The following is a 54,350-nucleotide window of genomic DNA, read 5'->3' as shown; positions in this document are numbered from 1 at the left end:
GACGAGCATCGCCACCACTCCGGCGACCTCCTCCGGCGCCGGGATGCCGCCGGGCAGGGCGGGAGTGAGCTTGAGGAACAGGTCCCAGTCGGTGTCCTCGGGCATCAGGCTGCCGATGTTGTTGGTGATCCCGCTGCTGATGCCGCCGGGAACGACGTTCACGGCGCGCAGCCCCTGCTTGGCGTACTCCTGGGCGATGCTGTGGGTGAAGGAGAAGATGCCGCCCTTGCTGGCCGAGTAGGCGGCCATGAAGGGGTGGGCGAAGAAGGCGGCGGTGGAGCTGAAGTTCACCACCACTCCGCTGCCACTGTCCAGTAGGGCGGGCAGGGCCGCCCGAGTCATCAGGAACGTCCCGGTCAGATTGACGCCGATGATGCGATTCCACAGCTCCAGCGAGCAGTCGTGCGTGTGTGCGCCGCGCAGGATCGCCGCGGCGTTGACCAGGGCGTCGAGCCCGCCCAGCTCGGTGACGGCCGCGTCCATGACCGCGTTGACCGAACGCTCGTCGGCAATGTCCAGCACCCGCATGGTGAGCCGATTGCTGCCGGCCAGGGCCAGGGTCTCCTTCAGTCCCTCCTCGGCAACGTCGGCCGCCACGACCCGGGCGCCCTTGGCGAGCAGCCGCAGGGCGGTGGCCCGGCCGATGCCGGAAGCCGCTCCGGTGATCAGGATCCGCCGGTCGGTGAGCCGCTCCACTTACATGACCTCCTCGAACGATGCCGGGCCGCCGGACAGGGCGGCCCCGTCGACCACCCGTCCCTCAGCGACCCGCTGGATGAACGCGACCGTTCGGTCCACGGCCTCGGTGGCCTCGGGCAGGAATCCGGTGGCCGCCTGCCAGACGTGCTGCACGTGCGGCCAGACCTCCAGCTCCACGTGCACTCCCGCGCGGGCGGCGTTCGTCACGAGCGCGAGGGAGTCGTCCAGCAGCAGTTCGGCGCTGGAGACCTGGACGAACAGCGGCGGCAGCCCGCGCAGGTCGGCCAGGGCCGGGGAGACGTACCCGTCGTCGGGTGTTTGTCCGGCCAGGTAATCGGCCGTCATGATCGGGCCGCTGGCGGGAGACAGGATCAGGTCAGTCTCGGCGTTGGCGACCCAGCTGCCGCGGGCGTAGTTCTCCGGCCGCAGATCGAAGACACCGGCGTAGAGGACGCCGGCCAGCGCGCGGGCGTCGCCGGCGTCGCGGCGGCGCAGCAGCAGGGCGGCGGCCAGGTTGGCGCCGGCCGACTCCCCGCCCACGACCATTCCGGCCTCGGGAAACGAAGAGAGCGCGTGCTGAAAGGCGGCTTCGCAGTCGTCGAGCGCGGCCGGGTAGGGGTGCTCGGGTGCCAGCCGGTATTCGGGGAGCAGCACCCGGGCCCGGGTGCCGAGCGCGAGCTGCGCCCCGATCCCGCGGACGGCCTTGGCCGAACCGACCCGGAAGCCGCCGCCGTGGACGAAAACGATCACCACGTCATCCCTGGCGTCGTCCGGGGTCATCAACCTGGCGCCTGGGACCAGCCCGTCGGTCTCCTCGTCCGTCACTCCGGGCACCGGGCGGTAGGCATCCTCGTAAGCGCGGATCGCCGCCCGTTCGCCCTCGAGAGAGAAAGGCCCGGTGCCCCACTTCTCCCGGGTCTCCCGGAACATGGTCGCCAGCAGGTCATGGGTCTTACTGGGCACGGCTTTCCCTTCTCACGGGTGAGCGGCCCTTCGCTGGGATGGATGGCAAGGCGCTCATCGTCATGGATCAGCTACGAGCGCGGGCGGCCGCTTAGCTACTATCACGTGTAAGCTGTCAATGTCCAGACGTTAACATCGGTACGGCGAATGCGGCAGGGGGCACGGTTGGCGGACGAGAAGAGAAGCAGGCGCCGGGTCACCAGCGTGGACGTGGCCAGGGAGGCGGGTCTGTCGCGGGCCACGGTCAGCTTTGTGCTCAACGACACCCCCGGTCAGTCCATCCCTGAAGCCACCCGGCAGCGGGTGCTCCAGGCGGCCGAGCGGCTCGGCTACACGCCCTACGCCCCGGCGCGCACCCTGCGCAGCGGGCGCAGCGATGTGGCGGTGTTCGTGCTGCCGGACTGGCCGCAGGGGCCCACGATGACCGAGTTCGTCGACCGGGCCGCCCAGGTTCTGTCACGGGCCGGGCTCACGCTGGTCACCCACGTGCACACCGGCGATGAGCAACGGCTGGCGCGCTTGTGGACCACGCTCACGCCGGCGGCGGTGTTCGGTATGCGGCCGTTCACCTCCGTGGAACTGGCAGGGATGCGCAAGGCGGGCATCTCCGCCATTCTGCCTGCAGCGGAGGAGTCGGGCCACGATGTGAGCACGACGTTGTGGGCCAAGGGGGTCGGGCGCCTGCAGGCCGAGCACCTGATCCGGAAGGGGCACACGCGGCTGGCGTACGTGCTGAGCGATGAGCCCCGGCTCGCGGCGCTCGGGCAGGGGCGTGCGGAGGGAGCCGTGGAGGCGTGTGCGGCGGTCGGGCTCGCGCCGCCGATCGTCTCCACGATCGCGCTGGACGCCACGTCGGCGGCCGAGGCGACGGAGAGTTGGCGAGACGGAGCGAGCGCCTGCGAGGCGGCGCCGACCGCCGTGTGCGCCTACAACGACGAGGTCGCCCTGGCGATACTGGCGGGAATGCGCATGCTGGGCCTGTCCGCGCCCGCCGATCTGGCCGTCATCGGCGCCGACGACATTCCCGGCGCCCGCTTCGCCGCACCTCCGCTGACAACTGTCGCGCAGAACAGCGGCGAGCTCGGCGCGCGCATCGCCAAGGCCCTCCTCGAGGCGTTGGAGGGCGGGTCCCCCGATCTGGACCTCCTTCCTGGCGACATCCACGTGGTGGAACGCGTTTCTGCCTAAACCGCCCCACCCGGGCATGAAACATCACGTCAGAGCAGCGCAGCGAACATGCTGTGGGTCCGGGCCGGCGGCGTGCTCGGCCGCTATCGCGACCGCGGCCCTGAAGGCCGGAAGGCACATGCTCGCGAGAGGCCGGCAGTGGCCACGCTCGGCGAGGCGCGCCGCGCGTTGCTGACGGTAACTGTCTGTATCGCGTCATGTCGACGCTGCGTCGTACGACCAAGACGGTGGTTCCAGACCTGCTTCGCTCCAGGTCGATGACATCAACGTCAGCGCAGGAGAGCGGAAAGGTCAGATGTTCAGACAACGAGCGAAACTCGCCCCGGTAGAAAAAGGTCCTTCTACCGGTCGCTGAGACAGCATCAACCGGGCCCTGCTGGAAGCCGAGCTCAGGGGAGGATCCCATGCCTACAGACTGCGATAACTGCGACATCGCCAGCCTCATGAGCGACATGGTGGAGAACGTGCAGGCGCGGCAGCGGCAATTCGCCGCCGATGCCTCACACGAACTGCGCACCCCTCTGACAGGGCTTCGGCTGCGCCTTGAGGAAGCGCGGATATATCCGGAGCAGATAGATCTTTGCGAGCTCGTCCACCACGCCCTGCGGCAAGTGGACCGAATCCAGGACATCATCAGCGAGCTGCTCGTGCTCGCTAGACTGGATGTCGGCGCCGACGACGTACCTGTGGTCATCGATCTGGCCGACTTCGTCAAGGACGAGGTCGGTAAGCGAACCGACGGCCTACCCATTCACCTGAACCTGGAGCAGGGCTTGATCGTGGATGGAATGATGGGCGACCTTGCCCGCTTGCTCAGCAATCTGCTGGATAAGGCGCAGCAACACACAAGATCGGCAGTACGGGTGACGGTCCGCGGAGAGGAAGACGAGGTCGTCGTCATCGTTGACGACGACGGGCCGGGCATACCCGCTGAGGAGCGCGACAGAGTATTCGGCCGCTTCTCTCGGACCGATAGCGCTCGCGGCCGCGAACTCGGCGGAGCCGGGCTTGGACTGGCGATCGCCCAAGGCATCGCACACGCTCACAACGGCACCCTGACCGCCCGTGCATCTGACATGGGAGGCGCTCAACTCATGCTGCGGCTTCCATGCTTCGGCTCATCAGGATGAGAGAGACGAAGCGGTGGAATATTGCTGAACCGCTCCGATGCTCCTATGCAGGTAAAGCAGCAACGGGAACCTCGTTGTTAGCGGCGTTTGGGCTGGTGAGGGCTTTGAAGAGCTCTCGAGCGACGTAGCGTTTTAGGCAGCGGATGATCTCTTTCTTGGACTTGCCCTCGGTGGTGCGGCGGGCGACGTAGGCGCGCGTGCGGGGGCACCAGGCCATGCGGGGGGCGAGCACGATGAGGTAGAGGGCACGGCCGCGTCCAGCGGCGCGCGTGCCTGTGCGGTGAGTTGGTTGCCGAGCATGGTGGCGGTCAGGGTTTGCAGGTACATGGCTCGCCGGGCGAGCACGTCGTCTTGTGGGCCGTGGCTGGCGGGCAGGTCGAGGGGGTTCCAGCGCACTCCAGCGGCACCGAGGTGGAGGCAGGTGCCTCCGACGGCGCGGGCCAGGCGGGCGTACTCGTCTTCGGGGTCGACGACAGCTACTTCGACGCCTTGATACAGCAGGCGCAGGGCTTCGAGTTTGGTGAAGAAGCTTTTGCCGGCGCCGGAGCGGGCCAGGACGACGGAATTGTGGTTGTCCTGGTTGTAACGGTCCCACACGATGACGCCGGAACCGGTGGCGCTCAGCCCGTACAGCACTCCCGTATCGCCGACCGGAGCCGCGAGGTCAGATGAGGTGAACGGGAAGGCGGCGGCCAGGGCGGTGGTGTCGAAGCTGCGCGTCATGCGCAGCGAGTCGACCGCCAACGGGAGGCTCGTTGTCCATGCTTGCAGGGCCCGGAAGGTGGTCGGCTGGGTGTCCAGCAGGAGGGATGAGGCCAAGGCGCGGACCCGCTCCACCTCTGATGCCAGCTCGGGTTCGGTGGAGGCACGGATGGTGAGGTAGAGACCGACTTTGAACAAGCGGCCGTGTCCCCGGGCAAGGCTGTCGGCCAGGTTGGTGGCGTCGTCGGCGGCTGCTTCCGCCGCGAAATCTTGAAGACGGCCATGTTGGGCGTCGGTTCGGCTGGTTGATTCCAGGCGGGCGAGCTGGCGGCGCAGCCGCATCGCCGCCACGGCTTGGGGAATCGGCTCGACATACAGGGACACGTCCAGGCGCCCCGGATAGGTGAGCAACGGCTCCAGCCAGCCCGCGCCGACTTCACGGGGGTAGCCGGTCACGGCGAAGGACGCGGTCATCCCGTTGGGCAAGGTGAGCTTTCGAGCGCCGACCTCCAGGGAGCCTGGCTCGGTGAGGGCGCTGGCCTCCGTTGGCTGCGTTCGACGGCGTAGTTTCATGCGGCCTCCTCACCGGTGATGAAGGCGTCAGGGAGGGCTTGGCCGGCGGGATGCCAGCCGCCGGGATCGAGGCACTCGGTCAGCACCTGGTGCGCTGCGGAGGCGTCGAGGACACGGGTGGTGACGCCGAGCGCGGCCAGGCTGCGCTCGGTTTCTGCGGCTCGACGCAGCGCCACGGCGGCGGAGGCCTCTCGCCGTACCGAGCGCCGTCCTCGCCTGGCGGCGTGGTTGTCGCGCAGCACGATGAGGACCTGACGGGCCAGCAGCTCGCGCGAGCTGTTCAGCTCCTCGAGGAAGGCAACGTGCTGGCTGGCGGCGTCGGCGAGTGCTGGATGCGGCGAGCTCTCGGCCCGCCGCTCCACAGTGTCGATCAGATTGCCGAGATCAACCGGCCGGGCGCGGACGAGGATTTGAACTGGTGCTTCGAGGGAGTTGAGCCAGCGACCGAACGCGCCGACCAACGCGGCCTGCTCTCCTGCGGTGCGCAGGTGGGCGGACAGCGGGTTCGTCTTCACTGACGAGATCGGCCGGCCGCTGCATCCGCAGCAGGTCAGCGACCAGTTCTACCAGTTGGCCTTCCAGGTGGGGCTGCCGCCGGTGCGGCTGCACGACCTCCGCCATGGCGCGGCCTCGCTCATGCTCGCTGCCGGGGGCGACCTGAAGGTCGTGCAGGAGACCCTCGGCCACGTGTCGTCCACCTTCACCCGTGACACCTACACGAGCGTCTATCCTGAGGTGGCCCGGGCCGCCGCGGAATCCACCGCCGCTCTCGTCAACACCGCAGCCGCAGGCGCCCAGACCGGCCGGTTGATCACTCTGCCGAACCACACCGGCGACGTCACAACGTGAACCACCGAACCCAGCAGGCCCGTCGTTTCTTCGGCGGGCCTGCTTCGTGTCCCCAGCGGCTGTCGTGCGGGTGATGCAGCCGATCGATCCCTAGCCCGTGCTGTAAACGGGGCCGAGAGGATCGCCGTGAGAAGCAGCGGATCTTTATCTGCTGGTCAGAAACGCCTGGTGAGCACGACGAGGCGACTTGGACAAGGCTTGACCGCTCATCAGGCCATCGCTGACCGGAGACGTCGTGCAGGCCTTCTGGCTTGATCTTCTGATGGTCGTCACAAGGTTCTGACCTGACGATGACGGTCTAAATGATCTACCGCGATACACATTCCGTACACAAGAGCAATCACCGAGCAACCAGCCATGATCAACATTGAGATCCGAGGCCGGCGAAAACCGAGAAACCCCAGGTCGAACGCGGTATTCGTGAGTAGGGCGGGTGGGACTTGAACCCACGACCCACGGATTATGAGTGGACTTGATCTTCCTGGGGGAGTCGCTTCGTGAGCTGGACCTCGTTGCGACGCTGATCACGCTGCCCTTGCGACGTTCCGCGCATATTCCGGATCTTGGAAGGATGCGTGATGGCATCTGAAGGGCCGTCTGCTCAGCCAACGCAAGATCGAACATGGCACCTGCTAGACCCGTAGCGGCATCCGAACGAGGTCCGCCGTCGTCATCGGCTTGAGGGCTTCGAGGGGATGGCCAAACATCCCGCTGACGGGACAGACTCGAAGCCATGACCCGGCACGGCATCGACTACAGCAGGCTCAAGGTCACATCCCGGCAGCAGATCGTTCACCTGCGCGCCCGACGTGACCATGAACGTAAATGGCGCGACGTGCGCAAACTCGCCCGCCTCTACCGGCAGGTGCGGCTCGCCGCGATCCTGATCGGCATCACCGCCACGATTGCCGTAGCTCTCCTCCGCACGTGGGGCGTCCTGTCGCCGCTTCCGTAAGACGACGCAATCCGCGCTTCCCCTGACCCACGCATGGCACCCCCGCGGTTCAAGGATTCGATAAGCGGGCGGCTACGTCAGGAGGTGGAGGCCTCGGCGATCAGCCACGTTTCTCGGTGGGCCGGGGCTGAGGAACGAAGCCCTGGACCTTCGATCGCCCCCAACCATTTACGGTGGCCGGCCACGATGTGGCGATCGCAAGGGCTGCATCTGTGGGGCAGCGCGGCAACCCCAGCCCGAGCGTTCGGTCAGTGCGGTACGGCGGGCGCCCCTCCCTGCATCGCGACATCACAGGCCAACGCACCGGTGAAGTGGCGGTCTTGAGAGCATGCGGTATGTCGTCTCCCGAGGCGGTCGATGCAGCCGGAAACCGGCGGAGGGAGTTCCCGTCAGTCTTTTGCGTTCGTTGATCTTGGCGTCGACGTACACGTACAGTGCGGTGAAGCTTCCGCGACGAGAAACGAGGTAGGCATCCGAATGCAGGCGATGGCCGACGGCGCTGGGATGCTGTCCGATGAGCGGCTGACTGCGTACAGCGCCGTTTCCACGTCCCTGGCCCTGCGCAGTGATCGAGGATTGGGCGAGCTTGTGGACACCGCTGCACCGCTCGGTTGCGGTATCGGTGGGAGGTCGGCGCTATTGGAGGTTGCAGGTACGCCGGTCTTCGTGAAGCGGGTCCCCCTGACAGAGGTGGAGCTTCGCCCTGACCATGTTCGGTCTACGGCCAACGTGTTCGGGCTGCCTGTCTTCTGCCAGTACAACATCGGCGGGCCAGGTGGCGGGGCGTGGCGGGAGGCTGCCGTCCACACCATGACCACCAACTGGGTGCTCTCAGGGCAGTATCAGGGGTTTCCGCTGATGTATCACTGGCGGGTCCTGCCGGACACAGCACCGGCTCTTCCGAAGGAGCTTGCCGACGTGGATCGGGTCGTGTCCTATTGGGGAGGCGGGCCGGAGGTACGTCGCCGTATCGAGGCCCTTGCGGAGTCTCCGGCGAGCCTCGTGCTGTTCCTGGAGTACATCCCGCAGACGCTGCACGAGTGGCTCACCGAGCAGGTGCGAGTCGGCGACGAGGCGGTCGGGCGGGCCTGCGCTCTGGTCGAGAGGGAACTGGAGGCCGGCACTTCCTTCATGAACGACCGCGGTCTCCTGCACCTTGATGCCCACTTCCGGAACATCCTGACTGACGGCCAGCGCCTCTATTTCGCCGACTATGGCCTGGCTCTGTCGTCCCGCTTCGACTTGAGCCCCGCCGAGGCCGACTTCTTCGAAAGGCACCGAACGTACGATCGCGCGTACACACTCAGTTACTTGGTGAACTGGCTGCTCATGGGCCTGCATGGGTACGAGCGGGCGGAACGGGAGGCGCTGATTTTCGCGTGTGCCGAAGGGGCGCCGCCTCCTGCGAGTCCGCCGGAGGTTATGGCGACCCTTGGCCGTCATGCACCGCTTGCGGCAGTCGTGACGGACTTCATCGGGAGGTTGGAGCGCGAGAGTCGAGAGACTGCGTACCCGCTGGCGGCAATCCACCAGATCTTCGAGTCGCGTTACAGCTGAGCCTCCCCGAATGCCGCCTGACGTGCCCGCCAGTCAATGCGCGTTGGCAGTTGGTCGGCAAGCAGATCGATAGCGCGGCTTGGCTCTGTGCGGCGGTGCGGCGCTTGGTCGGTGGGTTCGGGATGTACGGCGGGGCGGCCGTACGGCGATGCCCCGCGCGGCGCTCGCGCGAGAACGGCCCCCAGGCCGCACGCGCAGCGCGGGACGGCGGCGCGGGGCGTACGGCGGCGCGCCGCGCCGCCGCTTGATACCTACAAGAACAATTCGGCAAGATTTCCACGCATCATGAGCCACGTCTATCGACAAGGTGGGCATTGACGGATCGTGCTGCCTCGGCCAACTCGGGAAGCGTGATCACGGTGATGCCGGCGGCGGTGAGGGCCTCGGCTCCGTGGGCGTCGATGACGAAGGTGGGGGGTTCCTTCCAGGCGATCACTACACGAGGGATGCCCGCCTCAAGGATCAACTGTGTGCACGTTTTCGGGCGTGACCGCCGTTTGGTGCACGGTTCCAAGCTGCTGTAGAGGGTGGCCGTCTTCAGGCGTGGGTCGTTGGCGGAGAGCTTGGACAGAGCGGACTCTTCGGCGTGTACGTGGTCGTCTGTCTCGCGGGAGTAGCCGCGACTGAGTTCGTTGCCGTGCTCGTCCACGATCACGGCGCCCACGGAGAAGGCGGTGTACGAGGGCGGGCACTGGCGGGAGAGATCGACGGCTGTTCGCAGCCATTCGCGGTCTTGTTCGGTGCTGGCGTCTGTCATGAGGTCGGACTACCCGAGGACTCCTTGGGGAGGTACCGAAGGAGTACAACATCGTCCACGGCGCGGACCTCGGCGAGTGCCATACGGTGGCCGGTGCCTCCAGGGAAGTTACCGGGGTTGACGAAGCGTGGAGCGTTGCTGTCGCCGACGAAGATGGGAGCAATCGCTAGGTGGATTTCGTCGGCCAGTCCTTGTGTAAGGAATTGGGTATGAATGGTGCCCCCGCCTTCGACCATGAGGCGTCGCACACCTCGGCTGGCGAGATCGTCGAGCATTCGGCCGAGGTCCACGGTCGGGCCAAGGTTCACCACGTCGGCTAGGTCGTGAAGCGTGAGACGAAGCTTGGCCGCTGCTGCGTCAGGACAATACACGACCTTTTCGCCGCCTGAATGCCAGAATCTAAGGTCAGGGTCAAGGTCTCCACTGGTGGTTATGGCGACCTTGAGCGGGTAGGGCGGCAATCCTTGCGCGACTCGGCGGGCTCGCCGGGACTCTGAATTGACCAAGAGTCGAGGGTTGTCGCGACGCATTGTCGTTGCGCCGATAAGGATTGCGTCGCTCTCGGCCCTCACCTCGTCCACTCGATCGAAATCTTTGACGTTGGACAACGATAGGCGCTCAGGTGTGGTGTCATCAATATAGCCGTCAACGGACATTGCACAACTAAGCAAGACGTAAGGTCGTTGCATTGAGTCTCCTTTAGGCAGTTGAGCTTTGGACATATGATCATGCCTGCTTTATTACGGCGCTGGTTAGGGCCGAATGGAATTCGGCGACGGCGGGCACGCTGTGCCACCGCTGGAGTTGTACATCAAGCTTGATCAGTTCGTTCATGATGCGAGCTGATCCGGTTTCCTCGGCAATGTAGAGAGCTTCGGTCGCCACTGTGGCGGCCTGCTCGGGTTCCTTGACCCCTGCATGAGCGATGGACTCTCTGGACAGGTAGACGCCAAGGTCGCGCCGGAAGGATGGCGGGACGGTTGCGACTACATCTTGAAATCCGTTGACCGCTTCACAGTAGTCGCCGAGCGCGGAAAGACTGCGGGCGCGCTGCGCCTCGATATACGATTCGTCAAGCCAGCTCGCTCGGCGAAAGTTCGGGTCCTCGCGGACAGAAAGCAGAAGGTTGTGCGCGCGGTCGAGCTCTCCTTTGGCCAGAGATTCATCACCGCGTAGGGCGTAGCCATAGCCAGCATGCAAAGAGGCAAGCACTTGGAGGCGGCCCTCTGGCTGAACGAGGCTGCTTGCCGCTTCTGCCATATCGATGGCTGTTAGTGAATCCCCGGCATCTCCCGCGATTTGGCTCTTTCGAGTGAGGATGAATGCGGTCAGATTACTATCGGCGGCTGCATGGGATAGCTCAAGTGCTCTGTCCGTCCAGAACTGCGCGGCAGCGTAGTTCCCGGCGTCTTGGTGTAGCCAGCCACAAAATTCTGAGTATTCGAGCTGAAGCTTGATTAGCTGCCTTTGGTCGGCGCCTCTGCTGTCTCGGCGAAGCTGCTGTATTGCGGTTATTTGCTGCTGTACTGCTGGAATAACATTGAGCGGGCCGAGAAGGTTGTCGTTTGCGACCAGAACCTTTCGTATTTGCTTGAAGTGTTCGATCGGGTTCAAGTCGCCAAACGAACGAACGGGTCGTCGGGACGCGATCGGGGAAGACTGGGCCGATGGTAGCGATGCCCCGGCGAAACCAAGCCCTAGTCCTTGAAGGAACGTTCTGCGGGATACGGACAAGAAAACTATCCTCCCATCCTGGGCGCGGCTCGGCACGACGAGGTTGCCCTCGTCGCCCGCCTGTGCCAACTGTAGCCCTTGTCCCCAACTGTCCCCAGGAGGGGGAACATCAGCCTTAAAGGTAGCAGGTTGCCCTACCTGCCCGGTTTGGGGGCTTTCAAAACCTTGTATCTCATTGGCCGGAACGTCCCCTTTGGGGCCACGTTTTGTCGGCGCGAACCCCAGATCCTCAATGTCCTTGTGCGTGACATCCTTGATCGCGTGCCGGTACGGTTCGCGCGGCCATCTGACTTCACCGGCTTCCCATCGGCGGATGCGTTCCTCGTCGCAGGTCAGGCCATACTTGATGCCGCTCTTGGAGAGGTTGATCATTTTGGCCATTTCGGCGCGGGTTAGATCTGCCTCTTCGCGCCATGTACGGAGTTGAACGTTTGGTGTCGCTTCCGCCATGTCTGGTCAGCTTTCCGGCGAGGGGCCAAGAGGGGTAACAAGGGGGGCTCTTCGGGGGTCCTGCGCTTTCTCGTTTGCCGGTGGACTTGCCATCAATCAACAAGGTACGTCAGGCGGCTTCCCGACGCAGGGAATGCCGGGCGAAACGAGGTGATGGCGACGGTGATCCGGCCAGATGAGAACAGCGGGACAACGCCCTGCCCGGCATGCCGGGGACGGGGGATCAAGCTGCGCGCCTCGCGGAGAGCGCTCCTCGTCGGCGACGGCACCGAAGATCAGATCTCACATGGGGAGCGGGAGTGTCTCGACTGCCTCGCAAGCGGCCGGGCCGAAGGGAGCGGAAGATGAATCCGATCGCGGCCGAACTGGCGGCGGATGTCATGCGGTGGGCCTCGGAGCGCATGCTCGTACGGCTGCGTGATGAGCTCACCGCCCTCGGGGTGAATGCGGAACTGCGCGACAACAACAGCGCGTTGATGGTGGCTCGGCCCCATTCGGGATTGCCGGTTTGCGTCCTCGTCGGGCGCGGCGGCGCGTACTACTCCTGGCAGGACGCGAACAAGCGGCACCCGACCAACGACCCGCGGGGAGCCGCCTCGATCCTGGCTGAGTACGTCAAGGGTCGCTGAGACGGGCGCGGCGAGGCAGTGACAGTGCCCCCGGCCGGACGGGGCCGATGCGCTTTTCCCTGCCTCGTCGCGTCTCATCGTCCCGGCAGGCGGGCCGCTGCGTCATCCCGAAGGGGTAACCCGCTGCCTGCTGCTGGTCTGGCCTGCCGGGGGCTGTTTGTGGATGGCGTGTGTTACCTGAACGGTGTGGACACGCGGTCCGGGCCAGGATACGCTCAAACTTGGTAAAACAACCTGTCGGGTGTTGGACGGTCAGAATGTCGCTAGAGTCCGTGCCGCCGAAGTATGCGCAGCTTGTGCAGGCGCTTCAACGGCGTATCGAGTCAGGAACCTACTCGCCCGGCTCGCTCCTCCCGAGTGAGCATCAACTGATCCAAGAGTTCGGCGTCTCGCGCCCCACGGTGGTCGCTGCGTTGCGGGTGCTGCGTGAGCAGGGCTGGATCGAGTCCCAGCAGGGCAAGGGGCGCTTCGTGCGCGGTCGTCCCGCGATGTCCTCGGTGGAACAGAACCGAACCGGTCAGGCGTACCTCACCAACCCCGAGACCGATGCTCCCGGCGAAGTGATCGAGGCGGGGGCGGTGGCAGTGCCGAACAGGGTGGCGGCGCTGTTGGAGGTGGAGCCCAAGAGCAGGGCGTTCCTGCGGCGTCGCCTGATCGTCCGTGACGGCGAGCCGAGTGAGCTGGTCTCGGTCTGGCTGCCTTTGGAGCTGTCGGAGGGCAGCGATCTGACCAGTGGTGAGGCGCTGGCTCAGGGTCTGCGTCAGCACCTTCAGGCGCGCAAGGGGGTTCGTTTCGATCACGTCGTGGAGCAGATCACCGCGCGTATGCCCACCGTCGGCGAGGTCAAGCAGTTCGGCATGCCCAAGAATGTGCCGTTGCTGGCGGTTTTTGGCGCGGTGCGTGATGCCTCGGGCTGTCCGCTGGTCGTGGTCGAGGTGCTGCTTCCGGCAGATCGCCATGAGCTGGAGGACGCCTATCCGATCGGTTAGGAAAGTCTGACCCACGGAGCCCATCTAGGCACTTGACCTATCAGGTGGGCTCCTTTTATTCTCGAAGCAGTTGATAGGTCAAGTGCCTGTCAGTTGAGAGAGGAAACTCGTATGGCTCTGCAAGGCCCCATCCCCGTCACCTTCGCCATGGTCTTCCCGCACGGCTGCTACATCGTCGGCGAGGTCGAGCCCGTCAAGGACTTCGACGCCTCGTCCAACGGCAGGTTCGTGCAGGCACGCGACAAACAGACCGCAGAGCTGGTCTGGCAGGTCGCAGTCATGGACGGTGACCCGACCCTCAAGCCCGCCCAGAAAACGGTGGCGGTCAAGATCCTCGCCCCTGTCCAGCCGGTGCCCCCGCAGCCGATGCCGGGGCTGCCGTTCACGCCGGTCGAGTTCGACGGCATGTCCGTCACCCCGTACGTCAACGCCGCCGGCCGTCTCGCCTACTCGATCAAGGTCCACGAGATGCACGCACCCCGCCAGAACGCCCAGAACGCTCAGACCACCCCGGCGAAGGCCGGAAAGGACGCCGCCTAAATGACCCGTCGTCGTAACCCTCGAACCAGCGTGATCCGGCTTACCACCGGCCGGACCGCCCGGACCCTGTTCCACCCCTACGGGCACCGTGAGCCCGTGCTGGCGCTCGACTTCGGGGCCGCCTGCGTCCTGGTCACCACGCACGGACCCGTGACGTTGGAAGATCTGGCGTTCGCGCGCCAGCTCGCCCGCGAGGCCGCCCGCTACGCCCGATCGGTCGAGCGCTCCTTGCTCGCACTGGGCGGCACCCGTGAGGCGACTGCCTGGAGGAGGGCGGCATGAGCAGCCTCGGCGCTTACACCTACGTCACGCTGTCGATGCGGCCGGACGACGCCCCGCATCTGGGCGTGTCGTTCTACACGCCCCGGCTGCGCGTCAGCGCCGGGCTGCTGCTCAGCAACCCGCGCCCGTTCCTGGAATTCACCTCGCACGAGGCCCACGTGCACATCTCCACCACCGGCGCCGGACCGGTCACGGACGCCGACCTGGCCACCGCCCGGGAAATCTTCAACGCCGCCGCTCGCTACTTGGCCGACTGCGAGCGCCTGCACACCGACCAGTCGGCCACCGACAAGACCGCCACCGACACGGCGGCCTGACCAGTAAGGCGGGGCCGCCAGAAGCGCCAACTTCCGGCGGCCCCTCGGTTCTCCCACGACTCCACATCACGAGAGGCATCTAGCTTATGTTCCGCAGGCTTCCCGGTGACGAGGCGCGCAACCTCGTCTCCACCACCCCTGACACGGCCGTCGTCTTCCGCCCGGCCGTCGTCAAGACCCCGGCCATCGTCACTATCGTCATCCTCGCCTGGCGGCTGCTCGCCGGGCTCGTCCGTACGATCTGGCGGCACCCCATCGCCATCGTGGTCCTGGCGGTGCCGTCCGTCCTGTGCTGGCTGTACGGCTGGCGTACCGCGCTCCTTCTCGTCGCGCCCGTCCCAGCGGGGCTCATCACCTGGGCCATCGTCGATCGCGCCTCGTTCGCCCACTGGATCGGCCGGCGACTGCTGGCCTGGTGGCGACTCATCTTCATCTACCGCCGCCACTGGCAACCCGTCATGATCGTCTCCGGCCTCGGCCGACACCTACGCGGCCGTGACTACCTACCCCGCCTCGGCAAGGTCACCTGCAACCCCTGGGCCGACACCGTCACCGTGCGCATCCTCGACGGGCAAGCCGTCAAGGACTGGACCGACCGCATCGACCACCTGGCGCACGGCTTCGGCGCGCCCTCCTGCCGCGTCTCGATCCTCCGGGCCGGACGGCTCGCCCTGACCTTCCCCCGCCGCGACCCCCTGGCCACGCCGTTGCCAGCGATCCCGATCCCACCAGAGCCGACCGTGGGACCCGTCAAGATCGGCATCCAGGAGGACGGCCGGCCGTGGCTGCTGAAGATCCACGGCACTCACGTCCTGGCGGCCGGTGCCACCGGAGCAGGCAAGGGCTCGATCATCTGGTCCACCATCCGCGCCCTCATCCCGGCCGTGCGGGCGGGCCTGGTCGAGATCTGGGCCCTGGACCCCAAACTGATGGAGCTGTCCTTCGGCCGTGCCCTGTTCGGCTCCCGGTACGCGGCCACCCCCGAAGAGTGCGCCGACCTCCTTGAACAGGCCGTCAAGGTCATGCAAGAGCGCGCCACCCGCTTCGGCGGCGTCCAACGCTCCCACACCCCCACCATCGAGGACCCGTTCATCCTGGTCATCGTCGATGAAGTCGCATTCCTAACCGCCTACCAGGCCGACAAGGACCTCCGGCGGCGCGTCTCCGCCGCACTGGCCACGCTCACCACCCAGGGACGAGCGGTCGGCGTCGGCGTCATGGCGGCCCTCCAGGACCCCCGCAAAGAGGTCATGACCATCCGCAACCTGTTCCCCGACAAGATCGCCCTCAGGCTGGACGAGTCCGAACAGGTGGACATGGTGCTCGGCGACGGCGCACGCGACCGGGGCGCGCTGGCCGATCGGATCTCGGCGAACCCCGAACTGGGCGCGGGCATCGGCTACGTCCGGCTGGAGACCTCGCCCGACCCGATCCGGGTCCGGGCCGCCTACGTCTCCGATGACGACATCCGCGCCATGGTCGCCATCTTCACCAGGGGTGAGAACCGATGAGGCTGCTGGCCCACCTCCTTGAAGGACTGCGCTGCTCGCTCTGCCACACCGAGAACGCGCTGTGGATGGACTTGGCGGCGGGCCTGGTCGAATGCCGCGAATACGGCCAGAGCGCACTCATCGTCACCGACGCCGACGACGGGAGGACTGCATGACCCATCGCTCCCTACCCCGCGCCGTGCGCCAAGCCATGCCCCTGGCTCGCGAAGTGGCCGAAGAGGTCGCCAAGCAGTACGGCGTGTGCATCCGGCCCGTCCCGCTCAAGCGGCTCGACACCCACACCGGAACCTGGGAGATCATCGATGTGCCCTGCGGGGCCACCCTGGATGCCACATGTCCGCCGTGCGCCAAGCGCAACCGGCAGCTCCGCATGGCACAGTGCCGGGAGGGCTGGCACCTCGACCAGGAGCCGGCCATCACTCCGGACGAGCCCAGCGACGAACAACGCTGGTTGATCGAGTTCCGCGCCGACCTGCAAGCCCGCCGTGACCAAGCCGCCTGTCTCGGCGAGGACACCTGCGACTGGGACGCCGCCATCGAGGGCGTCGATGCCGAGATCAACGAGGCGGGCATGCGCGGCAACGTGCTCGGCCGGACCGTCCCCAAGCGCAACCGCTCAACCAGACGGCGGCAAGACGCCCCAGACCTGCCCAAGCGCAAGATGACGGCCACCACGCTGGGCCGGACCTTCACCAGTACGGACGGCAAGGTCTACCGGCCCTCACTGTTCGTCACGCTCACCCTGCCGTCCTACGGCAAGATCAAGAACGGGGTACCCGTCGATCCCGACACCTATGACTACGGGCGGGCCGCTCGCGATGCGCTCCACTTCTCCAAACTGGTCGATCGGTTCGTGCAGAACCTGCGCCGCGTGGCGGGCTACGACGTGCAGTACTTCGCCACGGTAGAGCCTCAGAAGCGGCTCGCGCCGCACCTGCACATGGCCATCCGGGGCACCCTCCCGCGCGCGGAGATCAAGCAGATCGCGGCGGCCACCTATCACCATGTGTGGTGGCCTGCCGTTGATCGGGTCGTCTTCGACGGTGACCATCTCCCGGTCTGGGAGAACGGCGTCGGCTACCTCGACCCGGCAACCGGTGAGGTGCTGCCCACCTGGGATGAGGCGCTCGACCAGCTCGACGCCGACGAGGCGGCCGAACCGCTGCACGTGGTGCGCTTTGGTACCCAGGTCGATGTCCAGGGCGTGCTGGCGGGCACCCCGGATGCCGACCAGTGCATCCGGTACCTGTCCAAGTACCTGACCAAATCCCTCGGCGACAGCCTCGACTCCGACGACCCGGCGCAACGCGAGCATGCCGGACGGCTGGCTGAGGCCCTGCGCTGGGAACCCTGCTCCCCGACCTGCGCGAACTGGCTGCGGTTCGGCATCCAGCCCAAGGACGCCAAACCCGGGTTGACTCCCGGCCGGTGCCGGGGCAAGGCCCACAAGCCCGATCACCTCGGCTACGCCGGACGGCGCGTCCTGGTCTCCCGCAAGTGGTCGAACAAGACCCTGGCTGAACACAAGCAGGACCGCCGTACCTGGGTCCTGGAAGCCCTCGGGCAGACCGACCAGCCACCACCCGACCCGCACCGCTACGTCTGGAAGCCCGTCCCGGCCGGAGACGCCAACGTGGCCCCGCTGGCGGTCCGCCTCCTGCGCACGGTGGCCGAACGGCAGCGTTGGCGCGCCCACATGGCCCAACTCCAAGCCCAAGCAGACGGACAAGATCTTTCGGCAACTGAGCAGACGGGGAGGGTGGCATGAGCAAGAGAGACGAACTGCTCACTGTCGCCCAGGTCCTCGACGAACTCGGCGGTGTCTCCCGCCGCACCTTCTACCGCTGGCGCGAGATCGGCAAAGCACCGGAGGGCATCCGCCTGCCCAACGGCGAACTCCGGATCTACCGCAGCGACCTCAATGCCTGGCTCGAATCCCTCAGGAGCGCCGCATGAACACCTCCTACAAGGTCAAGTTCTGGGAAATCAGGACCAACACCAAACCGGCCGGAGATGGCAAGAAAGCCCGCATCGTCTCGCACACCGTCCGCTGGACCGTTGGCGCTCGGGAGAAGTCCCTGACCTTCAAGACCAAGGGACTGGCCGAGAGCTTCCTGTCCGACCTTCGCCAGGCCGCCAAGAACGGTGAGGCGTTCGACGAGGAAAGCGGACTGCCGCTGTTGAAGATCAAGGCCAAGGATGCCCGCACCTGGTACTCCTTCGCGGTGGCCTACGTGCAAGCCTTCTGGCCACACGCGGCGGCCAAGTCCCGCGAGGGCATGACCGACACACTCGCCTACGTGACGCCGATCCTGACCGGTGACCTGCCCGGCCGTCCCGACGACGAGACCATTCGGCGGGCGCTGCTCAAGTACTCCTTCCTGCCTGAGGATCGACGTCCCGTGCCAACGCCGGAGATCGCTCAGGCCGTGCGCTGGCTGGAGAAGGCCTCGCTACCGTTGAAAGCGCTGGAGGAGGAGACCAAGCACACCCGCGCCGCGCTGGAGGGCCTGTCCTTGCGCCTGGACGGCAAGCGCGCGGCCACTTCGACCTACCGGCGCAAGCGGGCGGTCTTCCATCACGTCCTGGAATACGCCGTGGAGCTGGAGGAACTGTCCGCCAACCCGCTGCACAAGGTCAAGTTCCGCAAGGCCAAGGTCAACGGCGAAGTGGACCGCCGTTCGGTGATCAACCCGCAGCAAGCCCGCAGACTGCTCGTCGCGGTCGGCTACGTGGGCAAGACCAGAGGGCCGATGATGGCGGCGATGTTCGCCTGCATGTACTTCGGCGGCCTTCGTCCTGGCGAGGCTGCGGGCCTGCGCAAGAAGGACTGCTACCTGCCCGAGAAGGGATGGGGCCTGCTCACGCTGGAGAAGACCCGGCCGGAGAGCATCAAGCGTTACACCGACTCGGGCGAGGGCCATGATGAGCGGGGTCTGAAGCATCGCGACGAGAAGGAGACACGTCCGGTGCCGATCCCGCCCGAGCTCGTCGAGATCCTGCGCCGCCACATCGAACAACATGGGGTGTCCAAGGATGGCCGGTTGTTCAGGACCAGCACAGGCAAACCGTTCGCAGGCTCGACGGTGTCAAAGGTCTGGCACGAGGCCCGCGCATACGCGCTGACACCCGACCAGGTCGCCTCACCCCTGGCGGCGCGTCCCTACGACCTGCGTCACGCGGCCGTGTCGCTGTGGCTCAACGCCGGCGTTCACGCCCCTGAGGCGGCCGAACGGGCGGGACACGGCGTCGATGTCCTCCTACGCGTCTACGCCAAGTGCATCGACGGCCAACGGGAGGTTGCCAACCAACGCATCTTGGAAGCCCTCGACGCCGCGTGACAGAACCTCTCCCACAAGGACCCCGGGACGCTTCGGGGTCCTTCGTCGTTGTCGCGGAATCTCTGAACAACGCATCCGAATTGCCGCCTCGACCTGGGGAAACGCGCCAAGATCCATTCCGCGTATATTCCGGGAAGGGTGGCATACGGCTGCTTCCGGTGACGTGTGGCTGCATGTGGAGCTCAGGTCACCATGAGGTGAAACCCCTGCTCAGAAGCATGATCCGAGGTGGAGAGTGGTAGGGCGGGTGGGACTTGAACCCACGACCCACGGATTATGAGTCCGATGCTCTGACCGGCTGAGCTACCGCCCCTGGATTCAGTTGTTTGGCGTGCGGCGGCATGTCCGAAGGATCGTGCCAAGCCCCCGTGCATGCTAAGGCTAGAGCATCGGATCCGGTCGTCGTTCCCCGCCGAACGGGAGACACGTCCCCACCGAAGGGGAGACAAGTCTCCGCCGACATCATTCCATGCCTGGCAACGTTGTTGGAGCCTGACTCGATCATATTCGGGCCGGAAAGTGGGGCGGGTAGCGTCTGGGCGTGACCGTGAAGCTGGTTTACGAGACGCACTCCGTCACCCTGGACGACGAGACGGGCATCGCCATCGGATGGGGTGGGAGTACGGCCTGGTGTGAGGGGGAGGGGGCAGGAGGCACGCCCTCCCCGCGACGCTGGTTACGGACGGTTCCTGGCGGGCGGTTCGGGGTGACGGCGGGGGTTATGGGGCGGTGCCATAACCCGGGTTCCGTACCAGCCAGTCGGAGTAGACCGGGCTGCGGCGTACCGCGTCCCTGTGGACCTGCTTGGCCTGCGACACCACCCACGCGGCGTCGGGTGCGGTGGGGTGGCGGCCGAGGAGCTGCCGCCAGCGCAGCGGCGCCCCCGCGAGGGGCACCATGACGAGGCCCTGGGCGGGCTGGTGGGTGGCCTGGCAGAGCACCACCGCGCGGCCGACCTGGGCGAGGTGCGTGCAGGTGGGCACGTCGGTCTCGTAGATCGTGCCGGGCGTGAACCCGGCACGCGCGCACGCAGTCGCGAAGCAGTCGGCGAAGCAGCCGTCGCCCGGCGTCACCGCCCAGTGTTCGCCGGCGAGGCCGGCCAGCTCCACCTCCTTCTCCTGGGCGGCCGGGTGGTCCTCGCCGACCAGGCAGAACACCGGGTCCAGGCCGATCGACTCCCACACGAGCGCGCCGGCGGGCGTGCCGGAGTCGCCGCAGGCGCCGGTCAGCACGTAGTCGAGGCGGCCGAGCTCGACCATGCTGGTCAGCTCGTGCGCGGACCAGGAGGTGTACGTGCTGACCGCGCGTTCCCTGGACAGCCGGTCGACCAGGCCGCCCAGGATGGGGCCGTTGGTCGCGCCGAGGCGGTAGCCGGGGGAGGTGGGGGAGGCGGCGAAACGTACGGCTTCCTCCTGCAGCTCCTGGGCCGCGGGGAGCAGCACTCGTGCTCTGGAGAGCACGAGTTCGCCCAGCCTGGTGGGTCTGGCGCCATGCCGGTCGCGCTCGAAAAGGGTGCCGCCGAGCCCCCTTTCGATGCGCTTGAGCTGGGCGGTCAGGGCCGGCTGTGCCAGCCCGAGCAGAGACGCGGCCTTGCTCACACTTCCCGCGTCCGCGACCGCGCGGACGATCCTGAGGTGCCTGAGCTCGAGGTCCATAAGGGGAACGTAAGGCGACGATCTCTTACAAACAATGCCCATATGTCAGGAAATGTGACAGATATTGTCGAGGGCACTGGGGTAGGGGAAGCCCATGACGACGATGGGAATAGACCCGGCGCAGCTCAGCGACGAGGATCTGCTCCGCGAACTGCGGCAACTGCACGTCACCCGGAGCGACACGTTTTTCCACGGATCGGACGACGCTCTGGCGGTCCACACGTCACGGATGAACGAGCTGGAGGCCGAATACCTCCGTCGCTACCCGGATCGTGAGGTCGATCCGTACCGGTTGAGAGAGGGGGCGAGACAGCGCTCATGATCGAGGTCCACGATGTGCAGGCTCTGTCGGACGTCGACATCCACGTGTACGAGGCGGTGGCGTTCCAGGCGGTCGAGCATGGAGTGGCGAGTCTGGCAGGGGTCGTACGGGCGGCCGGACTGACCGAGGAGGAGGTGCGCGAGTGCCTCGCGCACCTGATCGCGCACGGGTACGTGGTGCCCAGAGGCGACAGGTACGGCCTGGGGCCCCACACGTTCGAGGTCGAGTACTGAGAGCCGGCCCGCCGCCATCGCCGCTCTCCGTGATCGCGTGCGCCCGGCGCACGGTCAGAGCCGTCTGAGCCGGGCCCACGCGACGAACGTGCCGCCGAACACGGCCATGACCAGGCCCGTCCACAGGTTGACCGCGCTCCCGAACGCCGCGGCGACGACGAGGATCACGCCGTACAGCAGGAACAGGAGTAGTGCACGGTCATGGCGCCGTACTGCACGCCGTTGGCGGCCATGCCGAGGATCTCGATCGCGCCGAGGTTGGCGGACACGAACGCGAGCCCGGTGATCCAGGCCGGCAGGCCGCGGCCGGTCAGGAAGAAGTCGAGGCTGGAGCTGATCCGCCTGCGGGCGGCTTGTTATGAGTACCCCTCAGGTAAGGGCACCCCGCAGGGCGTGGTGGACCGCTGAACGCCGCCGACCATACCCCGCGAGGCGTGGTGGACCGCTGAACGCGGCCCACCATACTGTCAAAGGGTGAACGTCGCCGAGCTGAGTCCGGCGCAGGCGCGGGCGCGTTTCCGCGCCGGCGAGCGGGTGCCCACGGCGGGCTGGTGCCGGGGCTGGACGCAGGCCAACCTGATCGCCGTGCCCAAGCCGCTGCGGTACGACCTGCTGCTGTTCGCCCACCAGAACCCGCAGGCGTGCCCCGTGCTCGACGTGGGGGAGCCGGGGGCCTGGTCCACGCCGCTCTTCCCCGGCGACCTCCGTACCGACCTGCCCGGATACCGGCTCTACCGCGACGGCGAGCCGGTGGCGGACCTCGGCGACGTGGTGGCGCAGTGGCGGGACGACCTGGTGCCGTTCCTCATCGGGTGCAGCTTCACCTTCGAGGCGGCGCTGCTCGCGGCCGGGGTGCCGGTGCGGCATCTGGAGCTGGGGACGAACGTGCCGATGTACGTCACCGACGTCTCCTGCGAGGCGGCGGGCAGCCTGTCTGGGCCGCTGGTCGTGTCGATGCGGCCGGTGCCCGAGGCGCTGGTGAAGACCGCCGTCGAGGTGAGCGGGCGCTACCCGATGGTGCACGGGGAGCCGGTGCACGTCGGTGACCCCGCGGCGATCGGGATCCGGGACCTGGCCCGGCCCGACTTCGGCGACCCGGTGGAGGTGCGGGCGGGGGAGGTGCCGCTGTTCTGGGCGTGCGGGGTGACGCCGCAGGCGGCGGTCATGGCCAGCGGCGTCGAGTACGCGATCGGCCACCTGCCGGGGCACATGGCCATCCTGGACGCGCGCGACGAGGACTACCGCGTCTGACCTGACGTCTGTCGTACGCGGATTTGCGTACGCGGGTGCCTCGTCTCGGCGGACGACCCCGCGGGCCGCCCCGGTCAGACTCCTTGACCATGCTGACCGTCTTGACCAGGACACTTACCGGGGCGTTCCGAGTGCCGGAGCTGCGCAAGAAACTGCTGTTCACGCTGGGCGTGATCGCGCTGTTCCGCCTCGGGCAGCTCATGCCCTCGCCCGGGGTGGACGTGGTGGCCGTCCGGGAGTGCGTGGGGGCGGCCAGGGGCGGCTTCTTCGACATGGTGCAGATGCTCAGCGGGGGCGCGATGCTGCAGCTGTCGGTGTTCGCGCTGGGCGTCATGCCGTACATCACGGCCAGCATCATCATGCAGCTCTTCGCCGTGCTCGTGCCCCGGCTGGACGCGCTCAGAAAGGAGGGGCAGCGCGGCCAGGCCAAGATCACGCAGTACACCCGCTACCTGACGGTCGGGATCGCCGTGCTGAACGCCGGGACGGTCGTCGCGCTGGCCCGCGCCGGGCAGCTCCTGCCCGGGTGCACGCGGCCGCTGCTGCGGGACGAGGGCCTGCTGGCCGTGACCGTGGTCGTGATGACCATGGTGGCGGGGGCCTGCGTGGTCATGTGGCTCGGCGAGCTGATCACGGACCGGGGGATCGGGAACGGGATGTCGCTCCTGATGTTCACGCAGGTCGTGGCCGTCTTCCCGGGGTACATGGCGAAGATCTTCGTGATGAGCCCGATCAGTTTCGTGGTGATGACCGCGGCGGGGCTGTGCCTGGTGGCCGCCGTGGTCTTCGTGGAGCAGGCGCAGCGGCGGATCCCGGTGCAGTACGCCAAGCGGATGGTGGGGCGGCGGATGTACGGGGGAAGCAGCACGTACATCCCGTTGAAGGTGAACCAGGCGGGGATCGTGCCGGTGATCTTCACCTCGTCGCTGCTGTACCTCCCGACGCTGGCGGCGCCGCTGCTCGGGGACGCGGGGCAGGCGTGGGTGGAGCGCAACCTTGCCTCGGGGACCGGTCCGCTCTACATGAGCGTGTACGTGCTCCTGATCGTCGGGTTCGCCTACTTCTACGTGTCGATCACCTTCAATCCCGTGGAGGTGGCGGACAACATGCGGCGGTACGGGGGGTTCGTTCCCGGGATCCGGCCCGGCGGGCCGACGGCGCGGTACCTGGCGTACGTGCTGGGGCGGCTGACCGCGCCCGGGGCGGTCTACCTGGCGGTGCTGGCGCTGCTGCCGCTGGTGGCGTTCGCGATCCTCAAGGATCCGAGTACGCAGCAGAACTTCCCGTTCGGCGGCACCAGCGTGTTGATCATGGTCGGGGTCGGGCTGGACACCGTGAAGCAGATCGAGGCCCAGCTCCAGCAGCGCAACTACGAAGGCTTCCTGAAGTAGCTCCCGCCGCGCCCGCTCCCCTCCAGGCGACGGGCTCCCTCGCGTGGGCCGCGTGGGCTCTTTCGCGTGGGCTCTCTCGCGTGGGCTCTTTCACCCGGGCTCTTTCACCCAGGCTCTTTCACTCGGGCACGCTCAGCCCGGCTCGGATGGCGAACACCACGAGCTGGGCGCGGTCCCTCGCGCGCAGCTTGAGCATGGCGCGGCTGACGTGGGTGCGGACGGTGTCGGGGCTGATCACCAGCTCCTTGGCGATCTCCTCGTTCGACCTGCCGGTGGCCACCCAGGCCACCAGCTCCCGCTCCCGGGGCGTCAGCGTCTCCAGCCCTTCGACCGGCCCGGCGCCGTGCCGCCCGAACATGCCGATGACCTTCTTGGTGATCGCCGGTGACAGCAACGCCTCGCCAGCGGCCACCACGCGCACGGCGTTGACCAGCTCCTCCGGGGCGCTGTCCTTGAGCAGGAAGCCGCTGGCCCCGGCCTGGAGCGCGGCGAAGACGTACTCGTCCACGGCGAAGGTCGTCACCACGACGATCCTGGTGCCGCGCAGTTCGGGGTCCTCGGCGATGGCCCGCAGCGTGGCGAGGCCGTCCATGCCCGGCATGCGGATGTCGAGCAGCAGGACGTCCGGCCGGGCACGGCGGATCAACGCCAGCGCGGCGCTCCCGTCGGCGGCCTCGCCCACGCACTCCATGCCGGGCGCACGCTCCAGCAAGGCCCGCAGCCCCATGCGCACGACCGCCTGATCGTCGGCCACGGCCACCCTGATCACGCCCTCCGACCCGCCGACGATGTCCGGCCCGCCGACGCGCTTGGGCCCGCTGACAGGCTCGGGCACGGTCACAGGGACGGTCTCGGGCTCGGGGGCGGTCACGGGGTCGGGTGCGCGGACGGTCGTGGGATCGAGGGCGGGCGCGCGTTCCGGCGTGGGCACGTGCTCCGGCTCGGTCACGTCGAGGCCTGGGGGAAGCGGGCGATCACCTGGAAACCACCGCCGTCGCGCGGTCCGGCGGCGAAGTGTCCGCCCGCTCCGGTGACATGAGCGCGCATCCCGGCCAGCCCGCGCCCTTCACGAGCGCCCGTCCAGCCCGCGCCACGGTCGGCCACCTCCAGCACGAACTCGCCCGGATGCCCGCCCACCCGCACGAGCGCCCTGGTGGGGCCCGCATGGCGCAGGACGTTGGTCAGCGACTCGCGCACCACCCGGTAGACGGTGCCCTGGAGGTGGACGGGCACGGTGAAGTCCGTGGGCTCGACGTCCACTGGCAGGCCCGCCGCCCGGACGCCCTCGATGAGCCGGGCGAGGTCGCCGCCCGGCGGGTCGATGCCGTCGAGCGCGGCCCGCAGCTGGGCGAGTGCCGTCGTGCTGGTCTCCCTGATCGCCCGCAACGACTTCCGCGCCTGCTCGGGGTCGTCGTCGAGCGCGACGAGCGCGAGCCCGGCCTGCATGGCGATGGCCGCGAGGCCGTGTCCGGCCGCATCGTGCACCTCACCGGCGATCCTGGCCCGCTCAGCCGCCACCACGTCCAGCCTGGCCGCGCCCGGCCCGCCCGCCATCGTGCCCGGCCCCGCCGGGGTGCCGTCCCCGGTCGTGGGCGCAGGGCGCACCGTCTTGAGGGGGCGGGGCGGTGCCGCCGGGATGGCCCACGCGCGTACCGACTCGGCGGAGAGATTGACCTGCGGCGGCTCGGCCTCGGCGGCGGCAGCGGCCGCTGCGGCGCGGGCCTGGGCGAGGCCGCTGAACGACCACGGGACGGCCAGCCAGCCCGCCCACGCCAGCATGACCACGACCGGGACGTCGCCGAGCCGGGTCAGGCGCGACAGAGCGGCCAGCGGCCGGCGCAGGCGGCCCTCCCCGTGCGTGTGCTCCGTCACCATCCCCACCCGGCCAAGGCTCGTGTAGCCCAGATCCTAGCGAGCTTTCACACCTTCCGGGTCTCGGGCGGCCCGGCCAGCCCCCACGAGATGATCTTGTGCGGAGTGATCCTGATGACCTCTCTCGAGAAGAACGGCACCGGCGGATCGGCGTCCGTCAGCGCCTCCGCCGTGCCCCTGATCTCAATGCCGCGCGCCTGCCACGGATCGATCGAGGCCAGGTCGTCCACGACGAGCGCGACGGTGCTCCCCTTGCGGACGTTCCCGAACTTCTTGGACGAGCCCATGGCGTGTCCGCCGATGGTGATCGTGCCCGTCCCGGCGTCGACGAAGTAGCCGACCGGGTTGTTCTGCACCTGGCCGTCCGGCGCCACGGTGGCCAGGCGGCCGAGGTGCTGCGAGGACAGGTAGTCCAGTTCCGTTGATGTGAAAGTCATGCGGCCGAGTCTGCAACCTCAATATCGGTTGAGGTCAACCCAGTCCGTCGGTCAGCCAGCGCAGCGGGTTGTCGTGGGTGATGAGGCCGATCGTGTCCTCGCCGACGCCGGACTCGCGCAGGCGCGGCAGCAGGGTGTCGAAGAGGTGGCCGTAGCCGGGCCCGTCGTACTTGCGCAGCTGCGCGACCCGGCTCAGCGCCGTGCTGATCAGCAGGCGGTCCGCGTGGCCGTCCTCGATGAGGCCGAGCGCGATCCTGGCCGCCTGGTCCGGGCCGAGGCCGAGCACGCCCAGGCTCACGTACGCGCCCGCTTCGGCGATCTTCCTGGCCGCCCCCAGGTCGCTGCCCGCGTAGCCGACGGCCACCCGGGAGCCCGGCAGGCCCTGCCCGAGCAGGATCTCCAGGAGAGCGGGGGCGTTCGCGCCGTGCGTCGCGACGGGGAGGCGCGACTTCAGGGAGGCGCGGGCGGCGGCGATCAGGCAGCGCTCCTCGCGCGGGGTGGGCTCGGCGCCCCAGGAGCCGACCTCGCCGATCACGCCGGGGAACACGCCCATGTCGTCCGCGCCGCTGAGGATCTCATCCATCAGCCGGCTGGTGAGCGAGTCCACGTCCGCGTCTCCGGCGTCCGTGAACGGCTCCGCGAAGAGCCCGGTCGAGGCGATCACCGGCACCCGGCTGCCCGCCGCCATGCGGGCCAGGGCGGCGGCGTCGCGGCCCATGCCCATGCAGGTCAGGTCGACCACCAGGCCGAGCCCGCCGGACTGGCGCAACTCGCGGAGCTCGGCGGTGACGGCGTGCTCCTCGTCGAGCCAGCGGTACGGGTCGGAGTCGACGCCGACCCCCCAGCGCAAGTCGGTACGCAGATGCTCATGGGGGAGCACGGCGCCGGTGATGGCGGCGGCGCGTACGGGACCGGTGACGGTACGGAGCAAAACGTCGGGCATATCAGACATTAACCGATGTTTGCCGGATGCATTCCGTCCAGGCCGGAAAATTTACCGTATGGCGGGTTTGCTGTTTTGCTAGTCGGCTGCAAGCAGTCACCGGTTGGCGCGCCGTATCCTGGGTGGCACACCGACTGCCGGGGGGAAATGTGCAGGTTCAGAACTCCGACACCGGCGACGCCGACGTGATCAAGGGCGAGGCCGCCGACCGCTCCAGCATGCCCGGGCGCCGTACGGGCCTGCATGGCTGGCTGGACGGCATCAGGTCCACGCGCACGGGCGCCCTCACGCTGAAGATCGTGTTCGGCGTGATCGGGACTGTCATGGTGGTGGCCGGGCTGATCATGGTGCCGTTCCCCGGGCCGGGGTGGGCGGTCGTGTTCGCGGGGCTGGCGGTGCTGGCCGTGGAGTTCCACTGGGCGCGCAAGGTGCTGGACTTCGGCAAGCGCACGTTGCATGCCTGGATGGAGTGGTACAAGCAGCAGGGCTGGCTCGTCCGCGTCGTCGTGCTCGTCGTGACGGTGGCCGTCGCCGGGGTGATCGTCTACTTCGGCCTGCGTACGCTCGGCATCGACCTGATCGCGATCGCGCAGCGTTACATCTAGACCCGGTCGGTATCGCGCCCGAAATTCCGTACTTACCTGTCTATTCTGCGGGCGTGCTCGCCAAAATCGCCATCGCGCTGTCCATGACGCTCTCCGCGGGTTACGCGGGGCCCGCGACGCTCCCCGCCGCAGCCAGGGCGGACCTCGTGCTGCCCGGCACCGGCGGTATGAAATATCGCGAAAAAACGGGTGATCCGGTACGCCTGGCCGCCTACGGCCTCGGCACCAGGCGCACCTACCTCAGATCCGCGGCCGGCGACGCCTTCGCCTGGGAGAAGGCGCTCTCCGAAGTGTCCGTCTCGCCCGGCGACCGCCTGACGGCAGGCGTGCCCGGCTCGTACCGGTCGGGCTATGACTCCCTGGTCGTCACCGACCGCACGACCGGCGCCTCGACCAGGATCCGCACGGTCAAGAAGCCGCTGACCGCCTCCTACGCCTCCTGGTCCCGAGACGGGAAGCGGATCGCGCTCACCGTCGAGCAGAAGGTGGGCGGCAAGTGGCGCGTGCTCGGCTTCACGGTCGTGGACGTGGCCGCCAAGACCGCGCGCACGGTGCGGGTGCCCGGGCTGGGCCGGAACGCGGGCTTCTGGTGGAGCCCCGACGGCAACCTCGTCTCCATGTACGGCACGGGCCTGCGTGTCTACCGAGCCACCGATGGCGCGGTCATACGCACCTACGCGGGCGCCGGCCTGCCGACCGGACCCGAGGACTCGTTCTCACCGTCGGGCAGGCGGCTGACCACGTGGTGCCCGTCGCGCTTCAAGGAGCAGCTCTGCCTGGTGGACCCGGTCACCGGCAAGATCGCCCAGCGCGTGAACGCACGGCCCGAGGCGCTGTTCGGCTGGTGGGACGAGAACCACGTGATCGCCGTCATGGCGCACGGCACCGCCTACCGGCTGACGGTGCTCGATCTGAACGGCAAGGCGACGCGCGTGCTGGCGGACGTGCCGCGCACGGCGTGGGCGTCGGACCTCTGGCTCTCCTTCATCCGCGTGTCATAGGTAGAGACCGGTGCCGTGGTCGGTCTCCTGGGTGGCCACCGCGTGCAGGTCGCGCTCGCGCATCACGAGATAGATCTGCGCGTGCACCTCGACCTCGAACTGCTCCTCCGGGTTGAACAGCACCTTGTCGCCCACCTTGACCGAGCGCACGTTCGTGCCGACGCCGCACACCTCACCCCAGGCCAGCCGGTTGGCCATCTTGACCGTCGCCGGAATGACGATCCCGGAGCCGCTGCGCCGCTCCTCGGCCTCCTGCTCCAACTTGATCATGACCCGGTCGTGCAGCATCTGAATCTCGAACTTGGGCTCTACCACAGCCCCAAGTTTACGAGCCACGACACCCGCGAAGCTCCGGAAGTCGCGATCAAGGCAGCCTGAGCTCGGCGAACACGGGCCGGTGGTCGGTATGCGCCAACCGCAGCACCTCGAAGTCCCGCACCGCCATCCGCGAGTCCGCCAGCACGTGGTCGATCGGCACGCCGGGCAGGTTCTGGTCCGAGCCCTCCTGCGGCCAGGTCGGCACGAATCCCAGCCCCATGACGTCGGCCGCGTCCCGGTAGCCGCTCGCCAGCAGCTCGCGCACCGGCAGGTGATCGAGGGTGGCGTTGAAGTCGCCCGCCAGCACCCGCAGCTCCTTGCCCGCGCGCGGCAGTGCCGCCAGCCCCGCCTGCCAGCACGGCTGCCGCCCGATCCGCTTCGGGGCGCACGGGTGCACGGACACGATCTCCACCCGCGCCCCGCCGGGATGCGTGAGCCAGGCCCTGGCCTGCCCGAACCCGCCGTACTTGATCGTCTCACCGGCCTTCAGCGGGTGCCGGGCGTACACCGCCGACCCGCCGACCCCTTCCAGCGGACGCGTGACGGCGTACGGCAGCACCTTGCGCACTCCCGCCTCGTCCAGCCGCCGCATGGCCTCCGGTGTGAACTCCTGCAACGCCAGCACGTCCGGCCGCAGACCGGTGACCTGCGCCATCAACTCCGCCGTGTCCGCCCGCCCCACCAGCAGGTTCGCCGCGAGCACCCGCAGCGCCGGCCCGCCGGCCTCGGGATTGCCGTCGGCCAGCGCGCGGGGGAGCATGACAGGCGTCAGCGCCAGCACCGAAACCAGCGCGACCGTTCCGGCCGCCCACCGCCTCAGCAGGCAGGCCAGCACCAGGACCACCACCGTCGCGAGCACCGCGTACGGCGTGTACGCCACCATCGGCACCCACGGCCAGTCCGGCTCGAACCCGCTCAGCCGCACCACCGCCCACGCCGCGAACGGCGCCACCACGATCCAGCTCACCCATGTCCGCACGCCATGTATCGCCACAAAGAGCGGTTCGGGTTCATGAGAAGCTGTGCGCCATGCGCGACGTGGAAGCCAGGGTGCTGAACGCCATCGACGAGGCCGAGACCGTGAGCCTGCTGGCCGAGACCGTCAGGGTCCCCAGTGTCACCGGCACCGACGCCGAGTCGGAGCTGCAGCACCGCTTCGCCCGCCTGCTCACCGAGGCGGGCATGGACGTGGACGTCTGGCAGCTCGACCTCGCCGACCTGACCGGCCGTCCCGGCTTCCCCGGCACCGAGGCGCCCAGGACCGAGGGGTACGGCGTCGTGGCCGTCACCGAGGGTGAGGGGCCGCCCGCGCTCGCGCTCCAGGGTCACGTGGACGTCGTCCCCACCGGTGACCTGGCCAAATGGGAGGGCAGCGACCCGTTCGCCGCCCGAATCACCGGCGACGTGCTGCACGGCAGGGGCGCCTGCGACATGAAGGCGGGCCTCGTCGCCAACCTGGCCGTGGCGCGGGCGATCAGGAAGGCCGGGATCAGGCTCGCCAGGCCGCTGGCCGTGCACTGCGTGGTCAGCGAGGAGGACGGCGGGCTCGGCGCGTTCGCCACCCTGGCCAGGGGGCACACGGCGGAGGCCGCGGTCATCACCGAGCCCACCAGTGGCGCGGTCATCACGGCCAACGCGGGCGCGCTGACGTTCCGGCTGGAGATCGCCGGGCGGGCCGCCCACGGGGCCACGCGGTACGAAGGGGTCAACGCGGTCGAGGCGTTCTGGCCGGTGTTCGAGGCGATCAGGCGGCTTGAGGCCGCACGTAACCAGGACGTTCCCGGCATCTTCCAGGGGAACGTGATGCCGTACCCGATCGAGATCGGGACCGTGCGCGCGGGGGACTGGGCCAGCACGGTGCCCGACCTGCTGGTGGCCGAGGGGCGGCTCGGGGTGCGGCTGGACGAGGACCCGGCGGCGGCACGCGCGGCGTTCGAGGAGGCCGTCTGGGGCGTGGCCCATCCGTGGCTGCGCGACAACCCGCCGGTGGTGACGTGGCCGGGCGGGCAGTTCGCCAGCGGGCGGCTGCCCGCGGGGCACGCGCTGCTGTCCGAGGTCACGTCGGCGGTCGCGGACGTGACCGGCCGACCGCCTGCCGAGACGGCGGCGCCGTACGGGAGCGACCTGCGGCTCTACGCGGCCGGCGGGATCCCGACGCTGCACTACGGGCCCGGGGACGTGCGGTTCGCCCATGCGCCCAGGGAGCAGGTGGACCTGCGCGAGCTGCGCGAGGTCACCCGGGCACTGGCACTGCTGGCCGTGCGCCGTTGCGGAGCTGGGTGACTGGCGGACTATAGTCCGGATCATGTCGGAGTCATTGGAGCTGCTCATCGGCAAGCCCGTACGGGAGCGCGCGGACGCGGCGCGCAACAGGGAGAAGGTGCTGGCGGCGGCGGCCCGCCTGTTCGCCGAGAAGGGCGTGGAGGCGGTCTCGATGGACGCCATCGCGGCGGAGGCTGAGGTGGGCAAGGGCACCCTTTTCCGCCGGTTCGGCGACAAGTCGGGGCTCGCCGTGGCGCTCCTGGACTCCCGCGAACGCGACCTCCAGCAGCGCATCCTGTCCGGCCCGCCGCCCCTCGGGCCCGGGGCGCCCGCTCCCGAGCGCCTGTCCGCCTTCGTGGCCGCCTACCTGGACTACCTCTTCGCGCACCTGGACCTGGTCCGCATGTCGGAGACCGCCAGCCCGGGGGCCCGCTACCGGATCGGGGCCTACCGCTTCTGGCACCGGCACGTGGCCATCCTCCTGGCCGAGGCCCGGCCGGGCGGCGACGCCGACGCCCTGTCCCACACCCTGCTCGCCGCGCTGGGAGCGGAGGCGGCGGGTGTCCTGAAGGACGAGTGCGGCTCGACCCGGGCGATCGAGGCCGTCACCACCCTGGCCACCGGCCTCGCCACCGGCCGCTGACCCCGCCCCGAGCCCCGGGGCGGGGTCAGGCGGTGGTGGGGATGCGGCGGCGGGACTCCGGGACGATGAGCGGGGTGCCCGACTGCGGGTCAGGGATGATCTCGCAGCGCAGGTCGAACACCCGGTGCACCAGTTCCGGCGTGACGATCTCCGCCGGGTCGCCCTCTGCGACGATCTCGCCGGCCCGCATCACGATCAGGTGGGTCGCGTACCGGCAGGCCTGGTTCAGGTCGTGCAGGACGGCCACCATCGTGCGCCCGGCCTCGTGCAGGTCGGCGCAGAGGTCCAGCACCTCGATCTGATGGGAGATGTCCAGGAACGTGGTCGGCTCGTCCAGCAGCAGGATCGGCGTCTCCTGGGCCAGCGCCATGGCCAGCCACACCCGCTGCCGCTGCCCGCCCGACAGCTCGTCCACGATGCGGTCGGCCAGCTCCGCCACGTCGGTGGCGCGCATGGCCTCGGCCACCGCCGCCTCGTCCGCGCGCGACCACTGCCGCATGAGCCGCTGGTGGGGGTAGCGGCCCCGGGCCACCAGGTCGGCCACGGTGATCCCATCGGGCACGATCGAGCTCTGCGGGAGCAAGCCCAGCCGCCGCGCCACCTCCTTCGAGGGCAGCGACGTGATCACGCTCCCGTCCAGGTGCACGGCGCCCGCCCTGGGCTTGAGCATCCGGGCCAGGGCGCGCAGCAGGGTGGACTTGCCGCAGGCGTTCGGGCCGATGATCACGGTGAAGGACTCGTCGGGGATCGCCACGCTCAGGTCGGTCGCCACCACCCGCTGGTCGTAGGCGAGAGTGAGGCTGGTGCCTGACAGTCGGGCGGCGGCCATCAGCGCCCGTCCTTTCCTGGCGACGGTTCTTCCAAGGGCATCAGTGGCGGTCCTTTCGCAGCAGCAGGGCGAGGTACGTGCCGCCGATCGCGGCGGTCAGCACGCCGACGGGCAGCTGGGTCGGGGCGAGCACGCGCTGCGCGGCCAGGTCGGCGGCGGTCAGCAGGACGGCCCCCATCAGCGCCGACGCCCCCATCGTCACCCCGGCGGAACGGGTGAGCCGCCGGGCGAGCTGAGGTGCGGCGAGCGCGACGAAGACGACCGGCCCCGCGGCGGCCGTGGCCACCCCGGACAGCAGCACGCCGACCGTGATCGCCACCGCGCGCACAATCTCGACCCTGATCCCCATGGCCTTGGCCGCGTCGTCGCCCATCTCGATCATCCGCATCGGCCGCGCCACGAATGCGCACACCGGCAGCAGCACGGCCAGCGCCAGCGCCATGGGGATCGCGTGGTCCCATCCGCGCCCGCTCAGGCTCCCGGTGAGCCAGGCGCCCGCGGTGGCCGCGTCGTTGATGTTGGCCCTGGTCAGCAGGTACGAGTTGATGGCCAGCAGCAGCGCGTTCGCTCCGATGCCGACCAGGACCAGCCGGTAACCCTGCACGCCGCCCCGGAACGCCATCGCGTACACCAGCGCGGCCGTCACCACGCACCCGGCCAGCGCGCCGCCGGCGATCGTCATGGCCGAGCCGCCCGCGACCACGGCGACGATGCCGCCCGTCGAGGCGCCCGCGGTGAAGCCGATGAAGTCGGGGCTGCCCAGGGGGTTCCTGGTGAGGCTCTGGAAGATCGCGCCGCTCACCCCGAACGCCGCCCCGACCAGCAGCCCCGTCACCACGCGAGGGGCGCGGAGCTTGCTGACGATCAGCTCGGCGACCGGCGTGCCCTGACCGAAGAGCGCGGAGACGATGTCGGGCACGGGAACGGTGAACTCGCCCGTCGAGATGGCCGCCACGGTCACCGCGCAGGCGACTGCGACGAGGGCCGCGCCGACGACCAGGGCGCGGGGCGCGAGCCGTACGGACCAGGGGCCGACGCGGATGGTCACAGCGCCGCCACCCGCTTCCGCCGGGCCAGCGCGATGAAGATCGGCGCACCGATCACCGCCCACACGATCCCCACCTGCACCTCTCCGGGCCGGGCGATGACGCGGCCCACGACGTCTGCCCCCAGCAGCAGCACCGGCGCGGCCAGCGCCGAGTACGGCAGCACCCACCGCTGGTCGGGCCCCACCAGCGCGCGAACGGCGTGCGGCACGATCAGCCCCACGAACCACAGCGGCCCCGCGGCCGCGGTGGCGGCGCCGCACAGCAGCGTGACGGCCACCCCGGCGAGGATCCTGGTACGGTTCACGGCCACGCCCAGCGACTTGCCCGCGTCGTCGCCGAGGGCCAGCATGTTGAGCGGCCTGGCCAGCAGCAGGCCGAGCACCAGCCCCGCTACCATGAACGGCGCCAGCCGCACCAGCGTGTCGGCCGTCTGCCCGGCCAGCGACCCGGTCAGCCAGAACCGCATCCGGTCGAACGTCTGCGTGTCCATGCGCAGGAGCGCCGAGGCCACCGCCGTGCACACCATGCCGAAGGCGACGCCGGCGAGCGCGAGCCGTACCGGGCTGGAGCCCGAGCGGCCCGCGGAGGCCAGGGCGTACACGACGACGGAGGCCAGCGCGGCGCCGCCGAACGCGAACCACACGTAGATCGCGGGGTCGGACAGCCCGAACAGGCCGAGCGCCAGCGTGACGCCCAGCGCCGCGCCCTGGTTGATGCCCAGCAGGCCGGGGTCGGCCATGGGGTTGCGGGTGAGGCTCTGCATGAGCGCGCCCGCCAGTCCCAGCGTGGCGCCCACACCGAGCCCGAGGAACGTGCGCGGGATGCGCAGCTCGCGGATGACCGTGTGGTCGCTGGAGCCGTCCGGGGCGAGGAAGGCGTCGATCACCGTCGACAACGACATGGACCGCGCACCCAGCGCCACGCTCGCCAGCGCCACCAGCGCCAGCACCGCCACCGTGACGACGAGCCCACCCGCCAGCACGACGACCCGCCCCGTGCCACGCCGCCCGCCCTCCGCCGCACCCTCGTGCCCGCGCTCGGTCGCGTCGTCGCGCTCGGTCGCGCGCGCCGTCACGGCTCCCCCTCTCGTAGTGGTCAAACTTAGGCAAGGCTAATCTAATGCCCCAATACGAAGGCAAGCCTAACCTTAGGAGATGTTCATGTCGGGACCGGTACTGGCTCGAAGGAGCTTCCTGGCGTCCACCGCAGGACTCGCGGCGGCCCTGACGCTGGCGGCGTGCGGCGGCGAATCAGCCCCCACGGGCTCCTCCACTGGCGCCGCCCCCAGCGCGTCGGCGCCCGCCGCTCAGAGCTGGACGTTCACCGACGACCGCGGCAAGAAGATCGACCAGCCCAAGCCGCCCGCCAGGATCGTCGCCCAGGTCGGCGCGGCCGCCGCCCTGTGGGACTTCGGCGTGCGCCCCATCGCCGTCTTCGGCCCGCACAAGCTCAAGGACGGCACCAAGGACCCCCAGGTCGGCAACGTGGACATCACCAAGGTCGAGGGCCTGGGCAACGTCTGGGACGAGTTCAACGTCGAGAAGTACATCTCGCTCCAGCCCGACCTCCTGGTCAGCAGCATGTACATCAAGGGCACCCTCTGGTACGTGCCGGAGAAGTCCAAGGACACCATCGAGCAGGTCGCCCCGACCGCGGGCATCATGCTCACCGGCCGCAGCGCCACCCAGGTGATTGGCAAGTACGAGGAGCTGGCCAAGTCGCTGGGCGCGAGCATGCAGGGCGTGGATGAGGCCAAGGCCCGCATGGAGGCCGCCACCAAGGAGCTCGCGCAGTTCAAGAACCTCAAGATCCTCATGATGTCCGGCGGTCCCGACGCGATGTGGGTGGTCAACCCGCCGGAGTACCCGGACATCGTGCACCTCATGGACGCGGGCCTGGACGTCGTCAAGCCCGCCAAGGTGGACGAGGGCGGCTTCTTCCAGACGCTGAGCTGGGAGAACGCCGACGAGTACGACGCCGACGTGATCCTCTACGACACCCGCACCCAGTCGCTCAAGCCCGAGGAGATGCTGAAGAAGCCCACCTTCGCCAAGCTCCCCGCGGTCAAGGCCGGGCAGCTCTACCCGTGGAACGCCGAGGCCCCCTACAGCTACCAGGGCTACGCCGCCTTCCTCGAGGGGCTGGTGGCCAACCTGAAGAAGGCTAAAGAGCTCCCCTGACCTCGACGATCTCGGCGAGGGGGAACTCCAGGTAGTCGCCTGCCTCCTCGCACCACGCGTCCAGCGCGCCGCCCTTGAGCTCGCCATGGCTGATCGTGGCGGTCAGCCCGTCGGTCAGCGTGATGCCGGCGCGCACGCCCCGGTCGACCACGAACCCCAGCAACGACTGCTGCGCCGTCGGCAGCCTGGTGGCCATCCTGCCGATGATCGCCCACGTGCGGCCGTTCGTCGCGTCCTCGGACCGGCCGGCTTCGACCAGGCGGCGGGCGTGCTCGTACGGGTCGGGCGCCGGCTCGGCGAGCATGTAGGGGGGCGGCTCCAGCTCCGTGAGGCCGGGAAACTCCGACAGCTCGGCCACCCGGCCCCCGGGCAGCAGGATCAGCTTGCCGCCCGGCGGCTCCTCGTGCCTGGCCCGGTGGATGGTGATCTCGCCGGTCTCGGAGACGGGCACGGGGGAGTAGCCGACCTCCCGCAGCGCGGCCAGCGTGCGCTCGGCCGGGGCCGAGCTCACCAGCACCGTGGGCGCGAGCAGCCGCAGGCCCAGCCTGCCCAGCCGCCGGTGCGCGGCGATCTCGGCCAGCAGCGTGGGGTCGCCGGCCTGGATGACGGATCCGACCGTGGTGACCGTGACCTCGCCGTGCCTGCGCGCGGTGTCGCGTATGAGGTATTCCAGCGGCTGCGGGATCGTGCCGACGCCGGCCAGCTCGTCGAGCAGATCGTCGGCGTCGTAGCCGCGGTCGAGCGCGCGGCGCAGGCTCTCGGTCGTGAAGCGCCAGACCGAGGCCGCGCCCCGCGACTCGCGGTCGGCGGCCCGGTCGAGCAGCGCCGCCAGCTCCGCCGACGGCGGCCCGGTCACGACCGCGGTCAGGTCGGGCCCGAACAGCGCGCTCCTGCGCACGCTGGCCAGGGCCCTGGTGGCGGCCTCGGTCAGCACGGGGTCGTGTTCGACCATGGGTACGGCGTCGTCGTTCTCGTCGCCCGGTTTGGCGGCGAGCCCGGCCAGCGCCCTGCCCAGGTCGGTCACCGCGTTGTTGGCCAGCAACCCCAGCAGCGTGGCCTCGTCGAGCACCGCGGGCGCGCACGCCACCAGCAGCTCCAGGTCGAGCAGCGGCGTGTGCCAGTGGACGTTGGCCACGAGGCTGTCGCGGTCGGCGAACGCCGTGCCCGCCGGCAGGTCGGCCAGGCCCGACAGCACGGCCCTGCGGACCTGTGCGACCGCGCTGCCCGATGGGTCGTCGCCGAGCACGGTGCCGTACTTGCCGTCGACCTTGCGGAGTGACGAGCGCTCCATGCGCCACCACGCCGCCAGCAGCACCCGCAGCCGCGCCGACCCCTCGTCGAGGCGCCACCGGTCGAACCGGTCGGTGGGGATCATGCCGCCCGACGGCTCGTCCCAGGCCAGCAGCCGGGCCACCGCGCAGACCTCCAGCAGCAGCCGAGTCTCGTCCTCGTCGCAGCCGGTCTCCTTGGCGATCCTGCGTACCTCGCGCACGCCCACGCCGCCGGTCTTGAGCAGCGGCAGCGGCGTCTTGGCGGTGTTGTCGAGCAGCGCCGCGCACCGCTCGACGACGTGCGGCGCGGCCAGGGTCATCAGGTGGTCCACCTCTTCGGGATCGACCGGGATCGTGGCCACCTCGGGCGGCTCGGGCCGGTAGGCCGGGTGGTAGCCGGGACCGCGCAGGCAGATCGCCACCTCGCGGGGGATCTCCGCGACGTGCCAGCTGGGACGGAAGAGCAGGCCGTGGTCGGCGCACCACTTCTCCGCGGTGCCGGGTGTGACGAATCTGCCGCCGTCGACGTTCAGCGCGGGGCCCTGCCAGGCGAACCGGTCGAGCAGCGGGATCGTGCCGTCGGGTGCGCCGCGCACCAGCGCGTTGACGCGTTCACGGTCGCTCAGCGCCTGCGTGACGCGGGTGATGACGCGGCGCTTGTTGCCCTGGGAGGACAGGCCGAGGTTGCGGGCGAGGGCGTGCAGCGCGTCGTTGCCGATCGACCAGCTGTTGAGGTAGTGGTCGAGCGGCTCGCCCAGGCCGAGCGGGGCGGACCACCAGCGCGCGACGCCCTCCGCGAGGTGGATGACGCAGTCGTCGCCCGGCCAGGCCAGCGCGTGGTCGTAGAGGTATTCCAGCCAGGGGGTCACCTCTTCGAGCGGCGCGTCGACGAAGTCCGCCAGCCGTTCGGCCGTGGGGCGGGTCATGGCCAGGGCCGCCTCGGCCAGCTGCAGGCAGGGCAGCGGCAGGCAGCGCAGCGTCTCCATCACGGCGAAGCCGTTGCCCAGCCGCTGGGCGAGGGTGTCGAGGCGCCGCGGCCAGGGCGCGGCGATGGCGTCGGGCCTGTTGGCCAGGATGCGGCCAAGTCTGTCTTCGTTCAGTGTTCGCAGCCAGCCGAGCAGGTGATCTTCCATCTGTCAGCACTCTCATGGGGTCGCGCGCGGGACTCACCGTGAGCCATGAGCATCCACGGTAATGCAGATCACCCCCGGTCAGGAGAGGACTGCCCAGACGATCTTCCCGTGAGGTGCAAGTGCGGACCAGCCCCAGCGAAGGCTGAGTGATTCGACGATGTGGAGTCCGAGGCCGCCGGTGTCAAGGGGGCCAGGGTATCGCAGCACCGGCACCGATGCGCCTGGATCGGTGAAGGCGCAGGTGACGAGGGGTCCCCGGCGCACCAGGGACATGTGGACGGAACACTTGCAGTGGGGCTCGTCGAGGCGCAGGCCGTGGCGGAGGGCGTTGGTCGCGAGCTCGGAGACCACCAGCTCCATGTTCTCGATCAGCTCGCCGAGCTTCCATCCTGACAACGCGCCGGCGGTGAAGCTGCGGGCCGAATGGACGGAGGCCGGGCTGGGCGGGAGCACGAACGTGGCGCTCGAGTGCGGGCCGGGGACCAGCAGATCGCGGGCCGCCTCCGGCCACCAGCCGACCGGAGGCCACCAATCGAACGTGGTCCACTGGCCGGGCGCCGTGGTGGATTGCACGGTGATCATTCTGCGACAAATCCTCGTGCAGGTGCAAGAGCGAATGCACGTGCAGACAACCCGTGCACACGCTACGGTTGCCCTCAAGATGGTCAATATGGGGGAAAGGGGATCTTGTCCGCGGCCCATGATCTTTCGGCCGTGAAGTGACAGACTGGAGAGTGCATACTCCGCTACCTGCGGTGGTGTTCGCCTGAAGCGCCCCATCGTGTCGCAAGGAAACGAACAAGGAGCAGCACGTGTCCATTGATCCGCCCGGATCGGGTTCCACCGTTCGGCGCATCATGCTGGGGGCGAGTCTCAGGCGCCTGCGTGAGGCCAGTGGACTCGACCGTGGACAGGCCGGATTCCACATCCGGGCGTCCGAGTCCAAGATCAGTCGCATGGAGCTCGGGCGAGTCGGCTTCAAGACACGTGACGTGGAAGACCTGCTCACCCTGTACGGCGTCGTCGACGATGCCGAGCGCCGTGCCCTGCTGGAGATGGTTCGAGAGGCCAACACCCCCGGGTGGTGGCACAAGTACTCGGCCGAGCTGCCTTCGTGGTTCACCACCTATGTGGGCCTGGAGGAGGCCGCCGAGCTGATCCGTACCTACGAGGTGCAGTTCGTGCCCGGTCTGTTGCAGACGGCCTCGTATGCGCGATCGGTATTCCAGCTTGGCAACCCCGGTCTGAGTCCGGAGAAAATCGAACGCCGCGTGCATATGCGTATGCAGCGTCAGGAGCGCTTCACCCAGAAGGACGGACCCCGCCTGTGGGCCGTCATCGACGAGGCGGCGCTCAAACGGACCATCGGCGGGCGGGAGGTCATGTCCGAGCAGCTCCAGCATCTGCTGGAAGTCGCTGCCCTTCCCAACATCACTCTTCAGGTGATGCCCTTCAGGTTCGGCAAGCACGCCGCCGAAGGGGGCGCGTTCAGCATCTTGCGGTTTCCCGAGTCCGACTTGTCGGACGTTGTCTACGTTGAGCAGCTCTGGGGTGCCCTTTACCTAGACAAACGTGAGGACATCGATCCGTACCTCACGGCTATGGAGCAGTTGTGCGTGGAGAGCACCACGCCAGGGGGCACCGTCGAGCTCATCGGCGGTCTTCTCAGAAAGATGTAGATGAACCAGACCTACAACGGCATGCCCGCGGCGGACCTCACGCAGGTCGCGTGGCGCAAGAGCCGCTACAGCAACTCGCAGGGCAACTGCGTGGAGCTCGCGGAGCTTCCCGACGGGGGCATCGCGGTGCGCAACTCACGCTTTCCCGACGGCCCTGCCCTCATCTATACCCGCGACGAGATCCGGGCCCTGGTGCTCGGGGTGAAGGACGGAGAGTTCGACGGACTGCTCGTTTAACAGCCTTGTAACCTCCGGCGCGCCTGCTTAACGGAGGCGCGCCGGAGGCTTAACCGCCCGGCCTCGTCCTACCGGCAGGATCAGGTCATGCTCGACCAGATGACCCTGTATCCGATCGCCGACGACGTGCTGTTCGCGCCGGGCGGCAAAGTCGTGATCCGCACTTATGGCGTGGCGCCCGCCACCACGGGAGCCTCCGTCTCCTACCGCACCTGGGTGACCGGCATCCGGGACCAGCCGCGCTACTGGAACTGGGGCCACTTCGAGGACGCCGCCTCCGGACACCGCAAGGTCCTGGAGTGGCTCACGGGGCGGGGGCCGCAACCTTCCCAAGCGGTGGCCTGATCGCTATCCTCGTGCCAAGCAACCGCTTGGTAGAGGAGGCGTGGTGCGGCGCGCGATCCACCTGCTCGAGGAGGTCGACTTCCGGCCGATGAACTCCAGGCGGCCGCTGGAGTACCTGACCTGGCTGACCCGTTACAAGCGTGAGGACGAGACCCGCGCCGCTCCCTCACTCACCTCCGGCATGTCGATCAGGTCCCGCGAGATCGACCTCGTGGGCGCCTTCTACGCGGTCGGCATCACCGGCCATCCGCAGTTCAAGGCCGTCACGTTGTGGGACTGCCACGGCGGGTGGGACGGCGGCTGGCGCCAGATGATGGAGATCTATCAGGGCGTCGACGAGCGGCTGTTCCTGTCCGACATCGACGACCTGCGCTTCTCCGCCTTCTCCCGGCCGCTCGGCGCAGCGCCCGGTTGCCCGCCGCTCTCCGAGGCGCCCGCCGCCGAGCTCTACCTCTTCGAGAGCGCCCGCGTACGCCCGGGAGCCGCACTCGACTACCTCCACGCGGTGCGCACCGAGCGCGCGCCGCTGCTCGCCGAGCACGGCCACACCCTGGTCGGGCTGTACGAGGTGCTGTTCTGCGACACCGAGGCGGTCACCGTCTGGGCCGTCTCGCTCGACGACCACCTGGCCACCCAGCGCGCCCGCGACGCCGCGCTGGGCCTCGACGACGAGGTGGCGCCGGATTCCCGGCTGCTGGACTGGGGTAAGCGAGCCCGCGACTACCTGGAAGGCCCGTGGCGTGAGACGCTTCTGGCACCGTTCCCCGGTTGCCGCCTGGCGCCGGAGGGCCCGCCGGGTTAGCGTCGGCTGCGGAGGTGGCCATGACGGAGTCGTACCTCTACAACGAGCAGAGCCCCGACGACCACGTCGCCGCGTGCCCCGACTGCGGCGCGGCCATCGCGCTGCTCGACCAGCCGGGCGCGGCCGTCGGGCCGCCGCCCACGCTGCGCGAGGCGGTCCTGTCCATGGCGCGCCGCCGCCGCAGCCCGGCCGTCATGGGGGTGGCGTCCGTCGCGGTCCCGTACGCCGAGCAGGTGGCGCTCATGGACGACCTGCTCGCGGAGCTGAGCGCGCCGCAGTGGGAGGCCCCGATCGCCAAGCACGGCACGATCAGGGGACTGGTGGAGCACCTGGCCGCCAATGACGCCACCGTGGCGGGCTTCATGGGCGTGCCGGGCAAGAGCGGGATGCCGGTGCACCGGCGCTGGCGCGAACAGGCCGGGTCCCTGCTCGAACGGGTCTCCGGCAGCAGCGAGGTGCTGCTCGGCGTCGAGGTGGCGCTCGCGGGGACGCGGCCGGCCCGCGCGCCGCTGCGCCAGGCGCTGGTCCAGCGCACGTTCGAGACGTGGACGCACGCCGACGACATCAGGGCGGCCACCCACCGCTCCCAGGCGCCGCCGCGCCCCGAGCACGTGCACATGATCGCCGAGTTCGGCCTCGCGCTGCTGCCGCGCGCCATGAAGGGGGCGCGCCGCCACGTCTCCGCCACCGTCGTGCTGACCGGGCCGGGCGGCGGCACCTGGACGATCCCGCTGTCGCCTGCCGCCGACCACGTCGGCGTGCTGCTGTCGGCGGACGCGGTGGGCTTCTGCCGCCTGCTGGCCAGCAGGTGGCCTCCCGACTCCTTCCCGTACGCCGCCGAGGGCGATCCCGTCCTCGCCCGCGACGTGATCAGCGCCGCCGCCACACTGGGATGCGGTGACTGATGAGCGATATGGAGCTGTGTGCGCTGCTGATGGCCGGCGACCTCGACGCGCTGGCCCACGCCTACGACCAGCACGGCCCGTACGTGTACGGGGTCGCGGTCAAGGTCACCGGCAGCCAGGCGCACGCCGAGGAGATCACCCAGAACGTGTTCGTCGCCCTGTGGCAGGACCCGCTCTCCTACGACCCGGCGCTCGGGTCGTTGCGCGGCTGGCTGGTCGGCAGGGCCCTGCACGAGTCGGCCCTGCGCGCGAAGGTCGGCTGACGGTGATTCCTGCTGAGCGTGGTTCTCTTCCTGCTTCTGCTCGCTGATCTTCTCTGCGTCTCGGCCGGAGGCGGGCGGCGAGCCTGCCGGCGGCGGAGCAGTCATGGTCCGAGTGTGGTGACGGTGTAGAGGTAGTGGGCGGGTCGCGTGCAGATGGTTCCGCGGGCAGGGCATTGCTCCTAGCGTCGCCAGGTATGCGAACAGTGGAGGTACTGGTCGTGGGTGCGGGACTGGCCGGCCTGCGTACGGCTCGCCTGCTCGCGTTGCGAGGCCTGGATGTGATGGTGGTCGACCGCCGCAGGTCGCTGTCGACGGGCATCCGTACGACCGGGATCTTCGTGCGGCGCACCCTTGACGACTTCGACCTGCCGGGCCATCTGCTCGGACCTGGTGTACGGGACGTACTGCTGTATCCGCCGTCGCGGCGGGCGCCGATCCGGCTGACCAGTGAGCGGGACGAGTATCGCGTGGCTGACATGGCGGCCGTCTACGAGCATGCGCGGCGGGCGGCGGAATCGGCTGGGGCGCGGGTTCTCCTGGGCGTACGGTATGCCGGCGCGTCGATGGGTTTTGTGCAGTTCGCGGGGGCGGAGCCGGTGACGGCGAGGTTCATTGTGGGCGCGGATGGCGCTCGCTCCCGGGTGGCGCGTGATCTCGGCCTTGATGTGAACCGGCGCCTTCTTGTCGGTGCCGAGATCGTCCATCCGGTCGCGTCGGGTACGACCACCCCGGCGTTCCACTGTGTGCTGGACCCTCGGGTCGCTCCGGGGTACCTGGGGTGGGTCATCGACGATGGCAGGCACGCGCACATAGGCGTCGCGGGGTATCCGGGCGCGATGCGCGCCGGCGTCCGCCACCTGCTGGACGCTTTTGCCGCGGACGCGCCCGGTCGAGCGGCGCCTGCTGGTCCGGTCGAGCGCCGAGGTGGCCCGATTCCGGTCGGCGGTGTGCTGCGACGGTTGGCGTGCCCCGCCGGGCTGCTCGTCGGCGACGCGGCGGGCGCGGTGTCGCCGCTGACGGCCGGTGGGTTGGACCCGTGCTTACGCATGTCCGAACTGGCCGCGGCGGTCGTCGCCGGGTACCTGCGTACCGGCGACCAGCGCATGTTGAGTCTGTACGACGGGGGCGCGTTGCGGACCCGGTTCCGAGGCCGGCTGTTGTTGCGCCGCGCGTTCGCCGGCATCCGATCCCCCGCCGCGGCAGAGGCGGCGGTGGCCATGCTGCGCGGTCGTGCCGGTCGTGCCTTGGCGGCGCGGATCCTGTTCGGTGACGGTTCGTTCCCGGCTGTCAACGCCCAGCTTGTGGACGCTGCGATCGATCACCCCTGGAGGTGACTTCAACACGAAGCCGCCGCTCGGGGCCGTGTCAGACTCCCCACTGATCAACAGGTGAGGTCGACCGTACGATCTCGTTGATGAGGGCGGCCAGTCGGCGTGGCTGCGACAGGAACGGAGAATGACCGCCGGGGATCCGGCGGATCTCGGCAGCTTGGGCCGCCATCTGCTTCTGCAGTGCGGGAGGGATGGCCTTGTCCTGCTCTGTGATGATGTAGGTGGACGGGATGTTCCTCCAGGCGGCTGCCTCGGCCTTCTCCGCGAACGATCGGACGGTCTGGTTGACCAACTCGCGCACCGCCTGCTCGGCCTCCGCATCGGGCAGGTCGCCGTAGAGCGCGGTACGCGGTTCGTCGATGAGCGGGAACATGCCGTCCGTGTCTTCGGGATCGGGGATGCCGTGGATGGTGTACATCGACTGTCCCTTGTCCGGCATGTAGGCGGCGAGGTAGATCAGTCGATCGACATTGCCCGCTCCGGCGGCGGCCTCGCTGATCGGGATGCCCCCGTAGGAGTGGCCGAGCAGCACGACCGGTCCTGCGATCGAGGCCAGTTCCGCGGCCAGCGCGGCGGCATCGTCATGCATGCCCGCGGTGGGCCGGTTGCCGGCGCTCGGGAGCGCCGGGGTGCGCGTGGCATGGCCGAGCGCGTGCAGCTCGGTCTCGAGCTTCGCCCAAGTGCTCGGCTGGTGCCAGGCGCCGTGGACGAGCATCACGGTGGTCATGAATGGCGCTCCAATGTTTCCATGCGATATCTCGGACATTTCTTGATGTGAGCGCCCCGGTCAGCGGTCCGCTGTCGCCCTGAGCGCGTACTCCCAGAGACGGTCCGCGGCGGCCGGGTCCACCGACCAGGCTGCGACGCCCGCAGTCGCGCCCTGGCCGCCCGGCACCACCTCGGCCTCCTGGTTCGCCGAGGAGAAGTACCGGCCGGTGACGCCGTCCAGCAGCGGTGACCCGGCGAGTCCAAGCCGATCCCGGAGGCTCCGCCGGTGACGATGATCCGCCGCCCGGTGAGGTCGACGCCGGCGAGGATCTCGGCGGCGGTGGTCTTGGCGTTGAACGGGGTGCCCATACGTGTCATGACCGCAACGGTAAGGACCCGAAGTTGGACTCAGAATGGTTCAGGATCCAACATAGTTGAGTGAGCGTCCAGCAAGCCGATCCCCTCGAAGACGTCCTCGCCCTCGTCGGCACGACCAGCCGTCTGTCCGTCAGGCTGGTGGCGGGCGGTGAGTGGGCGCTGTCGTACGGGCCGCCGCCGGCGGTCAAGTTCGTCGCGGTGCGCAGCGGCCACTGCCTGCTCACGGTCGACGGCGTACCGGAGCCGATTGAGCTGGTCGAGGGCGACTGCTTCCTGCTCACCCAGCCACGCGCCTTCACCATGGCCAGCGGTCCAGGGCTGCGGCCGGTCCCGGCCGGCCCGGTCTTCGCGGCGGCCACCGACGGCGTGGCCAGGGTGGGGACCGGCGAGGACGTGGTCTTCATCGGCGGCCGGTTCGACTTCGGCGAGCGGGCCCGCGAACTGCTGCTCGACGTGCTGCCGCCGGTGATCCACGTGCCCGGCCGCACCGCCGAGGCCGCGACCGTACGCTGGGCGCTCGAGCAGATCGACGCCGAGCTGCGCGACCGGTCGCTCGCCTCGACCCTGGTCACCGAGCATCTCGCCCTGGTCATGCTGATCCACCTGCTGCGCCTGCACCTGGCCGCCGCCGGGCAGGGCCCGGTGTCCGGCTGGATGGCCGGGCTCACCGACCCGATCGTGGCCCCTGCGCTGCGGGCCATGCACGCCCGGCCGGCCCACGCCTGGACGGTGGCCGAACTGGCCGAGGCCGCGGCGGTGTCCCGGTCGACGCTCGCTGCCCGCTTCAAGCGAACCGTCGGGCAGAGCCCGCTGGACTACCTGACCGGTTGGCGGATCGAACTGGCCACCGACCGCCTGCGCCGCGGCGACGACACAGTGGCGATGATCGCCCGCAGGGTCGGCTACGGCTCGGAGAGTGCGCTGAGCAACGCGTTCAAGCGGGTCACCGGCGCGTCGCCGCGTGAGTACCGCCGCCGGATCAGGCCGGCGGGCGGCGGTCACATCGTACGCGGGGCCGAGTCCGGCCTCGTAGATGAGCGCTTCCCGCCAGGGTCTGACTCATCGGCTGACTGACCTTGGGTCCTCGACCGGATCTGTCGGCCCTGGCACGGGGCTCAGCCGATCGGCGCGTTCCAGGTCGTCAGGACCGGCTCGGCGTGCTCGAAGCCGAGCCGCGAGTACGTGCCCGTGTCGAGCTTCAGCAGCCTGCCCTCCTCGGGCCCCAGGCCCAGCCAGCGGGCGGCCAGCACGCGCAGGAAATGGCCGTGCGCCACCAGCGCCACCCGGCCCTCGACCGCCTTGGCCCGCTCGATCACCCGGTCGGCACGGGCCGCCACCTCCTCGGCGCTCTCGCCCGGATGCTCGGCGTCGCCGGGGATCACGCCGTCGCGCCACAGGTACCAGCCGGGGCGGGTCCTGCGGATCTCCGGTGTGGTGATCCCCTCGTACCCGCCGTAGTCCCACTCCCACATGTCGGGGTCCACCTGGTAGCCGTTCAGGCCGGCCAGCTCCGCCGTGCGCCGGGCGCGCTGGGCGGGGGAGACCAGCACCAGGTCGAACGCCTGCCCCTTCACCAGCGACGCCAGCGCCCTGGCCTGGTCCTCGCCGTGCTCCGTCAAAGGCAGGTCGGTGCGGCCGGTGTGCTTGCCCGCCTTGCTCCATTCGGTCTCTCCGTGCCGGAGCAGCAGCATCTCGTTCATGGAGTCCATCATCGGGCACGGCCGATTTGCGTCGCGCGTCAGGTGGCGAGCGCCTCGACGATGGGGGCGAAGGTGTCCAGGTCGCGCTCGTGATGCACCACGAAGTACGAAATATCGTGCTCATCCCGCCAATAGCGGAGCTTGTCGATGATGTCGGCGCGGCTCCCGAGCAGGACCTGGGGCGTCCCGCCGAGCGAGGAGCTGTCGGCGGCGCTCCACGCCTCCTCCGCCTTCCGCGCGCCCACCTGCAGCACGCTCGTCCCGAGCTCCAGCCCCTCGTACCGCGCCCCTGCGGCCTCCCGCACCACCTCGATCTTGTCCAGGAACGCCGTCAGCCCGCCGTCCTTCTCGTCCGGCCCGCTCCCGTCCGGCCGCACCCTCATCCCGATGTTCACCACATCCGCCTCTTCGGCCGCCAGCCGCAGCATCCGTGCCCCGCCGCCGCCGAGCACGATCGGCGGACGCGGCTGGCGTACGGGCTTGGGCCGCTGATCGAGCCCGTCGATGCGATAGTGCTTGCCCTCGAAGCTGAACGGGCCCTCCCCCCAGAGCCCCTTGAGCACGGCGACGGCCTCCCGCAGCCGCTCCACCCGCACTCCGGGCGGCTCCAGCACCAGCCCGGCGCCCGCGTAGTCGCCCGCCATCCACCCGGTCCCGATCCCGACCTCCAGCCGCCCGCCGGACAGCAGGTCGAGCGTGGCCGCCTCCTTGGCCAGCACGGCCGGATGCCGGAAGTCGTTGGCGAACACCAGCGTGCCGACCTGCAACCTGGTGGTGGCGCAGGCGGCCGCCGTCAGCGCGGCGATGGGCGCGAACCTCGGCCCGACGAGGTGATCGGGTACGAGGAGCACGTCGTATCCCTGCCCCTCGAGCCGCCGCGCCTTCTCCGCCCACGCCTCGCCTGACCCGGCCTCCCGCACCACCGCCCCGAACCTGAACCGCCGCACGATGCCTCCCCTGTGTTGAGCAAGCGCTTGGGCGACACTGTACGCGCCCGGCGGCGAGGCCGCGGATGTGCGCGGGTCTTACCAAGCGCTTGCTCAGGTGCGAGACTGGGGCCCATGGAGATCCAGGTGCGCCAGGTGACGGACGACGAGGCGGCCTTCTTCGACGAGCACGGCTGGGTACGGCTCGGCCGGCTGATCGATCCGGGCACCGTGGCGGCGCTGCGCGAGCGCGCCGGCGGATTCCTGCGCGCGCGACCCAGGAGCCACCAGTCGCTGGTCGACGACGCGTTCGGACAGTCCAGGGACATCGCGGCGAGCGACGAGATGTTCGGCGCGCTGGCCATGAGCCCCGGGATGGGGAGCAACGCCGTACGGCTGCTGCGCGGCGTGCGGGCCGTGCGCGTGCAGGTCACCAACCTCCTGGTGAAGGAGGCGGGAGAGCACGGCGCGACCGAGTTCCATCAGGACTTCCCATGGATGCCGATGGACCGCTCGGCCATGCTGACCGTGTGGCTGGCCCTGGCCGACGTGCCCGCCGACATGGGGTCGCTGCGCTTCTACGACGGCTCCCACCGGTACGGGCTGCTCGGGCGGAGCTTCACCAGGCCGGGGGACGACCAGCTCAGCCAGCACCCGTGGCTCAAGGAGCTGGAGCTGTCGCCGCCGCTCGACCTGCGGGCGGGGGACGCGACCGTGCACCACGCCCTGACCGTGCACGGCGCGCCCGCCAACCGCCGCGACACCCCGCGCCTGTCGTTCACCGTCACGTACTTCGACGCCGACGCCCTCTACACCGGCCTGCCGTACCGGCAGACGGACGGGCTCGGGCTCGAGGTCAACCGGCCGTTCGAGCACGAGAGGTTCCCATGCCTGAGACCGTGAGGGGGCCGGTGGCGGACCTCGGCGCCACGCTCATGCACGAGCACGTCTTCGGGCTGAGCCCCGAGATCCTGTGGAACTGGCCGGACATCCCGGAAGGCTGGGATCTCGAGACACGGGCGCGCGAGGCGGCGGCCAAGCTCGACGCGCTGAAGGCCGAGGGCATCGACACGATCGTGGACCTGACCGTGGTGGGGCTCGGCAGGTACGTCCCCGCGGTGCAGCGCGTGGCCGAGCTGACCGGCGTCAACATCGTGGTCGCCACCGGCCTCTACACCTACGACGCGCTGCCGCCGTACTTCGCCAACCGCGGTCCCGGCTCGTTGTTCGGGGGACCGGACCGGCTGCCGGAGTTCTTCGTACGGGACATCGCCGAGGGCATCGGCAGGACCGGCGTCAAGGCGGCCATGCTGAAGTGCGCCTCCGACCACCTGGGGATGACCAAGGGGTGCGAGCGGGTGTTCAGGGCGGTCGCCGAGGCGCACCTGGAGACCGGCGCGCCGATCACCACGCACTCCCACAGCGCCTCCAGGGGCGGCCTCGAGCAGCAGCGCCTGCTGGGCGAGCTGGGCGTGGACCTGAGCCGGGTGGTCATCGGGCACGCCGGGGACTCCACCGACGTGGCCTACCTGGAGGAGCTCGTCGCGAACGGCTCCTACCTCGGCATGGACCGCTTCGGCATCGAGACGATCAGTCCGTTCGAGGACCGCGTGGAAATAGTGGCGAAAATGTGCGAGCGCGGCCACGCCGGAAAAATGGTGTTAAGTCACGACTCGTATTGTTTTAACGACCGCTTCGACCCCGACGTCGTACGGCAGCGCCACCCCAATTACCACCTCCTCCACATTTCCCGCGACGTCGTGCCCGAGCTCCGCAAAAGAGGCGTCACGGACGACCAGCTCCACCAGATGCTCGTCGACAACCCGCGGAGGATCTTCACATGATCGAGGACTTCGACGTCGGCTCGGACTGGCACGTCGCCGCGCCGTACGACTTCCTCCGGAGGCTCAGGAGCGAGCGGCCGGTGTTCCGCAGCGAGCACCTCGGCGCGTACGTGCTGACCCGCTACGCCGACGTGCGGGCGGCCTACGGTGACCCGCGGCGCTTCTCCTCCGAGGGCTCGCTCACGATCTCCCGCAGCCTGACCCGCCAGACCAAGGAGAAGCTGGGCGAGCACGGCTCGTTCCTGTCCAGCTTCGTGGCGAACGTGGACCCGCCCGACCACACCCGCCTGCGCAGGTCGGTGTCGAGGGCGTTCACGCCCCGGGCGGTCGCGGCCATGGAGGACTCTTTCCGGCAGCTCAACGAGGACCTGCTCGACCGCCTCGCACCGCGGAAAGGGGCCGACTTCGTCTCCGAGATCGGCCATGAGCCGTCGGTCAAGCTGACGGCCCGCTTCATCGGCGTGCCCGAGGCCGACGAGGCGTTCGTGCAGGCGCACGTCAAGGACTGGTTCCAGCTCTTCCTGTCGCCGCAGCCCCCGGACCGCCAGCTCGAACTCGCCGACAGTTTCCTGACATATCTGGATTACGTGGATCGCCTGGTCGCCGCCAGGGCCAAGGACCCGCAGGACGACTTCACGTCCCTGATGACGTCCCTGATCGGCGACGAGCTGACCCATCGCGAGGTCGTCGAGCTGATCTCCACGATCCTGCTCGGCGGCAACGACACCGTCCCGAACCAGCTCGGCAACACCGTCCTGCGCCTGCTGCGGGAGGGCGCCTGGCCGGTGCCGCCCGAACTGGTCCCGAACGCCGTCGAGGAGTGCATGCGCATCGACGGCGCGTCGCTGGGCTCGTTCCGCCATGCCCTGAGCGACGTCACCCTGCACGGCGTGACGATCCCGGCCGGAGCCCTCGTCCTGCTCTCCACGGACTCCGCCGCCCACGACGAGAGCGTCTTCCCGGACCCGGAGCGCTTCCTGATCGACCGGCCCAACGCCGCCGAGCACATGGTCTTCGGCTACGGCATCCACTTCTGCGTCGGCGCCGCGCTCGGCCGGCTGCAACTGCGTACCGCCCTCGACGTGCTCGGCCGCCGCCTGCCGCGCCTCAGGCTCGTCCCCGGCGAGCCGATCGCCTACCGCAGATCGCTGGTCGGCCGCGGCCTGGCCGCCCTGGCGGTGGAGTGGTGAGCGGCCGCTCCCCGGGCCGGTTCGACGGCCGCGTCGCGCTGGTGACGGGCGCGGGCTCGGGCATCGGCGCGGCCTGCGCGGCGCGCCTGGCCGCCGAGGGCGCCTGCGTCGGCGTGCTCGACCTGCGCACGGCGACGGCCCGGGCCACCGCCGCCGCCATCCGCGCCCGCGGCGCCATCGTCCTCATGTCGTCGGTGTCCGCGCTGGTGGCAGACACGGTCCACGCCGCTTACGGGGCCTCGAAGGCGGGCCCTGATCGGCTTCACGCGCTACGTGGCGACGATGTACGGCCGCCGCGGCATCCGCTGCAACGCCGTCGCCCCCGCACTCGTCCTCACCGAGACCGCCCGGCGGGCCATGACGCAGGGCCAGCTCTCCGACAAGGCCGCCGAGCGCCTCCTGCCGTGGGCCTGCACCACCGAGGACGTCGCGAACCTGGTGTGCTTCCTGGCCTCCGACGAGGCCCGCTGCGTCACGGGCCAGACCGTCGCCATCGACTCCGGCACGCTCGCCCACCGCCCGCAGCACGCCATCCACCAGTGGCGTGCCGCCCAGTGACGCCGATGGGCGGGCGCCGCGCGGGGCGCCCGCCCATCGTGCCGGTTCAGTGCAGGGGGCGGCCCGTCACCGACAGCGGCTGTTCCTCAGCCGCGCGCACCGAGGTGGGCGGCTGCGAGGGGTACTGGGAAGCACAGTGCGTGCCGCGCGGCGGCAGCTTCAGGCTCGTCAGGTACGTCTCGATGTGGTTGCGGGCGCAGGTGCTGTTGCGGTACTGGCCGTGGCCCACGCCGTCGTACTCCAGGATCCGCGCCTTGGGGATCTGCGCGGCCGCGGCGTAGTTCCAGGCCGCCGGGGTGGCGATGTCGTAGCGGGCCTTGGGCATCAGCGTCGGCCGGGTCCCCGAGATGTCCAGCCGGTGCTGCGGGTTGGTGGCCTTGCCCTGCCAGTTCAGGCAGTACACGACGTCCGTCCAGAACGGTGAGATCTTGGTGTGCGGGTAGAGCTTCTCGAGCCGCTTGCGGTACTCGTCGAGCTCCTTGAAACCGCTGACCTGCCACTTCCAGTCGGAGCACCAGATGGTCGGGTAGGCGTAGCTGACGCTCTCCGCCTTCGGCGTGGCCACGGTGGGGAGCTCGGCGGCCTTGCCGGCCTCGAGGGCCTTCAGGGTCGTGGCCAGGTCGAACCAGCTGGCCGCCGGGTTGTACATGGCCCTGAACAGCAGCACGCGCAGCCGCTCAGCCGAGATCGCCGCGCCGGTCGAGGGGTCCTTCAGCGTTCCTTCTGCCGCCCTGCGGTGCAGCCCGTCCCAGACCGCCGTGACGTTCTCGCCGTTGAGCGGGCAGGCCTCGGTCTCGCCACACCACTTGACGAACGCCCTGAACGAGCCCTCGAAGTCCTCGGTGGTCGTCTGCAGGTAGCGGAAGGCGGAGGTGATGCTGTGGTCCATGTTCGAGTCGATCGCCATGGCCCGGATGTTCTGCGGGAACAGCTCGGCGTACTGCTGGCCGACCTGGGTGCCGTACGAGATGGCGAAGAAGCTGATCTGCTTCTCGCCCAGCGCGGCGCGGATGGAGTCCACGTCACGGGCGGCGTTCGTGGTGTCCACGTGGTCGAACACCGGGCCGGTGCGCTCGCGGCAGTTCTGCGAGAGCTTGGCGTTGAACGCCAGCCAGGCCTGATACTCGCTCTCGTTGGCCGGGTAGGCGGACGGCTCCTGCTCCAGCACGTCCACATCGCACTTGACCGGGTTGCTGCGGGCGACGCCGCGCGGGTCCACGCTGACCACGTCGAAGTACTGGCGCAGCACGCTGTCGGCCGGAATGAGGTTGCGGTTGATGAACGTGTCGATCCCCGAGCTGTCGGGCCCGCCCGGGTGCGCGATCAGCACGCCGATCCGCTTGGCCGGGTTGAGCGCCTTGTGCCGGCCGATCGCCAGGTCGATGGAGCCCCCTGACGGGTTCGCGTAGTCGACCGGGACCTTGATCGTGGCGCACTCGCCGCCGTTGTCGCCACACGCCGCCCAGTCGACGGCGGCGGGGATTGAGGGTGTGGGGCTCGGCTGGGCGGAAGCCGCTCCCGCCGTGGAGACGGCGAGCACGAAACCCGCCAAAACCGTACTAAGTATTCCTTTTCGTACTAAATCCCCGTTTCCAAGGTTTCCCTTACTCCGGAGTAAGGACGGCCGTAACGCTACAAAGATCGTCATCCGGAATGTGGGGAGATCGGGAATTTCCTTCTTTGGGAGGAGGGGGTTGGGGAAAGGTAGCCCGTTTGTACCATGCGGTACACGGGTCGGTGTCCCCTATGGTGACCTTGGGAGGTTTCATGGAGCCGGTGGCGGTGGGGTTGGTCGGAGCGGGGCCGTGGGCCGAGATGGCGCACGCGCCGATGTTGTCCAGGGGGCCGCACACGCGGCTGGCGGGGGTGTGGGCCCGCCGTCCCGAGGCCGCCGCCCGGCTCGGGGCGCCGGTGTTCGAGCGGATCGAGGAGCTGTTCGACGCCTGCGAGGCCGTGGCGTTCTGCGTGCCGCCCGCCGTACAGGCCGAGCTGGGCGTCCGCGCCGCCCGCGCGGGCAAGGCGCTGCTGCTGGAGAAGCCCCTCGCGGACTCACTGGACGGCGCCCGGCGCCTGGCCGAGGCCGTCGCGGAGGCGGGCGTGGCCTCCCAGATGATCCTCACCATGCGGTACGCCGCCCAGACCCGCGCGTTCCTGGCCCGGTGCCGGGAGATCCAGGCGTTCGGCGGCCACGCCGCGAACATCTCCGGCGTCCTGCTCGGCGACCACCCCTTCGCCACCCCGTGGCGGCTCAAGAAGGGCGCGCTGCTCGACGTCGGGCCGCACGTGATCGACCTGCTCGACGCCGCCCTGGGCCGGGTGAGCGGGGTGCGCGCGCACGGCGACCCGCTCGGCTGGACCGGGCTGCTGCTGGAGCACGAGGGCGGCGCGGTCAGCGAGGCGTCGCTGTGCATGGCCGCCGCCGGAGACCCGCCGCCGTCCACGTTCGCCGTGTACGGCCGCACCGGCAGCGCCGTGCTCCAGCCCTTCGACGACGACCCCATGGTCACGCTCGTGGCGGAGTTCGCCGAGACCGTGCGGAACGGCGGCGGCCATCCCCTCGACGCGGCCCACGGGCTGAGGCTCCAGGGGATCATCGCGGAGGCGGAGGCCCAACTCGCCCCTTGACGTCGCGGCCGTCTAGAGGATTGATAGCGTTTGTCCGACGCGCAGAGTTGCAGCGAAGTCCGGTGCGATTCCGGCGCTGTCCCGCAACTGTCATAGCCAGGTCGCCTGCCTCCGCGCTGACGTCATCAACCCTCGTGGAAAAGGGTGATCCGTCGCTCAACGCGGGTCTCTCGGTTCCGACAGTGTGAAAGGACTACTCGTGAGGCCCGTACGCACGGCCTTCGCGGGCGCGCTGCTGGGAACGCTGGTCCTGGCCGGGTGCGGCCAGACCGCCCCCACGCCCTCCGCGGCCCCCACC

The 54,350-nt window shown here is 69.3% G+C and carries 60 protein-coding genes, 1 tRNA gene and 2 pseudogenes (1 of these 63 running past the window's edge); 39 read left to right on the top strand and 24 right to left on the bottom strand.

The annotated features are described in order from the left end of the window. Positions 1-696, bottom strand: the 5' portion of a protein-coding gene (locus ABN273_RS35405; protein WP_349453461.1) for an SDR family NAD(P)-dependent oxidoreductase. The gene continues 63 nt to the left of window position 1, outside the view; only the first 696 of its 759 coding nucleotides appear in the window; it begins with the start codon at positions 694-696; its stop codon lies off the left edge, out of view. Beyond that, complete coding sequence (locus tag ABN273_RS35400; protein WP_349453460.1) at positions 697-1,662, bottom strand: alpha/beta hydrolase; 966 nt, start codon at positions 1,660-1,662, stop codon at positions 697-699. A gap of 165 nt (positions 1,663-1,827) precedes the next feature. Between ABN273_RS35400 and ABN273_RS35395 the strand changes: the two genes are divergently transcribed. Then, complete coding sequence (locus tag ABN273_RS35395) at positions 1,828-2,850, top strand: LacI family DNA-binding transcriptional regulator (protein WP_349453459.1); 1,023 nt, start codon at positions 1,828-1,830, stop codon at positions 2,848-2,850. A 443-nt stretch (positions 2,851-3,293) separates the two neighbouring features. After that, positions 3,294-3,980 (top strand): sensor histidine kinase, encoded by a 687-nt coding sequence (locus tag ABN273_RS35390; RefSeq protein ID WP_349453458.1) that lies wholly within the window; start codon positions 3,294-3,296, stop codon positions 3,978-3,980. A gap of 132 nt (positions 3,981-4,112) precedes the next feature. On the opposite strand, the gene ABN273_RS35380 is transcribed toward ABN273_RS35390, so the two are convergent. Both ABN273_RS35380 and ABN273_RS35375 read right to left on the bottom strand, forming a co-directional pair. Next, a complete protein-coding gene (locus tag ABN273_RS35380; protein ID WP_349453457.1) occupies positions 4,113-5,255 on the bottom strand; it encodes a VirB4 family type IV secretion system protein in 1,143 nt (380 codons plus the stop codon). Beyond that, positions 5,252-5,770, bottom strand: coding sequence for a hypothetical protein (locus ABN273_RS35375; protein WP_349453456.1), 519 nt, complete (start codon positions 5,768-5,770; stop codon positions 5,252-5,254). The genes ABN273_RS35380 and ABN273_RS35375 overlap by 4 nt, the downstream gene beginning before the upstream one ends. Here ABN273_RS35375 and ABN273_RS35370 point away from each other — a divergent pair. From ABN273_RS35370 to ABN273_RS35355, 4 genes are all read left to right on the top strand, one after another. Further along, positions 5,736-6,104 (top strand): tyrosine-type recombinase/integrase, encoded by a 369-nt coding sequence (locus ABN273_RS35370; protein WP_349453455.1) that lies wholly within the window; start codon positions 5,736-5,738, stop codon positions 6,102-6,104. The two genes, ABN273_RS35375 and ABN273_RS35370, sit on opposite strands and share 35 nt — an antisense overlap. A 466-nt stretch (positions 6,105-6,570) precedes the next feature. Beyond that, a complete protein-coding gene (locus ABN273_RS35365; RefSeq protein WP_349453454.1) occupies positions 6,571-6,693 on the top strand; it encodes a hypothetical protein in 123 nt (40 codons plus the stop codon). A 144-nt stretch (positions 6,694-6,837) separates the two neighbouring features. Further along, positions 6,838-7,059 carry a hypothetical protein gene (locus tag ABN273_RS35360; protein WP_349453453.1) on the top strand — a complete coding sequence of 74 codons (222 nt, stop codon included), beginning with the start codon at positions 6,838-6,840 and terminating at the stop codon, positions 7,057-7,059. A 357-nt stretch (positions 7,060-7,416) separates the two neighbouring features. Continuing rightward, the gene (locus tag ABN273_RS35355) at positions 7,417-8,616 is read left to right on the top strand and encodes a protein kinase family protein (protein WP_349453452.1); all 1,200 of its coding nucleotides are present in this window, start codon (positions 7,417-7,419) and stop codon (positions 8,614-8,616) included. Between the two features lie 283 nt (positions 8,617-8,899). Here the strand turns inward: ABN273_RS35355 and ABN273_RS35350 are convergent, their stop codons facing one another. Genes ABN273_RS35350 through ABN273_RS35340 form a run of 3 tightly spaced genes read right to left on the bottom strand, consistent with a single transcriptional unit; the run spans position 8,900 to position 11,557 of the window. Beyond that, positions 8,900-9,373: a cytidine/deoxycytidylate deaminase family protein gene (locus tag ABN273_RS35350; protein ID WP_349453451.1), complete on the bottom strand. Its 474-nt coding sequence runs from the start codon at positions 9,371-9,373 to the stop codon at positions 8,900-8,902. Continuing rightward, entirely contained in the window at positions 9,370-10,062 is a 693-nt protein-coding gene (locus tag ABN273_RS35345; RefSeq protein ID WP_349453450.1) for a RibD family protein, read from the bottom strand. The genes ABN273_RS35350 and ABN273_RS35345 overlap by 4 nt, the downstream gene beginning before the upstream one ends. A gap of 37 nt (positions 10,063-10,099) precedes the next feature. Further along, on the bottom strand, positions 10,100-11,557 hold the full coding sequence (locus tag ABN273_RS35340; protein ID WP_349453449.1) for a helix-turn-helix transcriptional regulator: 1,458 nt from the start codon (positions 11,555-11,557) through the stop codon (positions 10,100-10,102). 344 nt (positions 11,558-11,901) lie between these two features. Between ABN273_RS35340 and ABN273_RS35335 the strand changes: the two genes are divergently transcribed. The 10 genes from ABN273_RS35335 to ABN273_RS35290 all read left to right on the top strand — a co-directional run bounded on the left by ABN273_RS35335 (position 11,902) and on the right by ABN273_RS35290 (position 19,166). Next, a complete protein-coding gene (locus ABN273_RS35335) occupies positions 11,902-12,186 on the top strand; it encodes a hypothetical protein (RefSeq protein ID WP_349453448.1) in 285 nt (94 codons plus the stop codon). 272 nt (positions 12,187-12,458) lie between these two features. Then, a complete protein-coding gene (locus tag ABN273_RS35330) occupies positions 12,459-13,175 on the top strand; it encodes a GntR family transcriptional regulator (protein WP_349453447.1) in 717 nt (238 codons plus the stop codon). Positions 13,176-13,286: 111 nt separating this feature from the next. Next, on the top strand, positions 13,287-13,715 hold the full coding sequence (locus tag ABN273_RS35325; RefSeq protein WP_349453446.1) for a plasmid replication, integration and excision activator: 429 nt from the start codon (positions 13,287-13,289) through the stop codon (positions 13,713-13,715). Then, positions 13,716-13,997, top strand: a complete 282-nt coding sequence (locus ABN273_RS35320) for a hypothetical protein (RefSeq protein ID WP_349453445.1) — start codon at positions 13,716-13,718, stop codon at positions 13,995-13,997. Next, positions 13,994-14,314, top strand: coding sequence for a hypothetical protein (locus tag ABN273_RS35315; RefSeq protein WP_349453444.1), 321 nt, complete (start codon positions 13,994-13,996; stop codon positions 14,312-14,314). The genes ABN273_RS35320 and ABN273_RS35315 overlap by 4 nt, the downstream gene beginning before the upstream one ends. An 86-nt stretch (positions 14,315-14,400) precedes the next feature. After that, complete coding sequence (locus tag ABN273_RS35310) at positions 14,401-15,825, top strand: FtsK/SpoIIIE domain-containing protein (protein WP_349453443.1); 1,425 nt, start codon at positions 14,401-14,403, stop codon at positions 15,823-15,825. After that, on the top strand, positions 15,822-15,980 hold the full coding sequence (locus ABN273_RS35305; RefSeq protein WP_349453442.1) for a hypothetical protein: 159 nt from the start codon (positions 15,822-15,824) through the stop codon (positions 15,978-15,980). Before ABN273_RS35310 ends, ABN273_RS35305 begins: the two co-directional genes overlap by 4 nt. Next, positions 15,977-17,593, top strand: coding sequence for a replication initiator (locus ABN273_RS35300; RefSeq protein ID WP_349453441.1), 1,617 nt, complete (start codon positions 15,977-15,979; stop codon positions 17,591-17,593). Before ABN273_RS35305 ends, ABN273_RS35300 begins: the two co-directional genes overlap by 4 nt. Then, complete coding sequence (locus tag ABN273_RS35295; protein ID WP_349453440.1) at positions 17,590-17,781, top strand: helix-turn-helix transcriptional regulator; 192 nt, start codon at positions 17,590-17,592, stop codon at positions 17,779-17,781. Before ABN273_RS35300 ends, ABN273_RS35295 begins: the two co-directional genes overlap by 4 nt. Further along, entirely contained in the window at positions 17,778-19,166 is a 1,389-nt protein-coding gene (locus tag ABN273_RS35290) for a tyrosine-type recombinase/integrase (RefSeq protein WP_349453439.1), read from the top strand. Before ABN273_RS35295 ends, ABN273_RS35290 begins: the two co-directional genes overlap by 4 nt. Before the next feature lie 236 nt (positions 19,167-19,402). Here ABN273_RS35290 and ABN273_RS35285 read toward each other — a convergent pair. Further along, positions 19,403-19,479: transfer RNA gene (locus ABN273_RS35285), tRNA-Ile, on the bottom strand. Positions 19,480-19,885: 406 nt separating this feature from the next. Continuing rightward, positions 19,886-20,821 (bottom strand): LysR family transcriptional regulator, encoded by a 936-nt coding sequence (locus tag ABN273_RS35280; protein WP_349453438.1) that lies wholly within the window; start codon positions 20,819-20,821, stop codon positions 19,886-19,888. 94 nt (positions 20,822-20,915) lie between these two features. Here ABN273_RS35280 and ABN273_RS35275 point away from each other — a divergent pair, with 94 nt between their 5' ends. The 4 genes from ABN273_RS35275 (at position 20,916) to secY (ending at position 24,018) form a co-directional block, all read left to right on the top strand. After that, the gene (locus tag ABN273_RS35275) at positions 20,916-21,143 is read left to right on the top strand and encodes a DUF6158 family protein (protein WP_349453437.1); all 228 of its coding nucleotides are present in this window, start codon (positions 20,916-20,918) and stop codon (positions 21,141-21,143) included. Then, complete coding sequence (locus ABN273_RS35270) at positions 21,140-21,376, top strand: IclR family transcriptional regulator (RefSeq protein WP_349453436.1); 237 nt, start codon at positions 21,140-21,142, stop codon at positions 21,374-21,376. The genes ABN273_RS35275 and ABN273_RS35270 overlap by 4 nt, the downstream gene beginning before the upstream one ends. A 474-nt stretch (positions 21,377-21,850) precedes the next feature. Continuing rightward, the gene (locus ABN273_RS35265) at positions 21,851-22,627 is read left to right on the top strand and encodes a putative hydro-lyase (RefSeq protein ID WP_349453435.1); all 777 of its coding nucleotides are present in this window, start codon (positions 21,851-21,853) and stop codon (positions 22,625-22,627) included. A gap of 101 nt (positions 22,628-22,728) precedes the next feature. Next, positions 22,729-24,018 carry a preprotein translocase subunit SecY gene (gene secY / locus ABN273_RS35260; protein WP_502911177.1) on the top strand — a complete coding sequence of 430 codons (1,290 nt, stop codon included), beginning with the start codon at positions 22,729-22,731 and terminating at the stop codon, positions 24,016-24,018. Positions 24,019-24,136: 118 nt separating this feature from the next. On the opposite strand, the gene ABN273_RS35255 is transcribed toward secY, so the two are convergent. The 4 genes from ABN273_RS35255 to ABN273_RS35240 all read right to left on the bottom strand — a co-directional run bounded on the left by ABN273_RS35255 (position 24,137) and on the right by ABN273_RS35240 (position 27,270). Then, positions 24,137-24,787 (bottom strand): response regulator, encoded by a 651-nt coding sequence (locus ABN273_RS35255; RefSeq protein ID WP_349453550.1) that lies wholly within the window; start codon positions 24,785-24,787, stop codon positions 24,137-24,139. A 176-nt stretch (positions 24,788-24,963) separates the two neighbouring features. Then, entirely contained in the window at positions 24,964-25,893 is a 930-nt protein-coding gene (locus ABN273_RS35250) for a sensor histidine kinase (protein WP_349453549.1), read from the bottom strand. Between the two features lie 44 nt (positions 25,894-25,937). Further along, positions 25,938-26,327, bottom strand: a complete 390-nt coding sequence (locus ABN273_RS35245) for a PPOX class F420-dependent oxidoreductase (RefSeq protein WP_349453433.1) — start codon at positions 26,325-26,327, stop codon at positions 25,938-25,940. Positions 26,328-26,361: 34 nt separating this feature from the next. Next, positions 26,362-27,270 (bottom strand): phosphotriesterase family protein, encoded by a 909-nt coding sequence (locus ABN273_RS35240; protein WP_349453432.1) that lies wholly within the window; start codon positions 27,268-27,270, stop codon positions 26,362-26,364. Positions 27,271-27,419: 149 nt separating this feature from the next. Between ABN273_RS35240 and ABN273_RS35235 the strand changes: the two genes are divergently transcribed. Together ABN273_RS35235 and ABN273_RS35230 are read left to right on the top strand one after the other, a co-directional pair. After that, a complete protein-coding gene (locus ABN273_RS35235) occupies positions 27,420-27,875 on the top strand; it encodes a TIGR02611 family protein (RefSeq protein ID WP_349453431.1) in 456 nt (151 codons plus the stop codon). Between the two features lie 53 nt (positions 27,876-27,928). After that, positions 27,929-28,876, top strand: coding sequence for a TolB-like translocation protein (locus tag ABN273_RS35230; protein WP_349453430.1), 948 nt, complete (start codon positions 27,929-27,931; stop codon positions 28,874-28,876). On the opposite strand, the gene ABN273_RS35225 is transcribed toward ABN273_RS35230, so the two are convergent. Next, a complete protein-coding gene (locus ABN273_RS35225; RefSeq protein ID WP_349453429.1) occupies positions 28,871-29,191 on the bottom strand; it encodes a GroES family chaperonin in 321 nt (106 codons plus the stop codon). The two genes, ABN273_RS35230 and ABN273_RS35225, sit on opposite strands and share 6 nt — an antisense overlap. 49 nt (positions 29,192-29,240) lie before the next feature. After that, a complete protein-coding gene (locus tag ABN273_RS35220) occupies positions 29,241-30,173 on the bottom strand; it encodes an endonuclease/exonuclease/phosphatase family protein (protein ID WP_349453428.1) in 933 nt (310 codons plus the stop codon). Between the two features lie 50 nt (positions 30,174-30,223). Between ABN273_RS35220 and ABN273_RS35215 the strand changes: the two genes are divergently transcribed. Both ABN273_RS35215 and ABN273_RS35210 read left to right on the top strand, forming a co-directional pair. Next, positions 30,224-31,477 (top strand): ArgE/DapE family deacylase, encoded by a 1,254-nt coding sequence (locus ABN273_RS35215; RefSeq protein WP_349453427.1) that lies wholly within the window; start codon positions 30,224-30,226, stop codon positions 31,475-31,477. Positions 31,478-31,499: 22 nt separating this feature from the next. Further along, positions 31,500-32,099, top strand: coding sequence for a TetR/AcrR family transcriptional regulator (locus ABN273_RS35210; protein ID WP_349453426.1), 600 nt, complete (start codon positions 31,500-31,502; stop codon positions 32,097-32,099). A 25-nt stretch (positions 32,100-32,124) separates the two neighbouring features. Here ABN273_RS35210 and ABN273_RS35205 read toward each other — a convergent pair whose 3' ends face one another. From ABN273_RS35205 to ABN273_RS35195, 3 genes are read right to left on the bottom strand one after another with little or no spacing between them, the layout of a single operon-like run. After that, positions 32,125-32,928, bottom strand: coding sequence for an ABC transporter ATP-binding protein (locus tag ABN273_RS35205; protein ID WP_349453425.1), 804 nt, complete (start codon positions 32,926-32,928; stop codon positions 32,125-32,127). A 40-nt stretch (positions 32,929-32,968) separates the two neighbouring features. Next, positions 32,969-33,976 (bottom strand): FecCD family ABC transporter permease, encoded by a 1,008-nt coding sequence (locus ABN273_RS35200; protein WP_349453424.1) that lies wholly within the window; start codon positions 33,974-33,976, stop codon positions 32,969-32,971. Next, positions 33,973-35,052, bottom strand: coding sequence for a FecCD family ABC transporter permease (locus tag ABN273_RS35195; protein ID WP_349453423.1), 1,080 nt, complete (start codon positions 35,050-35,052; stop codon positions 33,973-33,975). Before ABN273_RS35195 ends, ABN273_RS35200 begins: the two co-directional genes overlap by 4 nt. A gap of 85 nt (positions 35,053-35,137) precedes the next feature. Here ABN273_RS35195 and ABN273_RS35190 point away from each other — a divergent pair, with 85 nt between their 5' ends. Continuing rightward, complete coding sequence (locus ABN273_RS35190) at positions 35,138-36,157, top strand: ABC transporter substrate-binding protein (protein WP_349453422.1); 1,020 nt, start codon at positions 35,138-35,140, stop codon at positions 36,155-36,157. Here the strand turns inward: ABN273_RS35190 and ABN273_RS35185 are convergent. Together ABN273_RS35185 and ABN273_RS35180 are read right to left on the bottom strand one after the other, a co-directional pair. Beyond that, entirely contained in the window at positions 36,141-38,561 is a 2,421-nt protein-coding gene (locus ABN273_RS35185; protein ID WP_349453421.1) for a helicase-associated domain-containing protein, read from the bottom strand. The two genes, ABN273_RS35190 and ABN273_RS35185, sit on opposite strands and share 17 nt — an antisense overlap. 78 nt (positions 38,562-38,639) lie before the next feature. After that, complete coding sequence (locus tag ABN273_RS35180) at positions 38,640-39,143, bottom strand: ATP-binding protein (protein WP_349453420.1); 504 nt, start codon at positions 39,141-39,143, stop codon at positions 38,640-38,642. Between the two features lie 230 nt (positions 39,144-39,373). Between ABN273_RS35180 and ABN273_RS35175 the strand changes: the two genes are divergently transcribed. From ABN273_RS35175 to ABN273_RS35145, 7 genes are all read left to right on the top strand, one after another. After that, positions 39,374-40,240 carry a Sco1979 family transcriptional regulator gene (locus ABN273_RS35175; RefSeq protein WP_502911176.1) on the top strand — a complete coding sequence of 289 codons (867 nt, stop codon included), beginning with the start codon at positions 39,374-39,376 and terminating at the stop codon, positions 40,238-40,240. Beyond that, positions 40,241-40,477, top strand: coding sequence for a DUF397 domain-containing protein (locus ABN273_RS35170; protein ID WP_043632079.1), 237 nt, complete (start codon positions 40,241-40,243; stop codon positions 40,475-40,477). It abuts the gene before it with no gap. Positions 40,478-40,564: 87 nt separating this feature from the next. Further along, positions 40,565-40,822: a 3'-5' exonuclease family protein gene (locus tag ABN273_RS35165; protein WP_349453419.1), complete on the top strand. Its 258-nt coding sequence runs from the start codon at positions 40,565-40,567 to the stop codon at positions 40,820-40,822. 43 nt (positions 40,823-40,865) lie between these two features. Continuing rightward, a complete protein-coding gene (locus ABN273_RS35160; protein WP_349453418.1) occupies positions 40,866-41,624 on the top strand; it encodes a hypothetical protein in 759 nt (252 codons plus the stop codon). Between the two features lie 20 nt (positions 41,625-41,644). After that, complete coding sequence (locus tag ABN273_RS35155) at positions 41,645-42,529, top strand: maleylpyruvate isomerase mycothiol-dependent enzyme family protein (protein ID WP_349453417.1); 885 nt, start codon at positions 41,645-41,647, stop codon at positions 42,527-42,529. After that, entirely contained in the window at positions 42,529-42,792 is a 264-nt protein-coding gene (locus tag ABN273_RS35150; RefSeq protein ID WP_349453416.1) for a sigma factor, read from the top strand. Before ABN273_RS35155 ends, ABN273_RS35150 begins: the two co-directional genes overlap by 1 nt. Before the next feature lie 194 nt (positions 42,793-42,986). Then, positions 42,987-44,126 (top strand): FAD-dependent oxidoreductase, encoded by a 1,140-nt coding sequence (locus ABN273_RS35145; RefSeq protein WP_349453415.1) that lies wholly within the window; start codon positions 42,987-42,989, stop codon positions 44,124-44,126. Between the two features lie 31 nt (positions 44,127-44,157). Here ABN273_RS35145 and ABN273_RS35140 read toward each other — a convergent pair whose 3' ends face one another. Beyond that, positions 44,158-44,850 carry an alpha/beta hydrolase gene (locus tag ABN273_RS35140; RefSeq protein ID WP_349453414.1) on the bottom strand — a complete coding sequence of 231 codons (693 nt, stop codon included), beginning with the start codon at positions 44,848-44,850 and terminating at the stop codon, positions 44,158-44,160. Between the two features lie 419 nt (positions 44,851-45,269). Between ABN273_RS35140 and ABN273_RS35135 the strand changes: the two genes are divergently transcribed. Beyond that, the gene (locus ABN273_RS35135; protein ID WP_349453413.1) at positions 45,270-46,283 is read left to right on the top strand and encodes an AraC family transcriptional regulator; all 1,014 of its coding nucleotides are present in this window, start codon (positions 45,270-45,272) and stop codon (positions 46,281-46,283) included. 41 nt (positions 46,284-46,324) lie between these two features. Here ABN273_RS35135 and ABN273_RS35130 read toward each other — a convergent pair whose 3' ends face one another. Together ABN273_RS35130 and ABN273_RS35125 are read right to left on the bottom strand one after the other, a co-directional pair. Further along, positions 46,325-46,909, bottom strand: a complete 585-nt coding sequence (locus ABN273_RS35130; RefSeq protein ID WP_349453412.1) for a histidine phosphatase family protein — start codon at positions 46,907-46,909, stop codon at positions 46,325-46,327. Between the two features lie 38 nt (positions 46,910-46,947). Next, entirely contained in the window at positions 46,948-47,856 is a 909-nt protein-coding gene (locus ABN273_RS35125) for a TIGR03621 family F420-dependent LLM class oxidoreductase (RefSeq protein ID WP_349453411.1), read from the bottom strand. 114 nt (positions 47,857-47,970) lie between these two features. Between ABN273_RS35125 and ABN273_RS35120 the strand changes: the two genes are divergently transcribed. The 5 genes and pseudogenes from ABN273_RS35120 to ABN273_RS35100 form a co-directional block, all read left to right on the top strand. After that, positions 47,971-48,738: a phytanoyl-CoA dioxygenase family protein gene (locus ABN273_RS35120; protein WP_349453410.1), complete on the top strand. Its 768-nt coding sequence runs from the start codon at positions 47,971-47,973 to the stop codon at positions 48,736-48,738. Beyond that, on the top strand, positions 48,723-49,679 hold the full coding sequence (locus ABN273_RS35115) for a phosphotriesterase family protein (RefSeq protein ID WP_349453409.1): 957 nt from the start codon (positions 48,723-48,725) through the stop codon (positions 49,677-49,679). Before ABN273_RS35120 ends, ABN273_RS35115 begins: the two co-directional genes overlap by 16 nt. Then, complete coding sequence (locus ABN273_RS35110; protein WP_349453408.1) at positions 49,676-50,869, top strand: cytochrome P450; 1,194 nt, start codon at positions 49,676-49,678, stop codon at positions 50,867-50,869. Before ABN273_RS35115 ends, ABN273_RS35110 begins: the two co-directional genes overlap by 4 nt. Continuing rightward, positions 50,863-50,976: pseudogene (locus ABN273_RS35105) on the top strand (hypothetical protein); the annotation flags it as partial. The gene ABN273_RS35110 and the pseudogene ABN273_RS35105, both read left to right, overlap by 7 nt. A gap of 139 nt (positions 50,977-51,115) precedes the next feature. Further along, a pseudogene (locus ABN273_RS35100) lies at positions 51,116-51,427 on the top strand (SDR family oxidoreductase); the annotation flags it as partial. Positions 51,428-51,473: 46 nt separating this feature from the next. Here the strand turns inward: ABN273_RS35100 and ABN273_RS35095 are convergent. Next, positions 51,474-52,979 carry an alpha/beta fold hydrolase gene (locus ABN273_RS35095; protein ID WP_349453407.1) on the bottom strand — a complete coding sequence of 502 codons (1,506 nt, stop codon included), beginning with the start codon at positions 52,977-52,979 and terminating at the stop codon, positions 51,474-51,476. Between the two features lie 215 nt (positions 52,980-53,194). On the opposite strand from ABN273_RS35095, the gene ABN273_RS35090 reads away from it, so the two are divergent. After that, entirely contained in the window at positions 53,195-54,052 is an 858-nt protein-coding gene (locus tag ABN273_RS35090) for a Gfo/Idh/MocA family protein (RefSeq protein WP_349453406.1), read from the top strand. Positions 54,053-54,350 lie beyond the last annotated feature (298 nt).

The sequence above is a fragment of the Nonomuraea sp. B19D2 genome, from assembly GCF_040137845.1.
Taxonomy (GTDB): Bacteria; Actinomycetota; Actinomycetes; order Streptosporangiales; family Streptosporangiaceae; genus Nonomuraea.
Note: the sequence above shows the minus strand (reverse complement) of the source record. Positions and strands in the feature narration are given on the sequence as shown.

Bases quoted from the DNA above. Each gene is read 5' to 3' on its own strand.
- ABN273_RS35390 (WP_349453458.1), top strand. From the start codon at position 3,294: ATGAGCGACATGGTGGAGAACGTGCAGGCGCGGCAGCGGCAATTCGCC.
- ABN273_RS35380 (WP_349453457.1), bottom strand. From the start codon at position 5,255: ATGAAACTACGCCGTCGAACGCAGCCAACGGAGGCCAGCGCCCTCACC.
- ABN273_RS35360 (WP_349453453.1), top strand. From the start codon at position 6,838: ATGACCCGGCACGGCATCGACTACAGCAGGCTCAAGGTCACATCCCGG.
- ABN273_RS35355 (WP_349453452.1), top strand. From the start codon at position 7,417: ATGCAGCCGGAAACCGGCGGAGGGAGTTCCCGTCAGTCTTTTGCGTTC.
- ABN273_RS35350 (WP_349453451.1), bottom strand. From the start codon at position 9,373: ATGACAGACGCCAGCACCGAACAAGACCGCGAATGGCTGCGAACAGCC.
- ABN273_RS35345 (WP_349453450.1), bottom strand. From the start codon at position 10,062: ATGCAACGACCTTACGTCTTGCTTAGTTGTGCAATGTCCGTTGACGGC.
- ABN273_RS35340 (WP_349453449.1), bottom strand. From the start codon at position 11,557: ATGGCGGAAGCGACACCAAACGTTCAACTCCGTACATGGCGCGAAGAG.
- ABN273_RS35335 (WP_349453448.1), top strand. From the start codon at position 11,902: ATGAATCCGATCGCGGCCGAACTGGCGGCGGATGTCATGCGGTGGGCC.
- ABN273_RS35325 (WP_349453446.1), top strand. From the start codon at position 13,287: ATGGCTCTGCAAGGCCCCATCCCCGTCACCTTCGCCATGGTCTTCCCG.
- ABN273_RS35320 (WP_349453445.1), top strand. From the start codon at position 13,716: ATGACCCGTCGTCGTAACCCTCGAACCAGCGTGATCCGGCTTACCACC.
- ABN273_RS35315 (WP_349453444.1), top strand. From the start codon at position 13,994: ATGAGCAGCCTCGGCGCTTACACCTACGTCACGCTGTCGATGCGGCCG.
- ABN273_RS35310 (WP_349453443.1), top strand. From the start codon at position 14,401: ATGTTCCGCAGGCTTCCCGGTGACGAGGCGCGCAACCTCGTCTCCACC.
- ABN273_RS35305 (WP_349453442.1), top strand. From the start codon at position 15,822: ATGAGGCTGCTGGCCCACCTCCTTGAAGGACTGCGCTGCTCGCTCTGC.
- ABN273_RS35300 (WP_349453441.1), top strand. From the start codon at position 15,977: ATGACCCATCGCTCCCTACCCCGCGCCGTGCGCCAAGCCATGCCCCTG.
- ABN273_RS35295 (WP_349453440.1), top strand. From the start codon at position 17,590: ATGAGCAAGAGAGACGAACTGCTCACTGTCGCCCAGGTCCTCGACGAA.
- ABN273_RS35290 (WP_349453439.1), top strand. From the start codon at position 17,778: ATGAACACCTCCTACAAGGTCAAGTTCTGGGAAATCAGGACCAACACC.
- ABN273_RS35280 (WP_349453438.1), bottom strand. From the start codon at position 20,821: ATGGACCTCGAGCTCAGGCACCTCAGGATCGTCCGCGCGGTCGCGGAC.
- ABN273_RS35275 (WP_349453437.1), top strand. From the start codon at position 20,916: ATGACGACGATGGGAATAGACCCGGCGCAGCTCAGCGACGAGGATCTG.
- ABN273_RS35270 (WP_349453436.1), top strand. From the start codon at position 21,140: ATGATCGAGGTCCACGATGTGCAGGCTCTGTCGGACGTCGACATCCAC.
- ABN273_RS35250 (WP_349453549.1), bottom strand. From the start codon at position 25,893: ATGGTGACGGAGCACACGCACGGGGAGGGCCGCCTGCGCCGGCCGCTG.
- ABN273_RS35245 (WP_349453433.1), bottom strand. From the start codon at position 26,327: ATGACTTTCACATCAACGGAACTGGACTACCTGTCCTCGCAGCACCTC.
- ABN273_RS35240 (WP_349453432.1), bottom strand. From the start codon at position 27,270: ATGCCCGACGTTTTGCTCCGTACCGTCACCGGTCCCGTACGCGCCGCC.
- ABN273_RS35215 (WP_349453427.1), top strand. From the start codon at position 30,224: ATGCGCGACGTGGAAGCCAGGGTGCTGAACGCCATCGACGAGGCCGAG.
- ABN273_RS35210 (WP_349453426.1), top strand. From the start codon at position 31,500: ATGTCGGAGTCATTGGAGCTGCTCATCGGCAAGCCCGTACGGGAGCGC.
- ABN273_RS35205 (WP_349453425.1), bottom strand. From the start codon at position 32,928: ATGGCCGCCGCCCGACTGTCAGGCACCAGCCTCACTCTCGCCTACGAC.
- ABN273_RS35190 (WP_349453422.1), top strand. From the start codon at position 35,138: ATGTCGGGACCGGTACTGGCTCGAAGGAGCTTCCTGGCGTCCACCGCA.
- ABN273_RS35185 (WP_349453421.1), bottom strand. From the start codon at position 38,561: ATGGAAGATCACCTGCTCGGCTGGCTGCGAACACTGAACGAAGACAGA.
- ABN273_RS35180 (WP_349453420.1), bottom strand. From the start codon at position 39,143: ATGATCACCGTGCAATCCACCACGGCGCCCGGCCAGTGGACCACGTTC.
- ABN273_RS35170 (WP_043632079.1), top strand. From the start codon at position 40,241: ATGAACCAGACCTACAACGGCATGCCCGCGGCGGACCTCACGCAGGTC.
- ABN273_RS35165 (WP_349453419.1), top strand. From the start codon at position 40,565: ATGCTCGACCAGATGACCCTGTATCCGATCGCCGACGACGTGCTGTTC.
- ABN273_RS35155 (WP_349453417.1), top strand. From the start codon at position 41,645: ATGACGGAGTCGTACCTCTACAACGAGCAGAGCCCCGACGACCACGTC.
- ABN273_RS35150 (WP_349453416.1), top strand. From the start codon at position 42,529: ATGAGCGATATGGAGCTGTGTGCGCTGCTGATGGCCGGCGACCTCGAC.
- ABN273_RS35145 (WP_349453415.1), top strand. From the start codon at position 42,987: ATGCGAACAGTGGAGGTACTGGTCGTGGGTGCGGGACTGGCCGGCCTG.
- ABN273_RS35140 (WP_349453414.1), bottom strand. From the start codon at position 44,850: ATGACCACCGTGATGCTCGTCCACGGCGCCTGGCACCAGCCGAGCACT.
- ABN273_RS35130 (WP_349453412.1), bottom strand. From the start codon at position 46,909: ATGAACGAGATGCTGCTGCTCCGGCACGGAGAGACCGAATGGAGCAAG.
- ABN273_RS35120 (WP_349453410.1), top strand. From the start codon at position 47,971: ATGGAGATCCAGGTGCGCCAGGTGACGGACGACGAGGCGGCCTTCTTC.
- ABN273_RS35115 (WP_349453409.1), top strand. From the start codon at position 48,723: ATGCCTGAGACCGTGAGGGGGCCGGTGGCGGACCTCGGCGCCACGCTC.
- ABN273_RS35110 (WP_349453408.1), top strand. From the start codon at position 49,676: ATGATCGAGGACTTCGACGTCGGCTCGGACTGGCACGTCGCCGCGCCG.
- ABN273_RS35090 (WP_349453406.1), top strand. From the start codon at position 53,195: ATGGAGCCGGTGGCGGTGGGGTTGGTCGGAGCGGGGCCGTGGGCCGAG.